We start from the raw sequence: 56,950 nt of genomic DNA, 5'->3' as shown, positions 1-56,950 counted from the left end.
AGGGCCGGCAAGTGGTCTATTTCCCGAGCTGCACCACCCGGGCCATGGGACCGTCGGCCCTGGACCCGGATCAGCGCGGCCTGTTTGAGGCCACCATGTCCGTTCTGGCCAAGGCCGGCTATGACGTGATTTTCCCCGAAGCCATGAAGAATCTGTGCTGCGGCCTGACACTGGAATCCAAGGGCCTGCACGACGATGCGGCCCGCAAATCTCAGGAGCTTGAGGCTGTGCTTCGGGCCGTTAGCAACAACGGGGCCATCCCCATCTTGTGCGACGCCAGCCCATGCCTGTATACCATGCGCTGCAAGATGGAGCCGGGCCTTAAATTGCATGAGCCGGTGGAGTTTATTTACGACTATTGCTTGCCGCATCTCGACATAACGCCGGCACCGGACACGGTGGCTCTCCATGTGTCGTGTTCATCGGTCAAAATGGGGCTTTCGGCCAAGTTTACGGCCCTGGCCGAGCGCTGCACCGCTCGGGTGGTCGTGCCGCGCGGCATCCATTGCTGTGGCTTTGCTGGTGATCGCGGCTTTTTCTATCCCGAACTCAATGCCTCGGCCCTGGCCGATCTGCCCGGCCAGTTGCCGGCCGCGACGACCGCCGGCTATTCCAACAGCCGCACCTGCGAAATCGGGCTGTCCTTTCACGGCGGCGTGCCGTACCAGTCCATCGTCTATCTGGTGGACCGCGCCGCCCGGCCCAAGGACTGATTGTTGGTGCATTCTCCCGGGCCGGTCGCCGAAAAGCGTCCGACCGGCCCGGGGGTACGTGCGCCTGCTCTATTATTCATCAAATGTTTAGAAAACCGGAGAAACCTGTCTCTGCGCCATTCCGTGGCCGGGGAGTCCGTGCGGCCCCCTTGACGCGCAGGCGCGCCGGATCAAGAATGCGCGCCGCCCTTACGTGGGCGAGGAGTCTGCCCATGCGCGCACGCGTGTTCATTTTGACAATTCTTGTGCTGCTGTTTGCCCTGCAGCACGCGGCGGCCGGAACACCGCCGACCGAACCGATTCTTCGCATCGAAACCGGCATGCATACAGCGCTTATCAAGCGCATCGCCGTGGATGGGCTGGGCCGGTATCTGGCCACCGCCTCCGACGACAAAACCTGCCGCGTCTGGGACATAAAGACCGGCGAAGAACTGCGCGTCCTGCGCCCGCCCATTGGCAACGACTACGAAGGGCGGCTCTACAGCGTGGCCATGAGCCCGGACGGGCGCTATGTATTTTGCGGCGGCTGGTCCGGCTACGGCTGGGACAAGGCGCACAGCATCTATGTGTTCGAGCGCGAATCCGGCCGGCTGGTGCGACGCCTGACCGGTTTGCCAAGCGTGGTCAACCACCTGACCGTCTCCCACGACGGCGACTATCTGGCCGCAGCCCTTGGCGAAGACGGCGTGCGGGTGTGGCGGCTGTCCGATCTGGCCCTTATCGGCCAGGACAAAGACTATAAGGGCGAGAGCTACGGCGCGGCCTTTGACGGCAAGAACCATCTGGCCACGGCCTGCTACGACGGCCAGATAAGGCTCTACCGCGTGGCCGACACCGGTCTGACCCTTGTGGCCAAGGCCCAGGCCCAGGGTGGTGCGCGCCCGTTTTCCCTGGCCTTTTCCCCGGATGGCAGCCAGCTTGCCGTGGGCTTTACCGACACCGCCGCTGTGGCCGTCCTGGATGGCGAGACACTGGGGCTTTTGGGCGCGCCCAATCTGGCCGGCGTGGATAACGGCAATCTGGCCAGCGTGGCTTTTGCCGCCGATGGGTCGCTTTTGGCCGGCGGGCGCTGGGTCACGGACCGGGGCTGCCCCATCCGCAGCTTCAAGCCGTCTGATTTCGTGCAATACCGCGATCTCGACACCGGCAAATCGGCTGTCGTCACCCTGTGCCCGCTGCCCGACGGCGGCCTGGCCTATGGCACGGTGGCACCACGCTGGGGCGTGCTGCGCCCGGACGGCAGCTTCGGCATGACGCGCTCGCCAGCCATCCAGGATTTCCGTTCCTCGGTGCGCACGTTTTATCTCGACCGCACCGGCGAAACCGTGGCCTATGCCGTGGGCGGGCGCAAGGGCGTGTCCCGCTTTGCCCTGCCAGGGCGCGATCTGCGCCATCTCAATGCCCCGACGCCGGATCTGGCCGCCCCGCGCACCCAGGCCCAGGGCGTGGCCGTCACCGGCTGGGAGGGCGGGCGCACACCCTTGCTCAACGGCCAGCCGCTCAAGCTCAAAGATTTTGAGACATCGTATTCCCTGGCCCTGTCCCCGGATAACCGCCGGCTGGCCCTGGGTACCTCCTGGAACGTGCGGGCGTATGGTATCGACGGTGCCCCCTTGTGGCAGACACCGGCCCCGGACGCGGTCTGGGCCGTCAATGTGAGTGGGGATGGCCGGGTGGTTGCGGCCGCCATCGGCGATGGCTCCATCCGCTGGTACCGCATGGAGGATGGCCGCGAAATTCTGTCATTTTTTCCCCATGCCGATGGCAAACGCTGGGTGTTGTGGACCCAGACCGGCTACTACGACGCCTCGTCCGGCGGCGAGGACATGATCGGCTGGAACGTCAATAACGGCCCGGATCATGCCGCTGACTTCTTTCCGGCTTCGCGCTTTCGCGAGGCCTTCCACCGCCCGGACGTCCTGGATCTGGCCTTGCGGACGCTGGATGAAACCAAGGCACTGGGGGCGGCCAACGTGGCCCGGGGCGGCGATGTGCGGGCGCCCTCGGTGCTGACCGCCCGCCCGCCGGTGGTGGAAATCCTGACGCCCGCCGCCGGGGCCGGGTTTGCCGCTGCGGATATGACCGTCAAATACGCCGTGCGCAGCCCGGGCGGCGAGGACATTACCGCCGTGCGCGTCCTTGTCGACGGCGCGCGCGTGGGTGAGGAGCGCCCCAATCTGGCCGGCAAGGGCCTTGAGCCCAGCGTCCTTTCGGCCAAGGTCGTCCTGCCCGAGCACGACGTGGTGCTGTCGGTGGTGGCGGAGAATAAAAACGGCCCCTCGGCCCCGGCCACGGTGCGGCTCAAATGGAGCGGCAAGGCGGCGGTGGCACCTGTGGCCGCGCCGGCCGCCAAGCTTTACGTGCTGGCCGTGGGAGCCGGGGCCTATGCCGACAAATCCCTGGCCCTGACCTATCCGGCCAAGGACGCCAAGGATTTCGCCGCTGCCATGGAACTGCAAAAAGGCCGGCTCTACGGTGATGTTGTCACCCGGGTGCTGACCGACGAGGCCGCCACCAAAGAGGCAGTCCTCAATGGCCTGGACTGGATCGAACGCCAGACCACCCAGCATGATGTGGCCATGATCTTTTTGGCCGGACATGGGGTCAACGATAAAAACGGCGACTATTACTTTTTGCCGACGTCGGTTGATCTGGAAAAGCTGCGGGCTTCCGGGCTGCCGTTTATGGAAGTGCAAAAGACCATCCGCAACATCGCGGGCAAGACGCTCTTTTTCGTCGATACCTGCCATTCCGGCTCCATCATGGGGGCCGGACGCCGCGGCATGACCGACGTCAACGGCGTGATCAACGAACTCTCCAGCGCCGGCAACGGAGCCATTGTCTTTGCCGCCTCCACCGGCCGGCAGTATTCGTTGGAAAAACCGGACTGGCAAAACGGGGCCTTTACCAAGGCCCTGGTGGAAGGGGTGCTCGGCAAGGCAGACAACCGCCGCACCGGCCGGGTGACGTTTAAGATGCTCGACCTCTACATCTCCGAGCGGGTCAAGGAGCTGACCGGCGGCGAGCAGACCCCGACCACGGGTGTGCCGGGCACGGTGGAGGATTTCCCCATCGCCGCCTATTAGCGGCGCGCTGCCGGTAGGCTGCAAACGCCCCGTCGTCGCCAAGGTCTGGCGGCGGCGGGGCGTTTTGGCATGCAGCGCGGTTTCTCGGATCGGGCGCACTGGCTGCTCCGGCAGCAGTCGGGCACTCCATGTCGTACCCGTTTCTCACCCTGCCTGCGCCATGCGCCAAGCGCATAAAAAAAGGCCCTCGGACGAACCAGGGCCTTTTGACTGCGTGGCAGCGTGGCAGGGGTCAGCGAAGCACTTTTTTGACCACGGCCAGGAGCTGATCCGGGGTAAACGGCTTGACGATCCAACCCGTGGCTCCGGCAGACTTGCCTTCGGCCTTTTTGCCGGCCTGGGATTCGGTGGTCAGCATGACCACCGGAATGAACTTGTAGGCGGCCTGGGCCCGGATGCCCTTGATCAGTCCGATGCCGTCCAGGTTTGGCATGTTGAGGTCAGTGATGACCATATCAATGGTGCCCGTCAGCTTGGACAGCGCATCCTTGCCGTCTGAAGCTTCAATGACCTCGTAGCCTTCCTTTTTCAGCGTAAAGGCCACCATCTGTCTGACGCTGGCCGAATCGTCCACGGTCATGATGCGTTTAGCCATCTCGTCCCTCATCGGAAAAAAAAGTTGTGAGTTGGGGCGTTTGGGTAAACCCTGAAACCCGGGCCGCAGAAATGGCTGCTTGGGATACAGGGCCGTGTCGGGTCAGGGTGCCGCCGCTGCGCGCAACGGTGTGCGCTGTGGACAGGACAAGCTGCAAAAACGTGATGTCGGCTTCCTCGACCCCGGAAATGTCAAGCACCAGCCGGGGATCGGTAGCGACAGCCGCAAGCAGGCCTTCGCGAAGGGCGGCGGCATGCTCCACGGTGCATTTTCCGGCAATGGCGAGAACGAGTTTCCCGGCGTCCTCGAATCGGGTCAGTTCCATAGCATCTCCCGGTGAGCCGCATTACTGGACAAGTGTACGAGAGGGATCGGTTGCTTGCAAGCGGGTCTCTTCACGGCTGCGGACAAACCGCACCAGTTGGGGCACGTCGAGGATTAAGGAAATGCTGCCATCCCCGTTGATGGTTGTGCCGGAAATCCATTTCAGGTGGCGGTAGCAATCGTCAAGGCTCTTGATGACGGCCTGCTGCCGGCCGATGACCCGGTCCACGCAAAAGCCCACGGTCTCTCCTTCGGTTTCCGTAATCACCACCCGCTCATAGACGGGCTGCTGGCCGGGCACGGCGAACAGGCGGCGCAGGCTCACCACCGGCACCAATTCCCCCATGCGTTCCAGGGTTTCCACCGTGCGCACCACCTCGTTGACAAAGCGCTCCTGGAATCCCCGCAGATTGGCCAGGGGCACGATGTAGGAATCGCCGCCGACCATGACGTTAAAGCCGTCGATGATGGCGAGTGTCAGCGGCAGCCGGATGGTCACCCGGGCACCCTGGCCCAGCACACTCTCCAGTTCCACCGTGCCGCGCAGGGCTTCGATGTTGCGTTTGACCACGTCCATGCCCACGCCCCGGCCGGAGACGTCGGAAACCGTGGCGGCGGTGGAAAAGCCGGGCTTGAAGATGCAGTCGAAAAGTTCTTTTTCCGTGGGTTCGGCGTCAGGGGCGATAAGGCCCCGCTCCATGGCCTTGCGGCGCACGACGGACAGATCAATGCCGCGTCCGTCGTCAGCGATGACAATGACGACGTTGCCGGCCGAGTGCATGGCCGACAAGGTGATGCGTCCGCAGGCCGGTTTGCCGTTGGCCAGGCGCTCCTGCGGTGGCTCCAGGCCGTGGTCGAGGCTGTTGCGCAGCAGATGGACGAGGGGGTCTTTCATGCGGTCGATGACGGTCTTGTCGAGTTCGGTCTCGCCGCCCACGGCCACAAATTCCACTTCTTTGCCAAGGCTGGCCGACAAGTCGCGGGTCAGGCGGGTGAACTGGCTGAACACCGAGCCGATGGGCAGCATGCGCAGCCCCAGGGCCACGTCGCGCAGGGTGTCGGTGAGCCTTTCCAGGTCTTCGTCCACCTCGGCCACGGCGTCGATGTCTTTGGCCTTGGCGGCCTGGCGCAGGCGCGATTGCAGAATGACCAACTCGCCGACCATGCTCACCAGACTGTCCAGACGCCCGGCGTCCACGCGCAGGGTGGCGGCAGCGGTGGGTTGCGGTCGGGCGGCGGGTTCTCCTTCGGTGGGACCGGTCCTGGCCTGGACCTTTTTCTTGGCGACGTCGATGGCAGCAACCTTGGCGGCCACATGCGCTTCCAGGCGTTGCTGCGCGGCATCAATTGTCGCCTCGTCCTGTCCGACCAGGGTAGCCAACAGTTCGTCCAGGTCGCTGCCGCGAAGCAAGCCGGTATGGATGCGCGTGAGGCTGACTTCGGAGTCGCCTTCAACGAAAATGAAGACATCGCGCAGGCTTTCGGCGGAGCAAGGGGTGCACACGAGCAGATCAAACACGCCGTAGACGGCCTCGGGGTCATAGTCCGAATCATCCAGCGCGGGCAGCGGGCCATGGCGCAGGACGCGCACCATGCCCAGGGTATCCAATTCGGCCAGTAGCCGGACGGGGTCGTTGCCGGTGTGGAGCATGGTCGCCGATGGGCGCAGCCGCACCCAGTAGATGCCGGGCGGGCCGGACTGGGCCGGGCAGGCATAGGGATTGTCGTCTGTCGCGGCCCCGGCCGCCGGCTGGTCCAGGGCGGGCTGGGCGTGCCCGGCCGTGCCATTGGGCAGATAGGCGGCGAATGCGGCGAGCAGGACGTCGGAGGCCTGGCGCAGTTCGTCCACAGCCGTGTCCCGGGGGGCTTCCAACAGGACAAGGATATGGTCCTTGGCTGCCAGTGTCAGGGAGAGCAGTTCCCGGGTGATAGGCAATTCGCCTGAGCGTACCCGGTCAAGGACGGTTTCCACGTCATGGGTGAAACGGGAAATCTCGTCGAAGCCGAACATGGCTCCGCCGCCTTTGATGGTGTGCATGGCCCGGAAACAGGCATCCACGCGTTCCGTGTCGCCTGGATTGCTTTCCAGTTCGAGCAGGCCGCGTTCCAGTTCGCCGAGCAACTCCCGGGTTTCCTCGACGTAGAGCCCGATGGAGGGGTCAATATCTGACATGGCCCAGCCCCCATGCGCTGGCAGCGCACACGCTTTCGGCCTTGCGGACCGGGTTAGAATCGCTCGAACTGCTCATCGTCGCTTTCCATTGCAATGGCCACGGCTTTGGGTTTGGCCGGGGCGGCCTTGCCCTTGGTTCGGGGCAAGGCCTTAGCCGGGGCGCGCGGGGCGGTTTTGCCCGGGGCGCGCGTCAAGGCCGGGCGCAGGCTGGCGTCGAGGCGGAAGTAGGCGATGCCGGCCTGGAGCTGTTCGGCCTGGGCTGAGAGTTCTTCGGAGGTGGAGGCCAGCTCTTCGGAAGCCGAGGCGTTTTGCTGGATGACCTGATCGAGCTGTTGCAGGGCCTTGTTGACCTGGGAAGATCCGGTGGACTGTTCCTGGCTGGCGGCGTTGATCTCCTGCACCAGATCGGCCGTGCGCTGGATATCGGGCACCAGCCGGCCGAGCAGTTCACCGGCCCGTTCGGCCACGGCGGTGGAGGAGCGCGACAGTTGGGTGATCTCCGAGGCCGCAGCCTGGCTGCGCTCGGCCAGCTTTCTGACCTCGGATGCCACCACCGCGAATCCCCGGCCGTGTTCCCCGGCCCGGGCCGCTTCGACTGCGGCGTTTAAGGCCAGCAGATCGGTCTGCCGGGCGATCTCTTCGATAATGGATATCTTGGCGGCGATGTCTTTCATGGCGGTCACGGCCTGGGCCACTGCCTGGCCGGATTCCCGGGCATCCCCGGCGGCTTTGACGGCAATGGATTCGGTCTGCCTGGCGTTGTCGGCGTTTTGGCTGATGCTGGAGCTCATCTCTTCCATGGCCGAGGAGGATTCCTCGACGGCAGCAGCCTGTTCCGTGGCTCCCTGGGACAGCGATTCCGCCGAGGCGCTCATTTCTTCGCTGCCGGACGCAACGTTTTCCGCGCCCGACTGCACCTCGCCGACAACGTCGCGCAACCGTTCGATCATTTCGGCCATGCTGAGCAACAACACGTCCTTGTCCGAGCGGGGGGTGACCGAGACGCTCAGATCGCCCTCGGCCAGACTGCCGGCCACGGCGGCGACCATGCGTTCCGCCGTAATCATGCGTTCCATGGCCCCGAGCAGCGCACCGATTTCGTCGCGGCTGTCGATGACGATGGCCACTTCGAGATCGCCGTGGGCCATGGCGTCGGCCACGCCGATGGCCCCCCGGATGCCGCGCAGGATGGCTTTGGTGATAAGGACGGCAAAGAGCAGGCCAAGGAGCACCGCAGCAGCTGAAACGCCAAGGCTTAACTGGTTGGCCAGCAGGGCGTCGGCAGCCATGCTGGTCCTTTGGGCCTCCACGGCGTCGTTGGCGACCTGGCCGGCCCGGTCAGCGGCGGCGGCCATGTCCTTGACCACCACGGCCTGGGCGTCGGCCGCCTGGACAAAGCCGTCAATCCGGTTCTTGTAGGTCTCGGCCTTGGAAATGATTTCAGCCGCCAGGTTCCGGTCTTCCGCAGTGGCGAACTGGGGAACGGCTTCACGGGTGGCGGCGACGAGCTTGTCAATGATGGCGCGGGCACTGTCCATGCGGGTCTTGTCACCCCGCCACAGGTAATAAAGAACTTCGATGCGGGCGCGCAGAAACTGCTGCACGACACTTTCGATCGTCAGGCGCAGTGCCATGCTGCGACTGACGGCCTCGCCGCCGGCCTCGGCACCTTTTTTTTGCAACTCTTGCAGGCGGCCGGTCAGTTCCTCAGTCGCTTTTTGCAAGGCGTTGGCAGCGTCAACGACAGTCTTGAAAGTGTCTTCCCGGGTTTTTTCGCTTTCCAGATAATGCGTCAACCCGGCTTCGTAGGCATTGGCTGCGGACACGAAGGCGTCCATGCGTTCGAGGTTGCGCGGATCGACCAGGGTGTGCTTGAGCGCCTGGGCTTTGTCCTTGGCCACACCAAGATGCTTGCGAAAAGCGTCGAGTTTCCCCGCGTCCTTGGTGTTGATAAAATAAAGCATGTCCATGCGGGCAATTTGCACGCCGTCGCTGATGGCGGTGACGGTTTCCATCTTGTCAGACCGGGAAATCAATTTCGCAAGACTTGAATAGCCAATCCCGGCTACAGCGATACTAAAGAGAATCAGCAGGCCAAAGCCTGTGCCCAGTTTGAAGGCGAGACCGCGATTATGAAACATGACGCACTCCCGAAGTCGAGTTGTGGTCCCAAGATGCCCCCGTACGAGCGAGCAGGCTCAAGGGAAACCTGGCGGTTGCCGCACTGCGGTAGCTGCGGCTAATTCTTGCAAAGAAAGGCTGATGTTAGCGAAAGAACTCTTCGTCGGATACCGTCTCGGCCGGCTGGGGCACCGGTTTCGCCTCTGCGTCGGTATCAGCAAGACGGGACAGGTCCTGGATTTCATCGCTGGAAAAGACTTTGTCCACATCAAGAACGAGCAGAAAGCGGTCGCCGTGCTTGCCGATGCCCCGGATGAAGTCGGCGCGCACGGCAGCGCCCATACGCGGCGGGGGATCGATGCGGTCGGTTTCCAGTTCCAGGACTTCCTTGACCGAGTCGGCCAGGGCACCCATGACCGAGAGGGTGTCATCTTTTTTTATTTCAACGATGACGATACGGGTGTTCAGCGTGCGCTCCACCCGACCCAGGCCGAATTTCATCCGCAAATCGACGACAGGAACGGCGTTCCCGCGCACATTGACCACGCCCCGCATGTATTCCGGGGTCTGCGGAATGCGCGTGATATCGGTGTAATCGAGTATTTCCCGAACCGAAAAGATGTCGATGGCGAAGAGTTCTTCTCCAAGGGTCAACGTCAGAAAGCGCTGGCTGCCGAATTGGGCGTCCTGGGCCATGTGGTGCTCCCTTTCTGTCATGCCCCGTTGGCGGGGTTCTTTACGAACTGTATGCATTACGAAGACTACGCGTAATGCCTGGGAATGACAACGTCTTTATTCTAAATTTTACGGCACTCGGCCCAGACGGGCAGATGCCGCGGACGTGCTGCGCCTTGGTCTGGTGCGTTTCTTTGTACTCCACTTTCAAACTTTTTCCCGCTAAGGTGCGCCAAACGAGTGAGAACCGAGCGAGGAATCCATGCCCCCCAAAAACGCCACTGCGGCCGCTGTCGGCAAAACCCTGGAAGACCGGCGTGAGCAGGCCCGCGATGCAGCGCTCAAAGAGCTTAAGGCACTGCGCAATGATTTAAACACCCTGGAAGCCGTCTTGTCCGGGCGGCGCAAAAAAGCTGATTTTTCCCCTTTTGATGTGGTCCATGGCGCTTTCGAGATCTTTCGCCATGCAGCGTCGGTCTTTGAGGCCGAGGATCTGCTTGCCGCCTGCGCCCGGGAGCTCGAAGCGGCCAAGGCGTTGGAATATCTGCAGCGCCATGGGGCCAACGAGTTGGTCAAACCGGCCGGCTGGCACTGGATCTCACCACGCGGGGAGATGCATTGCCTCGGCAAGGCCGACGAGACTGAAAAGGCCGCTGAAAAACTCGCGCTCCTGCTCCAATCCGGCAGACGCCCCAAGCGTCGGGACAAAACGGCCGAGGCAAACAGTGACGGCGGCGACGTTGGGGACGCCCCGGTCGGGCCGGCCGTATCCCCCCAGGCATGATGAACGCTCCTGGTTGTACGCTGTCAAGCCTTATCCGGCCCGTGGCGCTGGTGGCGGCCCTGGTCGTCGCCCTGGGGCTGGGGCCGGCCGGCTGTTCCGACGAACCGGCCGGTGATGACGCTGGTGGCGTGGCCGGCAAGACGCCGGTGGTGCGCCCGGAAGATGTCCACGGCCAGGGCAATGGCCGGGCGGCGGTGTTGTCCCCGGACTACCGGCAGGCGCTGACAGCCGGCCTGGAGCGCGATGGGGCCGGAGGGACTGCCGGTCCGGCTGCGGCCAAACCAGCGCTCCCGACGGTGGGCGACCCGGACGCCGGAAGGCTTTTTGCCGCCAAGCCCGGCCCGGCCGTGCCGCCTGCCGGCGCAACACCGGTGGTTGTGCCCGGCGCAGGCGGATCACCCCTGTCTGCAAAACCGCCGCTGGCCCCTGGCCCGGCATCCGGGCCGCCGCCTGACGCTCAGCCGGGGCCAACATCGGTGCCGCCGGCCGCGGCGGTGGCCGAAGGACCGGCCAAGACAGCGTCCGGGCCGATGGCTTCCGGGCCGGGAGCCGCCGGTTCGGCAAATTTTCCCGAGGCCCAGTGCCGGCAATTGGTTGTGGTTACAGCGGCCGACGTCCGGGCGACCCGGGGAACGCTGCGGCGTTTGGCCCGCACCGCGCCTGATGCGCCCTGGGCCGAGGTCGGGCAACCGGTGCCGTGCCAGCTTGGCCGCAACGGCCTGGGCGCGGGACGGGGGCTGGGGCAAGGCGTGGCCGGGCCGGCCAAACGCCAAGGCGACGGCCGCACCCCGGCGGGCCTTTTTACCCTGCCGGCGGCCTTTGGCTACGCCACTGCCGAATCGGCGGGGGCGGCCGGGGTGCGGCTGCCCTATACCGCCGTCACCGACCGCGTCTCCTGCGTCACCGACCCGGCCTCGCCGCTTTTCGGTCGCGTGGCGGGACCAGGCGAGCGCCCGGAAGGGGGGCTGCGCCAGGACCGCATGGTGCGCGACGACGGGGCCAATGTCTGGGGTGTGGTCATCGGGCACAACAGCGGGGCGGCCGATCCCGAGGCCGGCACCTGCCTGTTTGTCAACGTGCGCCCGGTGGCTGGCCCGCCCACCGGCGGCAGCATCGGCATCCCGACCGAATCGGCTGCCGCCCTGGCCGCCTGGCTTGATCCGACGGCCAAACCGCTGCTGGCGGTCTTGCCCGAGGGCGACTACCGCAGTCTGGCCCCTGTCTGGGGTCTGCCCTGAGGCCGTAATCCCGCGTCCGGCACTGTCTCCGGCCTGGGCTTTGGCACGTCTGCCGGCCGCCCGCGGCAGCAAGCGGCCGCGGGCGGCCTCAGGTCCGGGAGGGCGAAGGCAGGCTGTCCGGGAGGCTGCCGGAGGCAATGGGGATAAGGGGGAACGGGAGTCGCACAAGGGTGACCTGGTGATAGCCGAGTTGCGGCCCCATGAGTCCGTCAGAGACCGGCATCCGGGCCTGGACCGTTTCGGTGGGCTGGGGGGGGAACCCCTTGGCCTCGGCGATTCGGGTGTAGTTGGCCAGGGTCTTGGCCAATTCGGCCTCGGTTTCCCCGACGATGGGCAGGCCGTCCTCACTCGTGCCGATGACCGGGTGGCTGAAGAAATCCTCCCAGGCGGCGCTCCGGTTGCCGGCTGCGGCGGCCGGAGCCGGAGCCGCGCCTGTGGAGGCGGCCGCCGGGGCCAGGGCGGATTCAAACTGCGACCGGAAGTCGGCCGGCTTATCCCCGGTTTTCCCAGACTGGTTCGGGCCGGCGGCGCTGGAGCGCCCCAGGCGGCTGCCCGCGTTGCGATAGGCAGCGAGGCTGGCGGCGAAGGCATCGGCCGAGGTGTGCATGGCGGCTGCTCCTTGGATAAAGTCGTGCGGCAAAAAAATCCACCGCGTGTAACTTTGCAAGAAATATTCCGTCATGACGCACCGCCTTGGGGCGGCGGCCGGCTCAGGCCGGGGAATTGAGGACCAGGATGCGTTCGATGACGGCCGTGGTGGACAGCCCCGGCACCAGCGGCAGACTGACCACCCGCCCGCCCCGGGCCGTGACCACGTCGCCGCCGACAATGGCCGCCACCGGCCAATCGCCGCCCTTGGCCAGCACGTCGGGCAAAACGGCCGTAATCAGCGCAAGGGGCGTGTCCTCGGCAAAAGGACAGACGAAGTCCACGCAGGCAAGCCCGGCCAGCACATAGGCGCGCTGGGCCAGCGGCGTCACCGGCCGGCTCGGCCCTTTGAGCCGGGCCACCGACGCGTCGTCGTTTAAACCCAGCACCAGCAGATCGCCCAGCGCCCTGGCCCGGGTCAAGACGTCCACATGGCCGGCATGGAGCAGATCAAAGCAGCCGTTGGTAAAAACCACCGTGCGTCCCGGCCGCAACCGGGCGATGGTTGCGGCCAGGGCCGGGCGGGAGAGGATTTTGGCGTGTTCAAACGGCATGGCGTTTGCGGCGAAGGTGTTCCTCGCGGCCGAAAAAGACCAGCTCCAGCCAGTCGAGGCCGAAGAGCAGCGTCTCCTCCTCGTCGGCCATGATGCGCTCCTGGCGCGCGGCATCAAGCTCCACGAGATTGAAAATACCCATTTTGCCGATCAGTTCCCGGAATTCGTCGGGCAGGTACTGGGCCAGCCAGACCATCTGGATCTGCTTGGGGGAAAGTCCCACGCCTTTGTTGCGGGTCAGGGCCATGAGAAACATATACCGGTCGTTAAAGCGGTTATAGACGGCCAGATCCTGGTCGGTGAGCCAGCCGGCGGCGCTCCAGTCGGTTGCCTCCTCAAAGCCCCGGCAGTGGGGTTCCTGCACGATGAAAAACTGTTCGATGACGCCGCCGTCGTCGTCAAGCTTGGTGGCCCGGCCCAGGGGATAGGTGCGGCAGGCTCCGGGGCGGTTACCATAGACTTTGCAGCCTTGGGGCGACACAAAGGGACAGCGCTTTTGCCGTTCCTCGCGCATTTTCAGATGCAGCATGGGAAAGCCGGTGTCCGGGGCGACAAAGCGACTGGCGAAGTGGTTTATAAAATCGCTGGGCGAAACACCCAAGGCCCGGCGCAGGCGCAGGGCGTCATAGGGCGTGAGCATGAGCGTTAAATCCGAGCAGCAGGCGTTAAAGCACGGCACCTCGGGATGGCAGGCGAAGCGGAAGGTGTCGCCGGATTTGAGTTCCGGCAGGGACTTGAGAAACGCTTCGGTGGCGTCGGCCTGATTTTCGTTCAGTGCGTCATTTAAATCTTTCATGGCGGCAATGCTCCTTGCCAGGAGCCTTTACCGCCCGTCGCCGCCCCTTGCAACCGTGCAAACGACCGGCGCGCCTTGACATGGGCAGTAAAAACAGGAACCCTGCCGTATCGGTCAGGCTGCCCCGGGGCGGCATGGCCGGTCGTTTGATGAACCGTCGGCGCAGCCGTCGCATGACCCGCGCCCACGCCTAACATGCGCGCACCGCCACAGGTCCGGCAAAGACTGCGCGCCGGGGACAGGATGGAGCCGGTTTTTTCCTTGCGCATAGCAAACCGCCTGTTGGAACTCGACCGTGTGGCCGATGCGGTGGAGGCCTTTGGCGAGGCCCATGGTCTGGCCGCCAAACTGCGCTATCAACTCCGCCTCGTCTTGGACGAACTGCTCACCAATACCATCAGTTACGGGTATCCGGAAGATGGGGAGCATGTGATCACTGTTTCCATGTCCCAGGACGGAAGCCGCCTGCGTTTTTTGCTTGTGGACGATGCGTTGCCCTTCGATCCGCTGACGGCCAAGACTCCCGACCTCGGGGCCGAGGCAGACGCCCGGCCCATCGGCGGCCTTGGTATCCATCTGGTGCGCGCTATTATGGACCGTGTGGCCTACGAACGCGTGGGCGGGACCAACCGCCTGCTGCTGGAAAAAGACATCTGACACTGACAAAGGGGGCGATATGCAACTCGTGGAGAAGGAGAGCGGCGAGGTCACTGTGCTTGAGCTGGGTGGAAGGCTCGACAGCAATACCTCCAAAGTACTGGAAGACAAGGTGATGGAGATTTTGGGCCAGGGCAAGAAAAAGGTGCTCATGGATTTTAAGGACGTGGATTACATCAATTCCACGGGCCTTCGCGTGTTGTTGCTGGCCTTGCAGCAGCTTAAAAAAATCCAGGGTCGGCTGGTGCTGTCCTCCATCAAGGATTACATGAAAGAGGTTTTTGAAATATCCGGCTATACGGAAATTTTCCCGATTTTCACCACCCAGGAAGAGGCACTGGCCAATTTCTCCTGACGACCCGGCCTTATGAAGCGGTGGAGGATCTCGTTATGCGCTTAGAGTCCGTTGGAGCGGGCCGGCTGGTCGTGGCTGTCGTTTTGGGCCTTTCGTTGCTGGCCATGGCCCGAGCAGCCCAGGCGGCGCAAGGACCGGATTCCCTGGCCGGGATCCGGCTCGGCCAGACCGTGGAGTCCCAGGCCGGCAAGCTTGTGCCGACCGATGCTGATCGGGCTTATCACCGCCCGTATCTCGGCGTCATGCCCGTGGCAGCATTCAAGGGCTTTCGCAGCGGCTATGTGGACTATGGCCTGTGCGCCGCCCAGGGCCGGGTGGTGCGCATCAAAATGAACTACGCCGACGATTCGTTGGCGTTTTTCAACCGCATTCTGGAGGCCCTTAAAAAGCGGTATGGCGAACCCAAGGAATGGCGCGGCAATGCCTTTGGCACCCTGCGTACCTGGAAGTGGAGCCTCAAATCCAAGGACGGCCTGTCGGTGAGCCTGATCCTTATGCATTACGCCGGGGAAGACGGGGCCTTTACCGATGGCAATTCCATTCGCATCGCCGCAACCGACCTCGTGCGCGAGGAGGAGGCCTGCCATGCCGCCAAAGGTGACGGAAAAAAGAGCGCTGCCACGTCCGAGAATGGCGCGGATATCGATGCACTGGGATTTGACTGGTTCTTGCCTCAGTAATTTCGGCCGTACGGGAGCCTTGTGACCACCACATTGCTGGAAACGCGCTATCTGGCCCTGCGGGCCGAGTTGTCGGGACACCTGGGCCGCTTGTGCGAATTGCTGGCCGGCTGCGGCCGGCCGGAGGCGGCGGCCACGGCCCAAACCCTGCTGGCCCATGTGGCCGAACCTTTTTTGTTTGTGGTGGTGGGGGAGGTCAAGGCCGGCAAGAGCAGCCTCATCAATGCCCTGCTGGGCGAGCGCGTCACCGAGGTGGCCCCGGACCCCTGCACCGACCGCATCCGCATCATTGGCCGGGAACCGGTCCCGGACGATACCGAAGGCACTTCACTGGTCACCCGGGTCAGCATCGCCAACCCGCTGCTGGACGGGCTGGCCATTGTTGATACCCCGGGCGTGGACAGCATCATCGACCGCCATCAGGAAATCACCGAGGACTTCATTCCCCGGGCCGATCTGGTGCTTTTCACTTTTTCCGCACTCAATCCCTATTCCCGCTCGGCCTGGGAGTTTTTTGATCTGGTGGCCGAGGCCTGGGGCCGCAATGTGGCCTTTGCCCTGACCATGGCCGATCTGGCCAGCCCCGAGCAGATTACGGTCAACACGACCCGGTTGCGGGAGTTGGCCCGGGCGCGCGGCCTGGATGATCCCACCATCTTTTTGGTCTCTGCCGTGACCGCCCGGGACGATGCCGCAGCCGGCGGCATCGAGGCCCTGCGTGGCCACATCCGGGCCATGACGGCCGAAGGCGGGCACTATGCCGGCAAGCTCGAGGCCACCCGGCGTTCGGCCCTGCATCTTGTGGTCGAGCTTGGGGCCTCTTTGGCCACCAAGCAGAGCGAGCTGGCGGCCGATGACGCCGAGGCCGGTCGCATCCGTAACCGTTTGCAGGCGGCCCGGCAGGCGGCCGGACGCGAAGCCGAGGTGCTGCGGACCCGGGTGGAGGCGGCCTATGCCCGCCTTTCCAGTGAATTCGAGGCGGCCTTTGCCGCCGAACTGACCCTGGGCGGCATGCTGGGGCGTTCGCTGACCGGCTTGTGGCGTCGCGGCAAGGGCAAAGGCGGCCCCACGGCGCGTCTGGCCGAACTGGGCGAGGCCTTTGCGCGCGATCTGGAGCGCGAGGTGGAATCCATTGCCGCCCAGGGCGCGGCCCATATTTTCGAGAGCGTGTCCGGCTACGCCCGCATGCTGCTGGATGAACTCAAGCTGCGGCGATTGAGCACGGCCTCGGCTGCGGGGGACGCTTTGTCCGGCCAGCGCCAGCGGGTCCTGGACGAGGTGGCCAAGCGTGTGGAATCGCTGCTGGCCGAAGGCGGCCCCCTGGCCGGTATCGACCACAAGACCGTGTCTGCCATGGACCCCCGGGCGGCCATGGGCGGCGCGCTGGTGGTACTCGGGACAATCTTTGCCGTGTCGGTGAAAAGTGCGGTCATCGACGTCACCGGCGGCATCATCGCAGCGCTCGGTGCCGTGCTGGCCGGCAGCGCCCTGTACTGGCAGCGTCCCCGGGTGCTGGGGGAGATGCGCCGGCGCCTGGCCGGCGGCGGCGAAACCCTGCGCCTGGAACTCGACGAGCGCTTATCGGCCCGGCTGGATCGGATTTTTCGGGAGCTGGCCGAGCGGTTTGAGCCTTTTTTTGCCGATATCGAGGCGCGCAGCCAGACCTTGGCCGCGTGCCGCGCCCGCCAGGGCGAACTGGAAGCGACCCTGCGCGACTTTTCCCCACACTGATTTGGCCGTCTTCACGGTCCAGGGGCCAGCCCCAGGGCTGCGGCCGCGTCGCGGCCGTCCACGCTGACGGCTGCGTCCAGGCGGAAATACTTGTCGCGCCGGATGCGGGTCAGGGTCACCGCCGTGCCCGGAGGAAGGAGGGCGGCCATGGCCCGATGGGCTGCCTGGGCCGCCTGGCGGAGAAGCGGGTCGGGATCGCGCAGCTCCGGCGCATCCACGCCGAGCAGACGCACTCGAATCGATTTGCCTATAATGTCCGGATATTCCGGAATATCCACCACCAGCGTATCCCCGTCGCACACCCGCACCACCACGCCCTGGGCCTGCCCATACTCCGAGCCGGCGGCAACAGCCGGCCCGAACCAAAGCCAGACCAGCAACACGAGGGCGGGAGGGGCAGATGCGGTGCGCATGGCCCAGTCTAAACGAAGAAGCTATAAAATAGAATAGCTAATTTAGACTTGTCGATAATAATGGGGTGAAAAGGAACGCGCAACAGAGCTGCTGCGGCACTTGGACCCTGTCGGCCGACAAAGTTGTTTGGGGCGCGGGGCCGGGCTCAGAGCAGGCCGAGCAGGGCGAGCTTGTTGAGGAGTTCCGACCGGCTGGCCGGCTTGATCAGATAGGCGGCCACCTGACCGTCGAACAGGGCGTTTAGGGTATTGGTTTCGTCGTCCATGGATGTGACCATGACCGCTCTGGCCCGGGACTGGGGCGGCAGGCAGGCGGTTTCCTCGGTCTCGCGGATCTGGGCCAGGGTTTCGTGCCCGTCCATGTGGGGCATGATGATGTCTAAAAAGACCACGTCAAACGGCGCGCCTTCAACAATGGCCTGGGCCACGGCCGCCAGGGCCTCGGTCCCGCTGCCGCACAACGTGCATTCGGCCAGCCCGCTGAGATGGGCCGCCAGGACGTGGCGGCTGGCCGGATCGTCATCCACTACCAAAACCCGCATGAAGCCCCCACATTTTTCGTTTACCCATCCTAGCCCAAGGCGGCCCGATGCTCAAGAAAAACCCGGCCGTCCGGTTCCCTGGCAGTGCCTGTGGCACTTGTCCGTGCCTGCTTGCAAAACGGCCAGGGCGGCGTAGCGTCGGCCCAGCCGATCGTGGCTCAACGGACGGCCCGCCCGGCGGGCGAGGTTGTGTTTGCATGGGTAAAGAGCGTTGGACAACAAGCAGCAGCCTGCAACAGGCCACGAGCGCAACACGCGCAATACTGGAGGTCTTTTATGGATTTTATCGAAGTTGACGCCACACGGTGCAAAGGCGACGGCCTGTGCGTGCTTGTGTGCCCCAGCGGCTGTCTGGAAGCGGACGACCGGGGCGGTCCGGTTGCGGTCGATCCGGCCGTGTGCAATGCCTGCGGCCACTGCGTGGCCGTGTGCCCCCATGACGCCCTGACCCACAGCCGCGTTGCGGCCGCCGAGGTGCGCGAAAACCTGCCCACCTGGCCGGATGCGGCGGTGGTGGACGCCATGTTGCGCGGCCGCCGTTCCATCCGGGCCTACAAGGACAAGCCGGTTGCCCGGGCGGTGCTGGCCGAACTGATCGATGTGGCCCGGTATGCGCCCACAGCCTCCAATGTCCAGGAAGTGGGCTGGATCGTCACCGATGACCCGGCCAAGGTCCGGGAGCTGGCGGCGTTGACTGCCGCCTTTTTCGCGGCCAACGGTGCCCGGCCCAAATATACGGCCATGTGGGACCGGGGGCTGGATTATTTTCTGCGCGGCGCGCCGGCCCTGGCCGTGTCCTACGTTCCGGCCGACGCCCCGTTTGGAGCGGCCGATTGCGGCATTGCCCTGACCTTTATGGAATTGGCTGCCGTGGCCCGGGGCCTTGGCACCTGCTGGGCCGGGCTGCTCACCCACGCGGCCAAGCACTCGGCCCCGCTGCGCGAGGCGCTTGGCCTGCCCCAGGGAATGGTCGTCGAGGGCGGGCTGATGCTGGGCTATCCCAAGGTGCGCTACCCCGGCGTGCCGCCGCGCAATCCGGCCCGGTTGGCTTGGTTGTAAAACTGCCGCGTGGTGCGCCTGGCAAACCCGCTTCTGGCTTTGCCGGCGCAGCACAAGGTCTTTTCAGCCTCTGGGTGCATCATCAAAGAGCGACAGTGCCCACGCGGCCTAGACCGGCAGGGCCTTGAGCACCACCAGGGTGATGTCGTCGTCTCGGGGGGAATTCGCCTGGAAAGCGGCCACGTCGGCATGGACAGCGGCCACAATGGCCTCGGCCGGCAAGGTGGCATGCGCGCGCACCACCTCCCGGAAACGATCCTTGCCATACATTTCATCGGCAGGGTTGCGGGCTTCCCAGATGCCGTCAGTGCCAAGGAGCAGCACCTGACCCGGCGTTAGGCCCGGGCAGGACTGTTCTTCATAGACGTAGTCCGGCAGCACACCCAGGGGCAGGCCCGGACCGAGCAATTCCTCGAAGCGGTCGGTGGCCGGATCGTAAATCATGGCCGGGTCGTGACCGGCCCGGGACCAGAGGAGACGGCCGTTATCCGCCAATCCGCCGCGTTCCAGGCGCAAGAAGTACAGGGTGATGAAACGCCCGGAATCGGCCGTGTCCTGCCACAGCAAGGCATTGGCCAGAGTGAGCAGGGCGGCCGGACCGCAGCCCACGCCCTGGCCGCCACGCAACAGCGCCCGGCCCGTGGCCATGAAAAGGGCGGCGGCAATGCCGTGCCCTGTGGCGTCGCCGACGATAATGTCGCAGCCGTCGTCCGGGGCCGGGGCAAAGGACAGGTAGTCAAAATAGTCGCCGCCGGTTTCGTCGCAAAAAATCGTGGCTCCGGCCAGATCGATGCCGGGCAGATGGGGTGGGGCCTTGGGCAGGAGGTTTTGCTGCACCTCCTTGGCGAGCAGCATGTCTTGCTTGAGCCGCAGCCGCTCGGCCAGTTTGGGGGCCATGGCGTTAAACGTCTCGCCCAGCCTGCCCAGTTCGTCGCGACTGGTGACCGGGGCCCGGGCGTCGAGATCGCCCTCGGCCAGCCGGGCGGCGGCCAGGGACAGCCCGGTCAGCGGCCGGGTCACGGCCCGGGAACCGAAATAGGCCAGGATGGCCGAGGCGGCCACCGCCAGCAAGGCAAAGGACACCACCACCGCCATCATGCTGCGCGTGCGCGCCAGGATGGCCGATTCGGCGGAATCGGCCTGATGCAGCACCGCCTGCCGGGGGACCAGCACGAGCAAGCCGGCCGGGACTTCGGAAAACGGACGCAGCACGGCGAAATAGTCCTCACCGCCCAAGGTCAGGGCCACCTGGACATTGTGGCGGGCCTCAACGGCCGCCGTCAGTCTGGCCAGGCCGGCCGGGTCGTCGGCCGGCAGCGGCACAGGGGCGAGCGGCGTTTTCCAGCCAAGGTCGGGATCTAAAAAGTCGCGACTGCCGATCACTTCCAGCCGGTCGTTCGCAAGCCGGACAAAGGAGGCCCGCACCCCGTCGCCCCAGCGCCGCGACAGGTCGCTCTCCGGCAGCAGGGCTTCCAGGGGGGCGTCGATGGCGGCAACGCCCAGCAGCGCCCCGTCGTGGCCAAGGATGGGAGCCGAAACCGTGGCCGTCAGCCGGCCCGAGGTGGCGTCGATGAGGATGCTCCAGACGGTGCTGCCTTTGGCGACGGCAGCCTGATACCAGGGCCGTTCCCGGGCGTCGTAGCCGGCCGGCATGGGGCCGTGGGGCGGGATCGTGGCGATGATGCCGTTTGACAGGGCCAGATAGGCCCACAGCATCGTGTCGCCCAGTTTGTGTTGCAGGGTGCCCAGGGTCGGTGCCAGCCGGGTGAACCTCGCCCCGGCCAGGGCGACAGCCTCACGGGACATCCCCGGCGGGCCGTCCAGGGACGGCAGGTCAAAATCCGCTGGCACAGCGGCGGCCGGATCGGTTGGTTCATGCTCCAGGACGTTGCTGGCTTCCCGGCAAAAAAAGGCCAGAGCCAGATCGAGCATCTTGCGGTTATCGGCCACATCCTCACCAATGAGATCCACCATAAGGGCCAGTTCGGATTCTGCGGCATGCTTGAAGGATTCAGCGGCTTTGGTTGCGAGTTCGTCGCCAAGGAGCCGGGCTTCGCGCAGGGCGTAGAAGCTGACAGCCACCAGCGGCGGCAGGACCAGGGCGAGCAGGATGATGAGCAGCTTGGTTCGGATGCGCATAGATTCCTCGGCCGCAGCCGGCAAGGGTGGATAAGGCCGGGACGAGGCCGATTGCAAAATGTTGTAGTCGGACCGGCCGGAGTTGGCAAGGATCAGCCTTTTGCCTTGACAGACCTGCCCGGCGCGAGTAACGACTCCCCTTCGCCTTGCTCTTCCCGGAGGACACACGTCCCGGACGGAAGGGCCATGGACCAAAAGGAGGAACCATGCGGAAGTACGAAGCCTTGCTGTTGCTCTCTCCGGAGCTGGCAACCGACAATCGCCAGGAGATCCTCGAGAACCTCAAAGGGGTGCTCGAGCGCCAGGACGCCTTGATGCTGGCCGTCGACGAATGGGGTATGAAGGAACTGGCCTATCCGGTGCAGAAAAAGACCCGGGGCCATTACACCCGTTTCGAATTTGCCGCTCCGGCCACGGCCATCGCGGAATTTGAACGTATCGTGCGGATCACCGACGGCATCATGAAGTTTATCACCGTCAAAATCGCCGACAAATACGTGCCTGTTGTTGAGGGGGCCTAAGCCATGGCATTTAAGAAAAAGTTCACCCCGAAGAAAAAGTTCTGCCGCTTCTGCGCCAACAAGAACCTTCCCGTTGATTACAAGCGTCCGGATATCCTGAAGGATTTCATCACGGACCGCGGCAAGATCATTGCCCGCCGCATCACCGGCACCTGTGCCAAGTGCCAGCGCCGCTTGACCCTTGAGATCAAGCGCGCCCGCCAGATGGCGATGTTGTACTATACGGCCACGCACAGCGCCGAGCATCTGAAGAAAATGTAAGGTAGGGAAGACATGGAACTCATTTTGCGCGCGGACGTGGAAAACCTCGGCCGCCTCGGCGACAAGGTCTCCGTCAAACCCGGGTACGGCCGCAATTATCTGATTCCCCAGGGGCTGGCCATGCTGGCCTGTGAGTCCAACCTGCGCCGTTTTGAAAACGAACGCAAAAAACTGCAAGCCAAACGCGATGCCCAGGTGTCCGACGCCCAGTCCGTGGCCGACAAGCTGGCCGCCACGTCCGTCGTCATCGAAGTGCGCGTGGGCGAAGGCGACAAGCTCTACGGCTCCGTCACCACCGCCATCATCGCCGACAAGTTGGCGGAACAGGGCTTCGACATTGATCGCAAGAAAATCGTTTTGGCCGACCCCATCCGGTCCCTTGGCCACTACGACCTTGAAGTGAAGCTGCTGCCTGAACTGCGTGGCACGGTCCGGGTGTCGGTCGTGCGTCAGGGTGGCGCTGAAGATGACGTGGTGGCGACCGCTGCCGGTGCCGCCCCTACAACACAGGTCGAAGAAAATGGACAGTCCGAGGAAGAAACCGCGTAACTCCAAGTCTTCCGGCCTCTCCGGAAGCGGTGAACCGCTGACCGGGCAGGCCCTGGAGCGGGTCTCCTCCGACGTCCTTCGTAAAGTTCCCCCCCAGAATCTTGAAGCCGAGCAATCGGTTCTGGGGGGGATTTTACTCAAAAATTCCATCCTGTTCAATCTCATCGACTTGGTCGATGAAGACGATTTTTATTCTCCGGCCCACCGCTTTATCTTTCAGGCCATCCTGGATCTTTCGCGCAAAAATGCCCCCATCGACTTGGTCTCCCTGGCCGAAGCCCTGCGCGCCTCCGGGCGTCTCGACGAAGTCGGCGGCCCGGCCTATCTGGGCGATCTGGCCGCGTCGACGGTGTCCTCGGCCAACGCCTTGCATCATGCCGAAATTGTTCGTGAAAAATCCGTCCAGCGCAAGCTCATCAGCACAGCCGTCGATATCATCACCCGCTGCTACGACGGCGGCCAGGATACCGAGCAATTATTGGACGAGTCCGAACAAGCCATTTTTGCCATCGCCGACTCCCGCTCGACCAAGGGGTTCAAATCTTCCAAGGATCTGATTACCAAGGTCTTTGAGCAGATCGAACAGCGCATGGAGAACCAGGAGCTGGTTACCGGCGTGCCCTCGGGCTACTACCAGTTCGACGAATACACCGCCGGCCTGCAACCTTCCGATCTTATTATCATGGCCGGGCGGCCCTCCATGGGCAAGACCGCTTTTGCCATGAACGTGGCCATGCGCGCGGCGGCCATGAGTGCCATACCCACGGCGATTTTCTCCCTGGAAATGTCCATGGAGCAGATCATGCAGCGTATGCTGTGCTGCTGGGGCAAGGTCGATCTGGCCAAGCTGCGCCGGGGGCGGCTCGATGACGAGGACTGGTCGCGCCTCTATGACGCGGCCAACCATTTGTCCGCCTCGCCCATTTTTATTGACGATACGCCGGCCATCACCACCATGGATCTGCGCGCCCGCTGCCGGCGCCTCAAAGCGGAGCATGGCCTGGGGCTTATCGTGGTGGACTATTTGCAGCTCATGCGGGCCTCGCGGCGCATCGATTCGCGCGAACAGGAAATATCGGAAATTTCGCGCAGCTTAAAATCCCTGGCCAAGGAACTGCATGTGCCGGTGGTGGCCTTGTCGCAGCTCAACCGCAAGGTCGAAGAGCGTGCCGACAAACGGCCCATGATGTCCGATCTTCGCGAATCCGGGGCCATCGAGCAGGACGCCGACGTCATCATCTTCCTCTATCGCGGCGCTGCCTATAAGAAAAAAGAGGAACTCACCCCCGAAGACAACGTGGCCGAGATCATTATCGGCAAGCAGCGTAACGGTCCGACAGGGATGGTCAAGCTCCTTTTCCTGAAAGAATCGACGGCCTTTGAGAATCTTTCCGACATTCCGGCCCCGTCCGAATTCGGCATGGGCTAGGCGGCCCCTCCCAGACTGCCAGGCGGGGGCGGAGCAGGGCATCGGCCCGTCCGAATTTGGCCTGGCCTGGTTGGTCGCGCCAGCCGTTTGAGGCGAACAGCCGTGCGCTCCCGGGAAATCCCAGGGCGGCGGCATTTTGAGTTTCCTCGTAGGCAACCCTTGAAGCCAAGGGCTTGCAGGGGTATAGCCTGCCACGGGCTTTTTTGTGCCGGAGTGTTGCCCGGGGAAAGAACGCAGGGGCGCTGCCCCGCCTGGGCATGCTGCCCACACGCTTCGTCTCATCCCCGCCAAGGAGTAATCGTGTACTACGATGCAGCGGAAACGCTTTCGCGAGTGGAAATAGAACGACTGCAACTGGAGCGGCTGCGCGCTTCCCTGAAGCAGGCTGCCAAATCGCCGTTTTACGCCAAACATTTTGCCGCTTGTGATTTTGATCCCGCTTCGGTGGCAACACTGGCCGACGTGCGCCGCATTCCTTTTACCACCAAGCAGCATCTGCGCGACAGCTATCCCGATGCCATGCTGGCCATGCCGCTTTCTGAAATGGTGCGCATGCATGCCTCGTCCGGCACCACCGGTACGCCCACGGTCATCTATCATACCCAAAACGACCTGGACTGGTGGGCCTCGCTCATGGCCCGCTGCATGTACATGGCCGGCCTGCGCCGCACCGACGTGTTCCAGAACATGTCCGGCTACGGCCTTTTTACCGGGGGCCTGGGCATCCACTACGGCGCAGAACGGCTGGGCTGCCTGACCATCCCGGCCGGGGCCGGCAACAGCCATCGCCAGATCAAGCTGCTCACCGATTTCAAGGTCACCGGCATCCACATCATCCCGTCCTATGCGCTCTATCTGTCTGCCGTATTTGCCGAACTGGGCATTGACCCCAAGTCGCTGTCCCTGCGCATCGCTTTGGTTGGGGCCGAACCCTACACCGAGGAGACGCGCCGGCGGCTTGAGGAAATTTACGGCATAAAAGCCTATAATTCCTATGGCCTGTCCGAGATGAACGGTCCGGGCGTGGCCTTTGAGTGCCAGGAGCAGCATGGCATGCACGTCTGGGAGGACGCCTATCTGGCCGAGATCGTCGATCCGGCCACCGGCGAACCCGTGCCCGACGGCGAACTGGGCGAACTGGTCATGACCACGCTTGGCCGCGAGGGCATGCCGGTTGTGCGCTACCGCACCCGGGACATGACCCGCTTTCTGACCGAACCGTGCCCGTGCGGCCGCGTCCATCGCCGTATCGACCGGCTGCATGGCCGCTGCGATGACATGCTCATTGTCAAGGGCGTCAACATTTTTCCCATGCAGATTGAGCGCGTGCTCATGGCCATGCCGGAAGTGGGGCAGGACTATCTGATAGTCCTTGAGCGCGACGGCTATATCGATAACATCCGGGTCAAGGTGGAGATTCGCGACGAATATTTCGTTGAGGACATGCGCCAGCTCGGGGCCTTGCAAAAGCGCATCGCCGCGCGACTTCGCGACGAATTGTTGGTAACGCCCAAGGTGGAACTGGTCGAGCGCAACAGCCTGCCCAAGACCGAAGGCAAAGCGACGCGCGTGCTGGATATGCGGGGGAACGGAGCGTGAGTCTGGTTCTGCTGACGTTTTTTCTGCTGCTCCTGCTCGCCTGCCTCACTTTGCACGTGTTTAGCTTGCCGGGCAACTGGCTGCTGCTGGGCTTGGTCGTCCTGTGGGATGTGCTTCATCCGTCGCTGCATCTGGACTTTGGTTTTTATGCGTTGCTCGTGTGCGTGGCCCTGGCTGGCGAGGCGGTGGAGCTTTTCGCCCAACTGTTTGGGGCCAAGCGCTACGGGGCGACGGGGAAGGGCAATCTGGGCGGATTTCTCGGGGCGTTTGGCGGGGCGCTGTGTGGCGCGCCGTTTTTTCTCGGCCTGGGAGCGCTTTTCGGGGCCGTTGCCGGGGCGTTTTTCGGCTGTTATATGTTTGAACGGCTCCACGGCCGCGATGATGCCGCAGCCCGGCACGCCGCCTGGGGAGCCATGTATGGCAAGGTGTTCGGGCTGACGGCCAAGGTGGCCTGCGGCGTCGTCATGTGGACGGCCAGCGCCCGGGAACTGTGGCCTGCCTAAAAAAGGAAGCGGCATGATTACGGTCAGCGATTTTCCCAAGTATCGAGGCACGATGGAATATGTCTGCCTGGGCTGTCAGGCCCGGTTCGACATCCGCGAACTCTACTACACCTGTCCCCACTGCGGCGGGGTGTTCATCCTCGAAGACACCTCCTTTGACAGCCTGCTCGAATTTCCGCCCAGCTACTGGCAGGGCCTTTTTGACAAGCGCGCCGCCACGCGGGTGACGGCCCTTCGCGGCGTTTTGCGCTTTTACGAGCTTATGGCCCCGGTCATGGACGAGGAAGACATCGTCTACCTCGGCGAAGGCCACACGCCCATGGTCGCGGCCAACGACGCTTTGACCGAGCTGGTCGGTGTGCCTTTTTATTATAAAAACGACGGCCAAAACCCCAGCGCCTCTTTCAAAGACCGGGGCATGGCCTGTGCGTTTAGCTATTTAAAGCATCTCGTGCGGGTCAATGACTGGGATTCGGTGCTGACGGTGTGCGCCTCCACCGGCGACACCTCGGCGGCGGCGGCGCTCTATGCCGCCTATGTCGGCGGTCCCATCAAATCCGTGGTCATTTTGCCCAAGGGCAAGGTCACACCCCAGCAGTTGGCCCAGCCGCTGGGCAGCGGGGCCACGGTTATCGAAGTGCCCGGGGTTTTTGACGACTGCATGAAGGTGGTGGAGCATCTGGCCGATAACTACCGGGTGGCGCTGCTCAATTCCAAAAACGCCTGGCGCATTCTCGGCCAGGAGTCCTACGCTTTTGAGGTGGCCCAGTGGTTTGGCTGGGACACCTACCGCAAATGCGTGTTTGTGCCCATCGGCAACGCCGGCAACGTGACAGCCATCATGGGCGGGTTTTTAAAGCTGAAAAAGCTTGGCATTATCCGCTCCCTGCCGCGCATTTTCGGCGTCCAGTCGCAGCACGCCGATCCGGTTTTCCAGTATTATAACGAGGCTGACCCGGCCAAACGGGAATTTCGGCCCGTGTCCGTGACCCCCAGCGCCGCCCAGGCCGCCATGATCGGCAATCCTGTGTCCTTTCCCCGGGTGGCCCATTTTGCCAAGGAATACGAAAAGATCGGCGGTCCCGGCAGCTTCCAGGTGTTGCAGGTGACCGAGCAGGCCATTGTCGAGGGCATGCTTGTGGCCAACCGACACGGCCATATCAGTTGCACCCAAGGCGGCGAATGTCTGGCCGGTCTGCTCAAAGCAAAGGAACTGGGACTGATCGAACCGTCGGAAGTGGCCGTTCTCGACGCCACGGCCCATCATCTCAAATTCATCGGCTTCCAGGAAATGTACTTTGAAGACAGCTTCCCGGCTGCTTACGGTGTTAAAAGCGATCCGAAGTACGTCAATCGCCCGCGCTCCATCATGACCGAGGCTGAGAAGGCGCAACTTTCGCCCGAAGCCTATACGGCCAAGGCGGCCGAGGCCATTGTGGAAAGCCTGGGGCTGGCTCGCAAATAAGCCTGCCGCTCCACGGCGGCCCACTGGCCGCACACGCAGACACCGGCCTGGAGAGGGATTCTCCAGGCCGGTGTCTGTTTTGGGGGCTGGCCAGTGCTGCTGCCGGACGGGGCAGGCTGGTGGCATGGAAAGGAATCGGGCTGTCCGGGGGAGGGGGACGTATCTCCCCCGGACGAAAAAAGCGTTGCGTCGCCTTAGGCGGCCTGGCGCACGACGGCGGTCAACTGGGCGCGCACCGCGTCGGCCTGCACCACTTGCGGCTCCCGGAAGGTAAAACCCTGGCTCTGGCCCCAGGCGGCGGCATCAGCCGGGCGGCCGTCGTAACACACGTCGTCGATGACCAGATAATCGGCAACACCCAGGATGGCGTCCCAACGCTGCACGAAAAGGGCGAACCGGTTCGGATCATAGTCGGTCACATTGTGCCAGGTCCAGGAGCGCGAGCAGGCCTCGTCGTCGTAGCCGAGCAGGCAAAGCTCCTTTTCCGGCGTCTCCAAAACGGCACGCTGGGTGAGTACAGCGGCGCATGTGGCAATGGATGTAGTATCAAAGGCCACGGGAGAGCCGTCCAGACTGGCCTCTATGCGTGCATCGGCGGTCAGGCGCATGCCGCAGGTGTTGTTACTGTTGGCCCGCCACCATTCGATGGAGTTGGTCTTGTAGAGGTCTTCACCGAGCATGCAGACGCGGTCGGCGGCTTCAGCGTTGACCGGATGGAGTGCCAGATCGCAGCAAAAGCCGGTGATGGTCAGGGTCAGGTTCATATACTGTCTCCTTGGGCGAAGATTGGGGCGGTTGTAGGGCATGGCCGTTTGCTTGAGAAAAAAAGCACTTTTCGTGCCGAATATTTTAATGTGATATTTCAGTATAATAAAGTATCTTCGTGCTGCTTTTGGCTCTTGTCGGACGATTTTTGCGTCCAATACGGTTGACCCGGCCGGGGCATCCGACGCACACTCCGGCAGCGCCTCCCCCGGGCGCGGAGCGCCAGCCCATGAAACGACCCCATGACCCCTTTCCCGGCGATGACGCCAGCGCCTTTGCCCTGGAAAACGTGGCCGATGCCGTGTTTGCCGTGGATAGCGATTTTATCGTGCGCTACTGCAATCTGGCTGCCGCTGAAATCGCCCGCTGCGCCCCGGCCGAAGCCCTGGGCCGCACCTGTCGCGAGGTGTTTGGCGTCAAAAATTGCCGCAATGTCTGTGTGTTGCGTCAAAGCATGGACGAGGCCAGACCTATTGCCAACCGCATCGTGACGCTTAAGCGCACCGGCTGTCCCGACGTGCCGGTGAGTATCAGCGCCGCACCGATCTGGGCCATGGGCGGCACGGTCGTTGGCGGGGTGCAGGTCTTTCGCGACCTGTCCGGCAGCGGTTTTGTCAGCCGGCTGACCGGCCTGCAGCCCCAGGACGATTTCGGCACGTGCGACGCGCAACTGTCTGAAATCGTGCGCATGCTGCCGCAAATCGCCCAGAGCGACTCCACCGTGCTGCTTTTGGGCGAATCCGGCACGGGCAAGGAAATTTTTTCGCGCGCCATCCACAAGCTCTCCCAGCGCCACGCCGGGCCGTTTGTGGCCGTCAACTGCGGGGCGCTGCCGGAACAGCTCATGGAATCCGAGCTTTTCGGCTACAAATCCGGGGCCTTTACCGACGCCCGCAAGGACAAGCCCGGCCGCTTCGCCCTGGCCGAGACCGGCACGCTTTTTCTGGATGAAATCGGCGATCTGCCCTACGCCATGCAGGCCAAGATTCTGCGCGCCCTCCAGGAACGGGCTTTTGAGCCTCTGGGTGGTGTGGAAACCATTCCGGCCGATGTGCGCGTGGTTGCCGCCACCAACCGCGATCTTGGGCGCATGGTGGCCGAGGGGGCCTTTCGCCAGGATCTGTATTACCGCTTAAGCGTGGTGGTCCTGCGCATTCCGCCCTTGCGCGAACGCCTGGGCGACGTGCCGCTTTTGACCGAACGCCTGCTTGGTCGCTGCCGCATGGCTGTGAGTAAAAACATTGGGACGGTCAGCCCCGAAGCCATGGCCCGGCTTATGGCCCACGACTATCCCGGCAATATCCGCGAGCTGGAAAATATCATTGAATACGCCTCGATTCTCTGTCAGGGCACGACCATCGAACTGTGCCATCTGCCTGAGCAGTTGCGCGGCGAGGTGAGCGACTGTCCGGCCCGTGGGGCGCGGACCATGGCTCAAATCCGTGAGCAGGCCGCCCGGGAGGCGGTTTCACGCCACGGCGGCAACCGCAACGCCGCCTGTCGCGAACTGGGAATTTCCAAAGATACCCTGCGCCGCATCCTTGGCCGGCGTGACGAGGACGACTGATGCGTCTTTTTGCCTATTTGACGGACGCAAAATGCGTCTTGTCCCTTGCCGCCAATCCGGGAGGCGCGTCATGGCCAAGTTGAAGGGGCGGGCGGATCAGCTCGTGTGCGCCCAGGGGCTGGCAGACAGCCCGGAACTGGCCACGCGGCTGATTATGGCCGGGCGTGTGCGCATGGTTGGCGCGAACGGCCGGGACTTGCCCGTGGACAAACCGGGGCGCATAGTGCCTGCCGAAACCGTTTTCAGCCTGGACCCGGGCGAGCGGTATGTCAGCCGGGGCGGGGGCAAGCTGGAAACGGCCCTGGAAACATTTGGCATCGATGTTGTCGGGATGACGGCCCTGGACGGCGGGGCCTCCACGGGCGGCTTTACCGATTGCCTGCTCCAGCATGGCGCGGTGCGGGTCTATGCCGTGGATGTGGGCACAGCCCAGTTGCATGAAAAGCTGCGGGCCGATACGCGGGTGGTGTCCCTGGAAAACGTCAATCTGCGCCATGCCCCGGCTGATCTGCTTCCCGAACCGGTGGACATCGTTGTTGCCGACGTGTCCTTTATTTCGCTGACCAAGGTGTTGCCGGCCTGCCTGGCCTTTTTGCGGCCGGGCGGGCTGGTGGTGGGGCTGATCAAACCGCAGTTTGAGGTAAGCCCGGACAAGATTTGCAAGGGCGGCGTGGTGCGCGACCCGGCCCACCGGCAGGCGGCCGTGGACATGGTGACGGCCTTTGCCCGGGACGCGCTGGGGCTGTCGTTGCGCGGCGTGGTCCCATCCAAGGTCAAAGGACCGAAGGGCAACCAGGAATATCTGGCAGTGTTTGATCTGCTTGGAGAGGGAACAGAGCACCCATCTCCTGAAGCGGCTCAGGGGATTGACGTATGAACTCTAAGATATTAACTTTCAGTTTATGATTGTCGATTTCGCCTGCCGGGATACGCAAGCGCTTGCCCAGCAAGGAAAAACGATATGGTGGTTGCCGCCAAATTTGCAGCGCTCTGCGCAGCGCAAGCTCAGGCAGCTCAATGCGGTCGAGCGGTTACAGGATATGGGAATTCCGCCTGGAAATCGCTTAGAAAAACTCTCCGGCGACAGGAAAGGAACGTATAGCATCCGAATTAACGATCAGTACCGTATTTGCTTTGAATGGAAGGCAGGCAACGCCTACCAAGTTGCAATACTCGATTATCACCGCTAGCAAACCTCCTTACTCCGTGCCGTTGTGCGCCGTATGAAGGAAAGTCATATGATTGTCATTGAAAAGCTTCCCCCCATTCATCCTGGCGAAATACTGCTGGAAGACTTCATGAAGCCGCTTGGCCTTTCGCAAAATGCCTTGGCCAGGGGGCTTGGGGTGCCGCCTGTAACCATCAACAAGATCGTGCACGGCAAACGTGCCGTCACTACAGAAACCGCTTTCCGCTTGGCGCGTTTTTTCGGCAATACGCCGGGTTTCTGGCTCAATCTGCAAAAAGACTACGAAATTGAAAAGGCCGATCTCGAAGCGCTCCCCCAACGCATTGCCGAGGAAGTACGGCCCTTTGTGCCCACACCGGTAGACCGTCCGGCTTTGGTCTAGAAGGCGCAGATGTTGCGGATTGCGTGGCTGCGTATTCTGCGCAATTGCGAGGAATGCTGCGATTGTGCGTTGTCATGGCTTAGGCAGTTGATCCGAGTCTGAGCGCGTAACCCAAAGGAGTCGCTTGTATGTCCATGAACGTCAAAGACGCCATTGCCGCGCGCCACAGCGTGCGCGCCTTTGTCCAGGAACCGCTGGCCGAAGCGGAAATCAGCGAACTGCTGGAAGCCGGGCGCAACGCCCCCTCCAGCCTCAATTCCCAGCCCTGGCGCTTTGTGGTCGTGACCAAGCCGGCCGATCTGGCCTGGTTCGGCACATCCGAAGCCACCCGCAAGCAGGGCTGGCTGGCCGCCGCCCCGGCGATTATCGTCTGCTGCGCCGATCTGGCGCATTACGTCAAGGATTCCCAGTCAGCCGCTTTTTTCTATCGCGACAACAAAATCATCGACGGCGAGCCCATGGACGGTATCGACGCCTATGTGGCCCGGCAGGCCGCCGCGGACGAGGCGTCCAAGTTTGGTGCCTGCGCCATGAATGTGGGGCTGGCCGTGTCTTTTATGATGCTGCGGGCCGTGGAGATGGGCCTTGGCACGTGCTGGATCGGCATGTTTGACGAGGCCAACATCAAGGCGCGCCTTGGCCTCCCGGCCGGCTGGCGCATCGTCAACCTGCTGGCCGTGGGCCGACCCGATGAGCCGGAGGTCTATCCCAGAAAGCGCAAGAGCCTGGAAGATATCGTCCTTAAATAGCCAAACAGGAGGACCACGATCTTGCGGCACCGCCTGGTTGTCGCCCGTTTTTTCACAAATTGACGCTTTTCAGCCCACTTTATCGTCACCGCGATAGTGCGCTTTAGCCTCCCGGGCTACCTACCTGCCATCCAAGCCGCACTGCGGCGACTTCAGGAGGTGGAAGTATGGCCAATGGGGCTGCTGAGACCGTCAACGAATGCCGGGGAGGGTTTGGAACCTACGTCTCCGAAAACCTGACCCTGTGCGGGCAAAATCCACGGATCGCCTGGGCCGGGTATGTGGCTGCCTGGGCGCTGTTTTTCATCATCAACTTTGCGCTCCCCCTGCCGGAAGGTCTTAAGAGCGAAGGCCTGTCCGTGCTGGCCATCCTGGCCTGGGCCTGCGTCATGTGGGTCACCGAGGCCATGCCGGTCGGCATCACCGGCATCTCCATCCCAACCCTGCTCATCCTCACCCGCGCCCTGCCGTGGAACAACGGCAACCCGCCCATGGGGCAGGTGTTTTCAGGCTTTACCACCCACGAAGTCTGGCTGTGCCTGTTCGCCTTTTTTGCCGGCGCGCTCATTCAGCTCCTTGGCATGGACAAGCGCATTGCCCTGGCCATCCTTGATAAGATCAAGGCGTCCAGTGTGGGGCGCATCATCTGGGGCATGTTCTGGGTCAACGTCGTGCTGGCCTTTCTCATCCCGGCGGCCAACGCCCGGGCGGCCACGGTCATGCCGGTGGTGCAGGGCATCACCAAGCTTTTGGGCGACACCCCCCGGGAGCGCGAGGCCAAAAAGGCCATCGTCATTCAGTCCATGGTCTATGCCAGCATGATCTCGGGCATTTTCATCCTCACCGGACACATGCCCAACCTCATCATGACCGGCCTTTTCGAGAAGAGCGGCTTTAAAAACCTCGGCTATTTCAGCTGGATGATCCTGCACGTCCCCTACGTCCTCATGTTTGCCCTGACCCAGTGGTGGGTGCGCTTCCACTTTAAGACCGACGGCGTGGTCATTGCCGGCGGCCATGAGCAGATTCACAAGCAGCATGCCGCCCTTGGCCCCATGACCCGGCCGGAAAAGGCCATGTTGGCGGTCTTTGGCCTCGTCGGCATCCTTTTTATGACCGGCAAGGGCAGCCCCCTGGCCCTGCACCACTACCAGTTGGGCGTGGTCGGGCTGGTCGGCATCATGATTCTGTTTATCCCGGGCCTTTTCCCCTTCAAATGGAAGGCTGTGCAGGATCGCACCATCTGGGGCACGTTCCTGCTCCTGGGCGGGGCTATCACCATGACCGACGCCATGGCCAAGTCCGGTCTGGCCGGCTGGATGGCGGAACACATCCACGTGCTGGTGCAGGGCATGGGCTGGTGGCAGACGCTGCTGGTCATGATGCTCGGCACGCAGGTGCTGCGGGTGGGGATGCTGTCCAACGTGGCGGCCGTGGCCATGCTGGCCCCCATTGTCTTTGCCATGGGACCGAAGCTTGGCCTGCATCCCGTGGCCTTTACGCTGCTGATCTGCAACGTGGACACCTTTGCCTATCTGCTGCCCACCCAGATTACCGCCGCCGTCATCGCCTACGGCACCGGCACCTTCAGCACGGCCGACTACGCCCGTTCCGGCTGGGTGTGCATCCTGCTGGCCATTGCCTTTGGCATCTGCGTCATGGCCCCGTGGTACGCCCTGATGGGGCTGCCGGTCTGGAATCCTGCCGCGCCCTGGCCTTATTAATAACGACCTGCAACCAACCCTTGCGACCAACAGCGAAGGAGAAAACCCCATGCCGCATATGGCAGACAATCCCCTGACCCTGGACGCCGTCGAAACCGTCCATGTGACCTGCGACGTCCTCATTATCGGCGGTGGCAACGCCGGCTGCTTCTCGGCTGTGGAAGCGGCCAAGCTCGACCCGACCCGTAAAATTGTCATCATGGAAAAGGCGCAGATTCTGCGGTCTGGAGCCTGCTCGGCCGGCATGGACGCCATCAACACCTACATCCCGGAAGGCAAGACCCCCGAGGATCTGGTGCGCTGGTGCCGTTCCCAAGTCGGCGGCGGTCCCATCCGCGAGGATCTGGCCCTGTCCAACGCCCGGGAACTCAACGAGTCCGTGGATGATCTGGAGCGCTGGGGCCTGCCCATCCTGCGCGATGCCGAAGGCAAAATCCGCTACCGGGGCGCCTGGGACATTTCCATCCACGGCGAGCAGTTAAAGCCCATCATGGCGGAAAAGGCCATCGAATCCGGGGCAGTCATCTATAACCGGGTGGCCTGCACCCAACTGCTTATGGAAGGCGAACGCTGCGTCGGGGCACTGGGTTTTGGCGTGCGCGACGGCAAATTCTACGTGTTTCACGCCAAGGCCACCATCAATGCCACCGGCGGCGCGGCAGGCCTGTACAAAAGCTACACCGCCGACGCCACCGACAGCCACCACCAGATCTGGATGTGTCCTTACTGTGTGGGCACCGGCTACGCCGTGGGCATCCGCCAGGGCGCGGAAATGACCTCCATGGAACAGCGCTGGGTCGCCACCCGGACCAAGGACTTCTGCGGTCCGGTGGACACTATTTCCGTGGGGTATAAGGCCCCGATCATAAACGCCAAGGGCGAGCGCATCATGCAGACCCGCTACGCCCACCTCGGCGGCGACAAGGCCCCGCGCTACATCCGGGCCAACGCGCCCATGGAGGAATGGCTGGCCGGACGCGGCCCCACCTACTGCGACACGCGCGGCATGGAACCGGAACTGGCCAAGCAGATGATGACGGATTACTTGAACGAACGGCCGAGCTTTGTGTTGTTTCTGGCCAGCCGGGGCCAGGACCCGGTCAAGGAGCCCATCGAGATTTACGGTTCCGATCCCTATATCGTCGGCGGCCACACCCAGTCCGGCTTTTGGGTCGGGCTTGACCGCATGACTACCGTGCCGGGTCTGTTTGCCGCTGGCGAGACGGCCGGGGGCAATCCCAACAAGTTTGTGGGCGGCTGCGCGGCCGAGGGCAAACTGGCCCTGCGCGGCGCGTTTGCCTACATGCAGGGCCTGACCCTGGCCGAACCCGACGAGGCCCAGATCGAGGCGGAAAAGGCGCGCATCTACGGGCCGCTTTTGCGCGGCGCGGACTTTGATGGCCTGACGGCGGTGGAAATGGAAGAGCGCCTGCAACGGCTCATGGACGAATACGCCGGCGGCACCAGCCAGTTTTACCGCACCAACGAAGAGCGCCTGGATTATGCACTCAAGCACATTGCCATGCTGCGCAGCCAGACCGTCTATTTAAAGGCCGCCAATCTGCACGATCTCATGAGTGTGCATGAGGTGGTTGATCGCATCGATGTGGCCGAAGTGCTGTGCCATCATCTCAAATTCCGCAAAGAGACCCGCTGGCAGGGCTGGCAGACCCGGTCGGATTATCCCGAAATCGACCCGGCCTATGACTGCCATGTGGAAAGCCGCCGGGACATGGCCACCGGGGCCATCGAAACCTTCACCCGGCCCTACGAGCAGATCGTATCGGGCGACCGCTACAAGCCGTAAAGGAGGACGACATGCCGCCGATTATCGACCACAAGAAATGCAACGGCTGCCAGGGACGCGAGGAATCGTTTTGCGAGGAAGCCTGCCCGGGCGATCTTCTCTACGTTGGCAGCGACGGGAAAGCCCATTGCCATGCCCAGCGCGACTGCTGGGACTGCATGTCCTGCGTCAAGATGTGTCCGCGAAACGCCATCGAGACGCGTATTCCCTATCAGCTGGGGTACCACAAGGCCCGGCTGATGCCGATTATGGGCAAAAACAGCATCACCTGGAAATGTACGGATATCAACGGCGAGACGGTTACTTACAAGTATCGCAATCGTTTGGAGATTGCCGACGAGCAGGGCGGCTCTTCATAAAGACGTTCGCAAGTGTTTAGGAAGGCCTGTTGTTCGTATGACATTGTCCACCGTAATCGCCTGGGCGGATTGCGGGGACGCGACACAGTCCTGCCCGGTTGATCCGGTCGCGCGGCCGCTTTCTGCCCGCGCGACCGGCCTTGACCCGGCCGGCGAAGCGACTATCTCTGTCCGATGGCACAACAAGCAGGCCAGACAGACTGGCATCTTCTCAAGGGCGGCTTTTTCGACGGACTGGAGCGGGAGTTTGCGGCCTTTCGCCAACTCACCGTGCAGCGACGGGTCAAAAAAAACGAGATCATTTTTTTTGAAAATGATCGGTGCGACCGTTCCTTTTACCTCGACAGCGGCTCGGTTAAAATTTTTCGGGTCTCCCTGCACGGCAAGGAGCCCACCTTTTTCATTCGCTCGCCCGGGGAGATGTTCGGGCTGGCCGAGGTGGTCGGGGGCGAGCGGCGCAAGTGCTCGGCCCAGGCCCTGGCCAACAGTGTCTTGCTGGAGATCGGGCGCGACCCCTTTCTCGATCTTATGCTGGAGCACCCCTTGCTCGCCCGCCGGGTCATCGGGGTTCTTGGCAGCCGCATCCGCTATTTGAGCGAACAGCTCGAAAATCTCATGACCTGCGGCGTGCCCACTAGGTTGCTCAAGCTCCTGCTCTGCCTGTCCCATGACGAAATCGCCCAGGCCAAAGGCGGGCCGGTGGATGTGCCCGTGCTCCTGACCCAGGGGCAGATCGCGGCCATGACCGGCTCCTGCCAGCAGACCGTCAGCGAAACCCTGGCCGTCTTTGAACAGCGGGGGCTTATTGCCGTGGCCCGTCGGCGCATCCGCCTGCTCGACCCCGGGGCCATTCTCGACGCCCTGTCCGAATCGTCCTGCTGACTCCTTCCGTTTTCAGACGTCAGGCCGAAAGGCTGGTGCGTGGCGCAGGTGCGGCGGGTTTTTTACGGGCCAACCAGATCGTATGGCCGCCGCAGGCAGGATCGTTTACCACATGCCGCAGCACGGCAAAGCCGTGGCGCAGCAGCAGGCTGCGGTATTCGGCGGCCGCCAGGCTGTAGTGGGCAAAGGGGACGCCGTCCATGACGCCGTTCGCTTCCCCGTGGTCGGGGCCGCTGGTAAAAAGGAGCAGGCCGCCCGCAGCGGTATGGGCGGCGAAAACGGCAAACATGGCCCGCTGGTCGTCGTAGGTGAGGTGAAAGAAACTGTCCCAGGCCAGGACCGCCCCGAACGTCCGCCCCAGCGCCAGCCGACGCATGTCGCCGACAATCCAGGTCATGTCCGGGAAACGCTCCCGGCATTTGGCGATCATGGCCGGGGAGCCATCAATGCCGACGACCGGGTGTCCGGCCCGGATAAAAAAGCCGGCCAGCGGTTCCCCGGTGCCGCAGCCCAGATCGAGAACCGCCGCCCCGGGCGGCAATTCCGCCCGCACTGCGGTCAGATAGGCCTGCTCCATGGGCGGATCGCCGGCAAAGCGTGTGGCCACAAACCAGTCGGCAATGCCTTCGTAGCGGCGGCAGACGTCGTCCTGGGGCTGTGCGGCCATGGCCCGGCTCCTTACGAAGTTCCTGTTTTTTTGGCTTGGCGCAGTGTCTCGATATCCTTGCGGATACGGGCAATGCGTTTTTCATCGGTGGGGTGGGTGGACAGAAAATTGAACAGCGGTTTGGCGTTGCCGCTTTGGCGCATCATATCCCAGAAATCCACGGCTGCATCGAGGTTGTAGCCGGCCTTGTCCATGAGGGCCAAACCGATGGCGTCGGCCTCGTATTCGTGCTTGCGGCTGTAGGGCAGCATGATGCCGAGGCTGGAGCCGTAGCCCCAGACGCGGCTGGCGATGTCGGCCAGCCGCGGGTCTTCGTCGTTTAAGGCCAATTGCAGGATGGCACCGCCCAGGCGGGCCGCTATTTCCAGGCTGGCCCGTTCGGCCCCGTGGCGGGCCAGGGCATGGGCCGCTTCGTGGGCCATGACCGTGGCCAGTTCGTCCTCACTGCCCACCCGGCGCAACAGGCCGCTGTAGACGAAAATCTTGCCCCCGGGCAGGCAGAAGGCGTTGACCACCCGGTCATCGTCAAGGACATGGAATTCCCAGTCCAGATCGGTGCGCCCCGACGCGTCGGCGATGCGCCGGCCCACCCGGGCCACGAGCGCCTGGGCGGCCGGGTCGTTTAAGAGCCGTTCCGTGCGCCGGATCTGCTGGGCGGCCTGGTTGCCCATGGCCAGCTCCTTGGACTCGGAGATGACGATGAGCTGTTTGCGTTCAGTGTAGGGCGCGCTGTCGCAGGCCGCAACGGCCAGGAGCAGGGCTGTCAGCAGTCCAAGGAGGGGAAGGCGGGCGGGCATGGCGTCGTTCCTTTCAGGTTGCATACAGCAGCAGCACGAGGAGCTGGCCGGTGACAATGCGCAGGATCATGGCCAGCGGGTACACCGTGGCATAGACCGAGGCCGGGGCGTCGCCGCCAAGCATCTGGGAGGCAAAGGCCAGGGCCGGCGGATCGGTCATGGACCCGGCCAACAGACCGCATGTGGAGGCGTAGTTGCAGCCCAGAAAAATTCTGCCGATAAGGCCGGCAGCCAGCAGCGGCAGGAAGGTGATGGCCGCACCGGCCGCGAACCAGACCAGCCCCTGCCCCGAGGTCAGCGTGGACACAAACCGGCTGCCGGCGGCCAGTCCCACGCAGGCGAGAAACAGGCAGATGCCGATTTCGCGCAGCAGCAGATTGGCGCTTGGGGGCAGATACCACACCAGCCCGCCGAAATGATGCAGCCGTGAGAGCAGGATCGAGACCAAAAGCGGCCCTCCTGCCACCCCCAGGCGTACCCCGGTCGGCAGTCCCGGCACGGGCAGGGGAATGCTCCCCAGCACCGTGCCCAGCAGGATACCGATGAAGATAGGCAGGATATGCGGTTTGGCCAGATCCCGGGTACTGTTGCCGACCAGTCCCTCGATGCCGGCCAGGGCTTGGGCCGTGCCGACGCAGCGCACCCGGTCGCCCCAGTGCAGCGGCACGTCCGGTCCCGGGGAAAATTCCGTGCCCGCCCGGATAATGCGGGTGACAGCCACCTCGTGGCCCGGGCCAAAGCCGAGCTGGGCCACGGTGCGGCCAACGGCCACCGGGCGGGTGACGATGAGCCGGCGCACCTCCAACGGGCCGGGCAGGGCCGGCAGATGGGCCTCGCTGGTGCGGCCCAGGCGCTGGGTCAGGGCAGCCAAGGCCTCGGCCCGGCCGACCCCATGCAGCAGCATGCCCGGGGCGAGCCGGGTGTCGCTGCCGGCGACCCGCACGCCACCCTGGTCCATGACCCGGGAAACAACCACGCCGCCATCGGCCATTTCCGCCACCTCGGACAAGCGCTGCCCGAAAGCTCCGGGAACGGTCACCTCGATGGTGGCGGCGGCCAGGGGCGGGGTGTGGCTTTGGAGCAACGCTTCGAGCTGGCGCGTTTCCTCGGCGGGATTGATGCCGAAAATGCGGCGCAGGGTGAGCATGGTGAGGATGATGCCGAAGATGCCGAAGGGATAGGCCACGGCATAGCCAAGGCCGGCCTGGCCGATAGCGGCCTCGGCCACAGCCGGTGCCACTTCGCGAAAGGCCTGGGAGGCGGCGGCCAGGGACGGGGTGTTGGTGACGGCGCCGCTGTAAAGGCCCACGGCCGCCGGCAGGGGAAGCAGGCCGGTCAGATGAAAGACCGCAGCCAGTCCCGCCCCCAGAAGGACGATCAGCGCCGCCATGGCATTAAGCCGCAACCCCCGGCGGCGCAGGGAATCCACAAACCCCGGTCCGACCTGCATGCCGATGGCGTAGACAAACAGGATCAGCCCGAATTCCCGCACGAATTCCAGGACATGATGGTCGAGCGACAAGCCGAAATGGCCGGCGGCCAGACCGCTGAATAAAACCCCGCCCACGCCCAGGCGTACGCCGGCAACCGGAATGCGGCCCAGGGCCAGGCCAACCGTGGCCACAAGCCCCAAAATAACCACGGCCGAGACCGGCGAGGGCGAGAAAAGAAGCTGGGTCAAAAAAGACATGGTGCGCTCCAAACCCGTTGCAATCGTGGCGAAGGCGGGAAACCCAGCCCGTATCGCCGGCCAAGCCCTTGACAGTTGCAGCCGGGCCGGGCATCCGGCCGTACCGGCGCAACCCCGGGCAAGGAGCAAGAGTGCGGAGCATTGCACCGGCCGTCAAGCCCGACGGGACAACCGTTCCCCTTGCCATTCCCGCTTCGCGTCACCATAATGCCACAAGGCTTCGGCGCAACCGTGCGCCGGAGAGATCCTTTAAGGAGACACCATGCCCTTTGATGCCGCCTGTGCCGCCAAGCAATTGGAGAAAAAACTCGACGTCCTGTCGCAAAAAACCGTTTTGCCGGCTTCCATGCTGGCCTTGGTGGCTGCTACGGCCAGAGCCCAGCTTGTGGCCCGGGCAGCGGAAAAAGTGGAAATCCAACCCGGGATGCTCGAAGAAGTCGAACGCACACTGCGCGGCGCGCCCATGCTGGCCCGCGACGCCTTTCCGGTGGAGATGACCCGCCTGACAGCGCTTTTCGATGAAATTTCCGGCTTTGTCCGGGCCAACGAAGCCCATTTGGTCGAGGCCATGGACGTCATTGCTGCGGCCCGCCTTGACGGCAGCCTCGATCTGAACAAGGCCGTGCGGCAGTATCTGGCTGGCGACGACGCTTTTTTCGCGACCTTTGGCGAGCGTACGCCGAGTGCGCCGCGATTGCTCAATTTTCTCGTCCAGGCCGCCCTGGCCCCGCATCTGGCCGCCGTGGGCGAGGCCGTCTACGCCCATTTCCCGGCAGATCGCAGCTGGGTGTTTGGCCAGTGTCCGGTGTGCGCCAGCCCGCCGCTCATGGCCCGGCTGGTCGGCAAGGAAGGGGCCAGACACCTGACCTGCTCATTTTGCCAGTTGGAATACCGGGCCAAGCGGCTCATGTGTCCGTATTGCGGCGAGGAAGACGTTAAAAAGCTCGAAGTGTTTTCCGCTGCCGAGGAGCCGGGCTATTTCGTGCACGTTTGCCTCACATGCAAGTGCTACATCAAGACCACCGATTTCCGGGAGTTTGACCGGGTGAGCGTTCCCGTCCTGGACGATCTGGAATCGCTGACCCTGGACATGGCCGCCCGGGGCCAGGGGTTTAACCGCCCGGTGCTGTCTGCCTGGGGGTTCTGATGGAACTCGCGCCCCTGACCCGGTCCGTCGCCTGCCGCCGCTACCGCGACGGCCGTATGGCCGACATCACCGACGATGTGGCCACGGAAATCCGGGTGACCCTTGAGGTTGCCGGCCATGGCCGCCGCACGCTCTATGCCGCGCCCATCGACCCGGAGGTGTTGGCCCTGGGCCATGCCGCCCTGGACCTGCTGGCCCCGGGGACGATCCCGGTCGTGACCGCGGCCGAGGGGCTGGCTTTTGTCCTGGAAGCCCGGCCGGACCCGCGTCCTGGCCCCCGGCCGGCCTTGCCGGGCAGCCTGCCGGCGGCGGCACTGCTCGGGCTGGTGCGCCGCTTTATTGCCGAACCCGGGCTGTGGGACGGCACGGGCTGCTTTCACCGGGCGGCCCTGTACGACACCACCACCGGCGAATTTGTCGTGCGGGCCGAGGACATCGGCCGCCACAACTGTCTGGACCGGCTGGCCGGCTTTGGCGTGCGGTTGGACCTCTGCCTGCCGGAACTGGTCCTTTTCCTGTCCTGTCGGGTGACAGCCAGCATGATGCACAAGGCACTGCGGGCCGGCATCCGCATGGTGGTGAGCCGCTCGGCCGTGACCGGCGCGGCCCTGGCCGCCGCCCAGGACGCCGGGGCCACCCTGGTGGGGTTTGCCCGCGACGCCGAGGAACGCTTTACCATTTTCACCGATCCCAGCGGCAGGGTCGGCTTGTGACCCCGGCCGGGGCAACGCCCCTGGGCGTCATCCTGGCCGGCGGCAAAAGCAGTCGCATGGGCCGGGACAAGGCCTGGCTGACTTTTTTCGGCCAGCCGCTCTTTTGCCGGGTGGCCGACACCCTGGCCGCCGTCACCGGCGAGGTGCTGGTGTCCGGGCGCGATCCGTTGCCTTTTGACCTCTGCCTGCCCTGGTTGCCTGACGCAACACCCGGGAACGGACCGGCCGGCGGGGTGTTGACAGTCCTTGCCGCCACCGGCCGGCCGTGCCTGATCGTCTCGTGTGATCTGCCGTTTTTGGAAGAGGCTGTTTTGAAGCGTTTGATCACGGCCTGGCAGACGCGCCCGCCAGAGGCCTTGATGACCACCTACCGCATTATCGAGTCGGGTTACGTCGAATCCCTGGTGGCCATCTATGACCCCGAAGGAATCCCTGTGCTCCAGCGCAATCTGGCCCAGGGGCAGCGCCGGCTCTCGGCCATTTTCCCCGAGGAAATGCGCTGCCATGTGGACTACAGCCGGGCGGACCCGGCCGTCGCGCGCGCCTTTTTTAACGTCAATTCGCCGCCGGACCTCATCCGGGCCCGAGGCATGGAGGAGGGGATATGACCGGCAATGCCGCCGTATTGCGCGACGGACGGGGTCGCGAGGTGAGCTACCTGCGCCTTTCCGTCACCGACCGCTGCAACCTCTCCTGCCTGTACTGCCGTCCCAGGGACAGCATCACGTTTATCCCCCACGAGCGCATCCTGCGCTACGAGGAACTGCTCGATCTGGTCGGTCTGGCCTGCGATATGGGCATCTCCAAGGTCCGCCTCACCGGTGGCGAGCCCTTTGCCCGGCGCGACTTTATGACGTTCGTTGCATCCATCCGCACCCGTTTTCCCCAGGTGGATCTGCGCATCACCACCAACGCCACCCTGCTGGAGGGAAAGCCGGCCGCCCTGGCCGCCCTGGGCGTCACCGCCGTCAATATTTCCTTAGACAGCCTGGACCGGGAGAAATTTACCAGCATCACCGGTCTCGACCGCCTGGACAATGTGCGCCGGGCCTTGGACGAATGTCTAAAAGCCGGGCTGCGGGTGAAGCTCAACGCCGTGGCCCTGCGCGGCATCAATTCCGAAGAGATCGGGGACTTCGTGGCCCTGGCCCAGGCAGCACCCATCGATGTCCGTTTCATCGAATTTATGCCCATGGGTGACGGCAACCTCTGGCGGCCGGAAAACTACATTTCGGCCCGCGATGTCCTCGCCCTGGCCTCGCGGTTCGCCACCCTTGTGCCCGACGACCACGACCGGGCCGCCGGCGGTCCGGCCCGCATGCATCGCATCGAGGGCGGGGCCGGCCGCTTCGGCGTCATTTCGCCTTTGAGTGAACACTTCTGCGACTCCTGCAACCGCCTGCGCATCACCGCTGACGGCAAGTTGCGCACCTGCCTTTTTTCCGACCGCGAATACCGGCTGCGCCCGATCCTGCGCAATCCCGGGCTGGGGCTGGAAAAAGTCCGCCAGATCATCACCATGGCCCTGCGCACCAAACCGCTGGGCTATGAAGTGCTCAATCCCGGGGGCACGTCCAAATCCCGGGACATGTCGGCTATTGGCGGCTAGCCGTGCCGCTCCCATGGTCCTTGATCTGACGCGCCACGTCCGCACGGAAGAGCGTGCGCGCAAGTTCCTGGAACGGCAGTGCTGGCCGAGCGGTCAGCCCGTGTGCCCCCGGTGCGGCGGGGGCAGGGCGTACGCCCTGGCCGAAGGCCGGGTGCGCTGCGCCGGCTGCCGCTACACCTTCCACGCCCTGTCCGGCCGCTTTGCCGGCCTGGCCGGCCTCACCCCGCGCCAGTGGCTGCGCCTGCTGGCCCTTTTCGCCGTCGATGCAACCGCCCATGCCATGGCCGCTGCCCTGGGCCTGGCCTATAACACCGCCTACAAGGCCGCCACCGTGGTGCGCCTGTCCATCCTGGCCGCCAGCCTCGACGGCGTGGCCATTCTCAAAAGCCCGCTCGGGGCGCAGCTCGGCTCGGCCGCCCGGGCCCTGCGTCCGAACGCTCCTGACGAACCCCTGGCCACTGTGCCCGTTTTCGGCATCCTGGAGCGCGGCGACCTGGTGTTTGTCGACTATCTGCCAAGCCTGACGCCGCAGGATCTGCTCCATTTCAACCGCAACTTCTCCCTGCCCCTGTCGCGCCTGGGGGCCATTGTCTATTCGGATCGCTATTTGCGCTACGACGCCCTGGTCGCCTGCGGCTCGGACCTGCTGACCCGGCATCTGGTTGAAATTTCCGGCCGCGCCCCGGCGGTCGATCCCCGCCAGACCGGCTTTTGGCCCTACGCCCGGGAACGGCTGGTGCGGTTCCACGGGGTCACGGCGCATAAATTTCCGCTCTATCTCAAAGAGCTGGAGTTCCGCTACAATCATCGTGACGATGATATCCTCGCAATTTTACTCGCCAATATCTCCTCGCTAGTGCCAGATCTTAACTAATACGTTTTTCTTTGACCCCGTGCCGCCCGCTTTTTAGAAGATAAGTGAGTCTTTGCACGGAACTATATGTTATTTTTAACTTATGCTAATTTTAGCATAAGTTGGTTCGGGAAAAACCCGACGCCGCAAGTCTGGCGGCGGGATTGTGATTGAACGCCTAGCGGCAAGGAGACGGATCATGGAATGGAACCGCAGAGAGTTCCTGAAAATCGCTGGCGCGACGACGGCCGTGACCGCTTTTGGCGGACTCGGTTTCGATTTGACGCCGGCCCGGGCTGAAGGTCAGGCGGCCAAGCTCAAGTTCACCAAGCAGACCACGTCGGTGTGCTGCTACTGTTCGGTGGGCTGCGGGCTGATCGCCAGCACGGACAAGGACGGCAAGGGCAAAGTGGTCAATATCGAGGGCGATCCTGACCATCCGATCAACGAGGGTGCCCTGTGCCCCAAGGGCGCGTCCCACTATCAGCTCGGCAAAAATGATCGTCGCATCTTAAAGGTGCTCTACCGCGCCCCGTACAGCGAGAACTGGGAAGAAAAATCCTGGGACTGGGCGCTCGACCGCATTGCCCGCAAGGTCAAGGAATCCCGTGACGGCAGCTTCGTGACCAAGGACGCCAAGGGCCGGGTGGTCAACCGCTGCGAGGGCATCGCCTCGGTCGGTTCCGCCGCCATGGACAACGAGGAATGCTGGATCTATCAGGCCATGCTTCGAGCCATGGGGCTAAACTACATCGAGCATCAGGCCCGTATCTGACACAGCGCAACTGTAGCGGCTCTGGCAGAGTCGTTCGGACGCGGGGCGATGACGAACCACTGGATCGACATCGTCAACTCAGATTGCATTTTCATTATCGGCAGCAACGCCGCCGAGAACCATCCCATCTCGTTTAAGTGGGTGCTTCGGGCCAAGGACAAGGGCGCGACCATGATCCACGTGGATCCGCGCTACACCCGCACTTCCCAGCATGCCGACGTGTTTGCCCGGTTGCGTTCCGGTTCGGACATCCCGTTTTTCGGGGGACTGATCCGCTACATCCTGGCCAACAACCTTATCTTTAAAGATTACGTCGTCAATTACACCAATGCCTCGTTTATCCTCAGCGACAAGTACGACTTCAAGGACGGCCTTTTTAGCGGGTTTGACGCTGAAAAGCGCGCCTACGACAAGTCTGCCTGGAGTTTTGCCAAGGATGATCAGGGCCGCATCAAGAAAGACCCGACGCTCAATAATCCCCGTTGCGTTTATCAGATCATGAAGACGCACTACGACCGCTATGACATGAAGTCGGTTTCGGCCATTACCGGCACGCCGGTGGCCGATCTGCAGCGTGTCTACCAGACCTACGCCGCCACGGGCAAACCGGAAAAGTCCGGCACCATGCTTTACGCCATGGGCCAGACCCAGCACACCGTGGGCGTGCAAAACATCCGGGCCATGACCATCATCCAGTTGCTTCTCGGCAACATGGGTGTGGCCGGCGGCGGCATCAACGCTCTGCGCGGCGAAGCCAACGTCCAGGGCTCCACCGACCAGGGCCTGCTCTACCACATCCTGCCCGGCTACATCCCGACCCCCACGGCGGCCATGCAGACGCTGGTGGAATTTAACGAGAAAAATACGCCGGTCACCAAGGAGCCGCAAAGCGCCAACTGGTGGGGCAACCGGCCGAAGTACTTGGCCAGTTTCCTGAAATCCATGTATCCCAACCAGGATCTCGAAACCGGCTATTCCTATCTGCCCAAGCTTGAGCCCGGCAAGGACTACTCCTGGCTGTCGCTGTTTGATGCCATGCTCGGCGGCGCGTTCAAGGGCTTTTTTGCCTGGGGCCAGAACCCGGCCGCCAGCACCGCCAACTCCAATAAGACCCGCGAGGCCATGACCAAGCTTGACTGGATGGTCACGGTCAACATGTTCGAGACCGAAACCGGCTCGTTCTGGAAAGGTCCGGGCATGGACCCCAAAAAGGTCAAGACCGAGGTCTTTTATCTGCCGTGCGCCGTGTCCTTTGAAAAGGAAGGCTCCATCTCCAACTCCGGCCGTTGGATGCAGTGGCGCAATGTGGCCCAGCCGCCGTCCGGCGACTCCAAGCCCGATGGCGACATCATCTATGAGTTGTTTGAAAAGATCCGCGAGCTCTACGCCAAAGAAGGCGGGGCCTATCCCGATCCCATCAAAAACCTCAATTGGGATGTAGCCACCAACCACGCCTTCGATCCCCACAAGGTCGCCAAGCGCATCAACGGCTATTTCCTCACGGAAAAGACGCTCAAGGTCGGCGATGCGGACAAGACCTTTAAACCCGGCGATCCGGTACCGGGCTTTGCCCTGCTGCAAAACGACGGCTCCACCTGCTCCGGCACCTGGGTCTATTGCGGTTCCTACACCGACAAGAACATGGCGGCCCGTCGCGACAAGTCCCAAACCGCCATGCAGGCCAAGATCGGGCTGTTCCCGGCCTGGTCCTGGGCCTGGCCGGTCAACCGCCGCATCATCTACAACCGCGCCTCGGTCGATCCCCAGGGCAAGCCCTACCAGCCGGACAAACCGGTCATTGCCTGGGTCAACGGCAAATGGGAAGGCGATGTGCCTGACGGTCCCTGGCCGCCCATGGCCGATGTCGAAAAGGGCAAGTTCCCGTTTATCATGACCACCGACGGCATGGGCCAGATCTTTGGCCCGGGCCGCAACGATGGTCCCTTGCCCGAGCACTACGAGCCGCTGGAATGTCCCATTGCCGAGAACCCGTTCTCCAAGCAATTGCACAATCCCACGGCGCTCAAGTTCACCGGCCCGGCGGATATCCATGCCTCCTGCGATCCCCGGTACCCGTTTGTCTGCTCCACCTATCGGGTGACCGAGCACTGGCAGACCGGCGTCATGACGCGCAACTCTCCCTGGCTCCTTGAAGCCGAACCGCAGATGTTTTGCGAGATGAGCCCGGAACTGGCCACCATGCGCGGCATTAAAAACGGCGAGAAGGTCATCCTCGAAAGCACCCGTGGTTCGCTGTGGGCCAAGGCCATTGTCACCGAGCGCATCCAGCCCTTTACCGTGCTGGGCCAGACCATCCACCAGGTGGGCATCCCCTGGCACTTTGGCTGGACCTGGCCGGTCAATGGCGGCGATTCGGCCAATATCCTGTGTCCTTCGGTGGGCGACCCCAATACGGGCATCCCCGAGACCAAGGCCTTTATGGTCAACGTGCGCAAGGCCTAGGGAGGACCGCTGTCATGACTGGAAAAACCTTCTTTGTTGACCTGTCGCGCTGCACCGGCTGTCGGGGTTGCCAGATCGCCTGCAAGCAGTGGAAGAACAAACCCGTGGAACCCACGGAAAATACCGGTTCGCACCAGAATCCGCCGGACCTGTCCTGGCAGACGCTGAAAGTGGTGCGTTTTTCCGAGAAAACCATCGATGGCAAGTTCCATTGGCTGTTTCTCCCGGATCAGTGCCGGCACTGCTTAGACGCGCCGTGCAAGATGGTCGGCGACGCCGAAGTCCCGGACGCCATCATGCAGGACCCGCAAACCGGGGCAGTGGTATTTACCGAAAAATGCAAGGGCTTAAACGCCCAGGGCATTCGCGAGGCCTGTCCCTACGACATCCCCCGCGTCGATAAAGCCACCAAGCTCATGTACAAATGCGATCTGTGCAACGACCGCATCCATGCCGGCATGGTGCCCTCGTGCGTGCAGACCTGTCCCACCGGAACCATGAACTTTGGCGACCGCGACGAGATGCTGGCCCTGGCCCGCGACCGTCTGGCCAAGCTCAAAGTCAAGTTCCCCAAGGCGGAACTGGTGGATGCCGACTCGGTGCGGGTTATCTTCCTGTGCACCCAACCGCCGAGCGCCTACTACAAGCATCTCCAGTTCGGCGATGCCGGCCCGCGCCCCTTAAGCCGCAAGGCCTTTTTGGCCAAGGTCATGCGACCGCTTCGGGCCTTTAGTTAGGTTCCCGCTTCCGTCCGCTTCGGGAGGCCGCTGCCACGGCCTCCCGCAGGCGGCGGTTTGCCCCGACGGCAAGAAAGGCCCGCGTCGCTGGCGGTTTTCACTGGTTGACCAACCCCAGGGCACATCTGCTATCTCTGCGTTATGGGCACATCCACCGCTTTTTCCCCCTTGTTTCGCGCCCTGGCACCTTGGGTTGCCAGCGTTGTCCTGTTCCTGGCCGCCTGTTCCAATGGGAGCGCACCTGAGTCCGGCACCGCCGACACCCCGGGTGTCACCCAGGACGCCGTGGTTATCGGCTGCTCCCTGCCGCTGACCGGGCATGCCAGCTATCTCGGCAAACAGACCCTCTACGGTGCCCAGGCCTATTTAAACGCCGTCAACGAAGCCGGCGGCGTGGCCGGACGCACCTTAAAGCTCATCACCCTCGACGACGGCTACGATCCGCCGCGCTGCGTGGCCAACACCCAGCAACTCATTGTCGAGGACCGGGTTTTCTGTCTGTTCAGCTACGTCGGCACTCCGACCACGGCCAAGATCATCCCGCTGTTGGAAGAGGCCCGCGTGCCGCTGGTCGGCAGCTTCACCGGAGCTGATGTCCTGCGGTTTCCGTTTCGACGCTATATCGTCAACATCCGGGCCTCCTACTATCAGGAGACCGCCGCCGCCGTGGACCATATGGTGGGCGACTTGCACTTTGACCGGATTGCCGTGCTCTATCAGTACGACGCCTACGGCTTCGACGGGCTCAAGGGCACGGAGATGGCGCTAAAATCCCTGGGCCTGGCACCCGTGGCGCGCGGTTCCTACATCCGGGGCACCATGGACGTGGAGGAGGGGTTGGGGCGGCTTATGGAAGCCAATCCCCAGGCTATCGTTATGATCGGCACCTACGGGCCGTGCGCCAAGGCCATTAAACTGGCCCGGGCGCGGGGGTATAAAGGCCTTTTTTACGCCGTTTCCTTTGTCGGAGCCGACGAAATCGCCCGTATCCTCGGCCCTGGCGACGACACGCCGCTTATCATGTCCCAGGTGGTCCCGTCGCCGGATCTGCCCGAATCGGCCGCCCTTTTAACTGGTGTTCAGGACTATGCCCGGTTGCTGGCCCGCTCGTTCCCCCAGGAGCGGCCCAACGTGGTCGGTCTGGAGGGGTTTTTAAACGCCCGGGTGCTGGTGGAGGGGCTGCGCCGGGCCGGACGCGACCTGACCCGGGAACGTTTTCTCGATGCCATCGAATCCATCGACACCTTTTCGGTCGGCATCGCCAGCCCGGTCACCTACGGCCCGGACCGCCATCAGGGTCTGGAGCGCGTCTATTTCACCCGGTTCGACCACGGCCGGTTTCAGATGGTCACGGACTGGGGCCGCATCAAGGACGTCTTGGACGCTGCGGCGAAAGCAGTGCCGCCACCGACGGAGCTTGACGGTGCCAGTGACGCTGTGACCCCGCAAGCTGGCCGGTGATCCCATGCCGTTCCCCCAACGCTTCAGTTTAAAACTCAAAATGTTTGGCGGCACCATGGCGGTGGTGCTGCTGGTCAGCGCGGTCATTGCCATTTTGGCCCGCTGGATTCTGGTAACCAGCCTCAATCGCGAACTCGAACAGCGGGGTGTGGCCATCGGCCAGAGCATTGCCGAACGGGCCAGCGGCTATATTCTCGACAAGGACCGGGCCAATCTGGTCAGCCTCATTTTCGACGCCGCCCAGTTGGGCGAACGCAAGGTGCTCGTGTCCTACATCTTTATTCAGGACAACGAGGGCCGCACCCTGGCCAACACCTTTATCCGGCCGTTTCCCGAAGATCTGCGCACGATCAACCCGTTGCGCGAAAACGCCGAGTACAGCATCGATTTAGTCGATTTCGAGAGCACCCAAGCCATCGACATCGCCGTGCCCGTGCGCGAAGGTATCTATACCCTGGGGGCGGTGCACGTCGGGTTGTCCAAAAGCCACATCGACTCCCTGGTCGGCAAGCTGCGCACTACCTTTCTGGGCTTTATAACGGCCGTCACCGTGGTCATGTTTCTGATCGTGCTGCGTCTGTCCAATGCCGTGGCCCGGCCGCTGTCGCGCTTAACGCAAGCTGCCGACGCAATCAGCCGGGGCAGCATGGATGCGCCCGAAGCCATGCTCGGCCTGTCTGACGACGCCATCAAACATTGCCAGGCCTATGCCGACACCGATCTGCCCTGCTGGCATTTCGACCAGAACCGCTCGGACGCCGACACCGTCAGTCCGGTCAATTCCCGGACCTGCCGGGAGTGCCGGTTTTACCGCAAAGACGGCGGCGGCGACGAAGTGGCCCAACTCGCCGAATCCTTTAGCAACATGGTCTGGAGTATTCGGCTCTACCGTCGCCGGTTGCGGGAGTCCGAGGAAAAATACCGGTCGCTGTTTGACAGCAACCCTGATCCGGTCTTTGTGGTGGACGCGGTGAGCGGCCGCATCCTCGACGCCAACTCCCAGGCTGAGGCCGTTTACGGCTACAGGCGCAAGGAGCTGTCCGGGCGGCAGGTGGGCGATCTGGAACCGGAAGCCGATGGCGGCGGGGTGGCCGACTATTTACACGACCGCGACGCCCCGGGCCGGGTGCTGTTTCCCAAGCTGCGCCACGTGCGCAAAGACGGCAGTCCGCTCTATGTCAACGTCCACGCCTGCCGCATCGCCTACCGGGGCCGCGACGCCGTCATTGTTTCGGCCACCGACATCACCGAACTGGTGGAAAAAGACGCCCAGCTCATCCAGGCCAGCAAGATGAAGACCCTGGGCGAAATGTCCGCCGGCATCGCCCACGAACTCAACCAGCCGCTCAATGCCATAAAGATCGGCAGCGACTATTTAAAGATGGTGGCCGAAACCGGCAAGACGCCCACGCCCGAAGCCCTGGCCACGGTCACCGGACAGGTCAGCCAGCAAGTGGACCGGGCTGCGGCCATCATCGGCCATCTGCGCGATTTTGGCCGCAAATCAGAGCCCCGTCTGGAAAGCGTGGACATCAACAAGCCCATCCGGGGCGTGTTCACCATTATCGGCCACGAATTAGCCTTGCAAGGCATCGAAATATCGCTCGATCTGACCGCTGATGCGCTCATTAAGGCCCATGCCAACCGCCTGGAACAGGTCTTTTTCAACCTCGTGGTCAATGCCCGCGACGCCATGATCGACAAAGCCGGCCCGGCCGGCCGGGAACGGCCGCGACGTCTGGCCATCACCTCGCGAAGCGCCGACGGGCGGGTGACTGTCGCCGTCTCCGACACCGGCTGCGGCATCCCGGAAAGCGAGCGGCGAAAAATTTTCGAACCCTTTTTCACCACCAAGGAAACCGGCCAGGGCATGGGCCTTGGGTTGGCCATAACCTACGGCATCGTCAGGGATTACGGGGGAGTGATTGAGGTCGACAGCGCCCCGGAGCAGGGAAGTGTGTTTCGACTGACTTTTCCGGCCGCCAGGACCATACCGGGTGCAGGGCTTGACGCCGCCGTTCCAAGCCAGCAAACAACCTGATTCAAGAGTGTTCTGGAGAACGTATGCGCACGATTCTGGTCATCGACGACGAGCGACCCACCTTGCAAATGTTTGAGCTTTATCTCGGGGCCTACGGCTATCGGGTGCTGATTGCGGCCAGCGGCGAGGAGGGCTTGGCTATCTTTGACGCCGAGGCCCCGCCCATAGTGCTCACCGACATCAAGATGCCCGGCATGGACGGCCTGCAAGTACTCGGGGCCATCAAAAAACGCTGTCCGGAAACTGAAGTCATCGTCATCACCGGCCACGGCGACACCGATCTGGCCCTGGCCGCTTTGGAGCTTCGGGCCACGGATTTTATCGACAAGCCCATTTGCCGCGAAACCCTGGAAGCCGCCCTTGGCCGGGCCAACGGTCGCCTGGATATGGTCGCCTCGGCCGGCAGCTTCGGCGATGTGGCTGCTGCCCGGGAAGGGGCTATCGGCGTCGTCCACATCCGGGGGAGCCTAACCGGCGAAACCGAGCCATATCTGACCCGGGCCCTGCGTGAGATGGACGGGGCGACTGCGATTCTGTTTGCCTTTACCCCCAACGCTTCCATCAACGGCGCGGGCCTGGACGTCCTGCTGTCTGCCGCCGACGCCTGCCTGGCTTCGGGCCAACGGGCCGCTGTATGTGGTCTGGCTGATAATTTCGTGCGCGTCCTGGATCGGCTGGGCGTCACCGACAAGGCCCCCCGGTTTGCCGACCGGGACGAGGCCTTGGCCTATCTGCGCGGCGGCGAGGCTCTGGGGTAGGGCAGCTCTGCCGATTTTGCCAAAGATGGTCCCGCACCGCGCAGGGCCGGCAGCGACCACCAGCCGGTAAGCGCCAGCGACATTTGCCACGGCTGGTCCCCCCGCACCCGTTTACAGGCGGGCGCGCAGTCCGTAGAGTGCGGCCACGCGGAAATGGCACACAAGGCGGGACGGCATGAAGATCCCTGGCGACGTGTTTGGCCGGGGCTGCCTGTGGGTAAGCCTGGCGGCCCTCTACGGCCTGCTGGCCATGCGGCTGTTTGTCGTGTGGCGAGAGGGGCTGTGGCTTGCCTGGCCGCTGGGCAATTTTGTCCCCGATGCCCTGGTGCGCCGGATCTTTGCCCTCAACGACGCCGGACCGCGTCGGTGCATTGTCTGGTTCCTGGAGCAGGACATCCTGTACTATGTTGCCGCCATCTGTCTGGCGATCTGGTGGCTTATTCCCGCCGGCACGGCCGCGCCTGCCGACAAGCAAGACGAGCGTTCCCGATGACTGGCTGTTGCCGGCGTCGCGTCATGGAGGTTTTATTGATGCGTGCGTTTCTGTTGACTCTCACTTTGATTCTTGCCGCCGCCACCGGCCTGGCCGCCGAAGCCGTGACCCTGACCGGCCGGGTGACGGGTATTCAACAATATCCCCAGAAAGAGACCATTTGCCTGGCGTTTGAAAGCAAGGATAAAAAAAGCTTCCTCATCTGTGACGACGTCACGGCCAAGGACGTTATCGAGAAGCTTTTTGCCCTGGGCAAAAAGGACGCCGACTGCCGCATCGACGGTACGGTGGTCAAAAAAAGCGGCGATGAGGTCTATTTAAACATCACTACCGTGGGGCAGGGCAGCTAGCCCTGTTTCCAGCCTGTCGGCCGGACCGGGGAGTCAGCCCCGGTAGCCGGCCCGGCACAACAACGCCCAACCCAAATTCCCCATGCGAAAAACGCCGCCTCTTTCCCCACGACGACCGACCCGCACGGTCACCCTCGGCTCCATCGGCATCGGTGGCGACAATCCCGTGCGCGTCCAGAGCATGACCAACACCGACACCCGGGATGTGGACGCCACCTTGGCCCAAATCGCGGCGCTCACCGACGCCGGCTGCGAGATCGTGCGTCTGGCCGTCCTGGACGAGGCCGCAGCCACGGCCCTGGCCGCCATCCGGGCCGGCACCAAAGTGCCGCTGGTGGCCGATATCCATTTTGACCACCGCCTCGCCGTGGCCGCCCTGGAGGCCGGGGTCGATGCCTTGCGCATCAATCCCGGCAACATCGGCTCCGAGGCCGCTGTGGATGTGGTGGTGGACGCTGCCAAGGCCCACCACGCCCCCATCCGCATTGGTGTCAATTCCGGGTCCGTGGATAAGGCGTTGCTTAAAAAATACGGCGGCCCCACCCCCGAGGCCATGGTCGAAAGCGCGCTCACGCACATTGCTTTCCTCGAAGCCCGGGGCTTTTACGACATCAAAGTCTCGCTCAAATCCTCTTCCGTGCTGCGCACCATCGCCGCCTACCGCCTGCTTGGCGCGGCCGTTGATTATCCCTTGCACATAGGCGTCACCGAGGCCGGAACCCCCATGCGCGGGGCGGTCAAATCCGCTGTGGGCCTGGGCATCCTCCTGGCCGAGGGCCTTGGCGACACCCTGCGCGTCTCATTAACCGGTGATCCGGTCACCGAAATCGGCGTGGCCTACGAGATCCTGCGTTCGCTCGAACTGCGTGCGCGCGGCCCGGAAATCATCTCCTGCCCCACCTGCGGGCGCACGGAAATCGATCTGGTCGGGCTGGCCGAGGCCGTGGAAGAACGCCTGCGCGGCGTGCCCGAAATTTTCACCGTGGCTGTCATGGGCTGCGTGGTCAACGGCCCGGGCGAGGCTCGGGAAGCCGACATCGGCATTGCCGGCGGCCGCGACTGCGGCATCATTTTCCGCAAGGGCGAGGTGCTCGGCAAGGTGCGCGGGAGCGCCAACCTCATCCCGGCCTTTATGGACGAACTGGAACGCTTTATCACCGAAAAAAAGGAATCCGCATGCGACTGAGCCGCTACTACGCCCCCACCCTTAAGGAAACCCCGGCCGAGGCCGAGGTCATCAGCCACCAGCTCCTGCTGCGCGCCGGCATGATCCGCAAACTCACCGCCGGCATCTACACCTATCTGCCCCTGGGGCTTCGGGCGCTCAATAACGTTGCCAATATCGTTCGCGAAGAGATGGACCGGGCCGGAGCACTCGAAATCCTCATGCCGGCCGTGCAGCCCGCCGATCTGTGGAAGGAATCCGGCCGCTGGGATTTCTACGGCCGCGAACTGCTGCGCTTCGTGGACCGCCACGACCGCGAATCCTGCCTCGGACCCACCCACGAGGAAGTGGTTACCGATCTGGTACGCCACGAAATCCGCTCCTACCGCCAGTTGCCGGTCAATCTCTACCAGATTCAGACCAAGTTCCGCGACGAAATCCGTCCCCGCTTCGGCCTTATGCGCGGCCGGGAATTCGTCATGAAGGACGCCTATTCCTTCGATAAGGACGACGCCGGGGCCGATGCCAGCTACTGGGCCATGTACGAGGCCTACGCCCGCATCTTCACCCGCCTGGGCCTTAAATTCCGGGCCGTCTCCGCCGACTCCGGGGCCATTGGCGGCTCGTTCTCCCACGAATTCATGGTCCTGGCCGATACCGGCGAAGACACCATAGTGGCCTGCCCGGACTGCGACTACGGGGCCAACCTCGAAAAGGCCGAGGCCGTCTGTCCTTCTGCCGGCGCTATCCCGGCCTGCCCGCCGGCCGAGCAAATCGCCACCCCGGGCAGCCACACCGTCGAGGAAGTGGCCGCCTTCCTCAAGGTCGCGCCCGCTGCCGTGGTCAAAACGCTCCTCTACATCGCCGACGGCAAGCCTGTGGCCGCTTTGGTGCGTGGCGATCGCGAACTCAATGAAATAAAGCTGAAAAATCTGCTTGCCGCCAAGGAAGATCTCCGGCTGGCCACGCCCGAAGAAGTCGTGGCCGCAACCGGCGCGCCCGTCGGCTTCGCCGGGCCGGTGGGCTTGACCCTCCCCATCTACGCCGACCGCGAACTGGCCCTGGCCTCGGACTGGATCGTCGGTGCCAACGCCGCCGACGCCCACATGCTGCACGTGGACCTCGGCCGTGATGCCACCATCGTCTCGTTCACCGATCTGCGCGAAGTCGCTCCGGGCGATCCCTGCCCCAAATGCGGCGCGACGCTCACGTTCACCAAGGGCATCGAAGTCGGCCACGTCTTTAAGCTGGGGCTTAAGTACTCCGAAGCCCTCAATGCCACGTTCCTGGACGAAGCCGGCAAGGAACAGTTCATGATCATGGGCTGCTACGGCATCGGCGTGTCGCGCATCGTGGCTTCCTGCATCGAACAGAATAACGACGCCTCAGGCATCGTCTTCCCGCCGCCCATCGCCCCCTTCGAAGTGGCGCTCATTAATCTCAGCCCCAAGGACGAAATCGCCACCGCCAAGGCCGACGAAATCTACGCCGCCCTGACCAAGGCCGGCATCCAGGTGCTCCTCGACGACCGCGACGAACGGCCCGGCGTCAAATTCAAGGACGCCGACCTGATCGGCTTCCCCATCCAACTGACGCTTGGCGGCAAAGGCCTGGCGCGCGGCATCGTCGAAACCAAAGACCGCCGCATCAGCCTCAAAGGCGAACTGCCGCTGGACGGCTTTTTCGAGGCGTTTATGACTTGGCGTGACACCGTCCGCCAGGGCTGGGGCCTGGAGTAAACTGGGGCGCTGCCCCAGACCCTGGCAGGGCGCTGCCCTGCACCCGCTGGGACTCTGTCCCAGACCCTGCCGGGACGCTGTCCCGGACCCTGCCAGGACGCTGTCCTGGACCTGCCGGGGGGATGATCCCCCGGACCCCCCGCACGGGGGCGGGAGTGGGGGAAGTGGGTGGGGAGAAGGGGCGGTGGCAGGCTGACGACGATGGGGTGGGGCATTGCGGCCGATGCAACCGCCGCTGGCGCGCCGGTCGCATCGGCCGCAATGCCCCACTCCAAGGTGCCCTCGGCCCCGAAGCGGGGCCGACAGGTTCGCGAAAGAGCGACCAGACTGGAGGCTTCTCCTGGTATTTCAGTGCATTTTAATAATTAATCGAAATTTATTAAAGTAACGCTTTCAGTCAGAAAGCCGGCTATTCCCTTGCAACCCCTTTAAAAGTTTTTGGGGAGGGTGGGGGTCTG

54 protein-coding genes (1 of these 54 cut by a window edge) are annotated in these 56,950 nt (G+C 63.4%); 39 read left to right on the top strand and 15 right to left on the bottom strand.

Going from position 1 to position 56,950, the window contains the following annotated elements; genetic code table 11:
• Both GTA51_RS12910 and GTA51_RS12905 read left to right on the top strand, forming a co-directional pair.
• Positions 1-713: the 3' portion of an FAD-binding and (Fe-S)-binding domain-containing protein gene (locus GTA51_RS12910; protein WP_160961683.1), read on the top strand. The gene continues 2,137 nt to the left of window position 1, outside the view; the window shows 713 of its 2,850 coding nt (coding positions 2,138-2,850); the start codon falls outside the window, past its left edge; its stop codon occupies positions 711-713.
• A 212-nt stretch (positions 714-925) separates the two neighbouring features.
• Positions 926-3,799, top strand: a complete 2,874-nt coding sequence (locus GTA51_RS12905) for a caspase family protein (RefSeq protein ID WP_160961681.1) — start codon at positions 926-928, stop codon at positions 3,797-3,799.
• A gap of 232 nt (positions 3,800-4,031) precedes the next feature.
• Here GTA51_RS12905 and GTA51_RS12900 read toward each other — a convergent pair whose 3' ends face one another.
• From GTA51_RS12900 to GTA51_RS12880, 5 genes are all read right to left on the bottom strand, one after another.
• Positions 4,032-4,394 carry a response regulator gene (locus GTA51_RS12900; RefSeq protein WP_160961680.1) on the bottom strand — a complete coding sequence of 121 codons (363 nt, stop codon included), beginning with the start codon at positions 4,392-4,394 and terminating at the stop codon, positions 4,032-4,034.
• The gene (locus GTA51_RS12895) at positions 4,387-4,719 is read right to left on the bottom strand and encodes an STAS domain-containing protein (protein ID WP_160961678.1); all 333 of its coding nucleotides are present in this window, start codon (positions 4,717-4,719) and stop codon (positions 4,387-4,389) included. The genes GTA51_RS12900 and GTA51_RS12895 overlap by 8 nt, the downstream gene beginning before the upstream one ends.
• A gap of 21 nt (positions 4,720-4,740) precedes the next feature.
• Positions 4,741-6,891: a chemotaxis protein CheA gene (locus GTA51_RS12890; protein ID WP_160961676.1), complete on the bottom strand. Its 2,151-nt coding sequence runs from the start codon at positions 6,889-6,891 to the stop codon at positions 4,741-4,743.
• Positions 6,892-6,944: 53 nt separating this feature from the next.
• Positions 6,945-9,032, bottom strand: coding sequence for a HAMP domain-containing methyl-accepting chemotaxis protein (locus GTA51_RS12885; protein WP_160961675.1), 2,088 nt, complete (start codon positions 9,030-9,032; stop codon positions 6,945-6,947).
• A 124-nt stretch (positions 9,033-9,156) separates the two neighbouring features.
• Complete coding sequence (locus tag GTA51_RS12880) at positions 9,157-9,708, bottom strand: chemotaxis protein CheW (RefSeq protein WP_160961673.1); 552 nt, start codon at positions 9,706-9,708, stop codon at positions 9,157-9,159.
• 241 nt (positions 9,709-9,949) lie between these two features.
• Between GTA51_RS12880 and GTA51_RS12875 the strand changes: the two genes are divergently transcribed.
• Positions 9,950-10,471 (top strand): hypothetical protein, encoded by a 522-nt coding sequence (locus GTA51_RS12875; protein ID WP_160961672.1) that lies wholly within the window; start codon positions 9,950-9,952, stop codon positions 10,469-10,471.
• Complete coding sequence (locus GTA51_RS12870) at positions 10,471-11,709, top strand: hypothetical protein (protein ID WP_246198125.1); 1,239 nt, start codon at positions 10,471-10,473, stop codon at positions 11,707-11,709. Before GTA51_RS12875 ends, GTA51_RS12870 begins: the two co-directional genes overlap by 1 nt.
• A gap of 88 nt (positions 11,710-11,797) precedes the next feature.
• Here GTA51_RS12870 and GTA51_RS12865 read toward each other — a convergent pair whose 3' ends face one another.
• From GTA51_RS12865 to GTA51_RS12855, 3 genes are read right to left on the bottom strand one after another with little or no spacing between them, the layout of a single operon-like run.
• Complete coding sequence (locus tag GTA51_RS12865) at positions 11,798-12,391, bottom strand: hypothetical protein (RefSeq protein WP_160961669.1); 594 nt, start codon at positions 12,389-12,391, stop codon at positions 11,798-11,800.
• Positions 12,392-12,419: 28 nt separating this feature from the next.
• Positions 12,420-12,911 carry a D-glycero-beta-D-manno-heptose 1-phosphate adenylyltransferase gene (gene rfaE2, locus GTA51_RS12860; RefSeq protein WP_160961667.1) on the bottom strand — a complete coding sequence of 164 codons (492 nt, stop codon included), beginning with the start codon at positions 12,909-12,911 and terminating at the stop codon, positions 12,420-12,422.
• Positions 12,901-13,707: a YkgJ family cysteine cluster protein gene (locus GTA51_RS12855; RefSeq protein WP_160961665.1), complete on the bottom strand. Its 807-nt coding sequence runs from the start codon at positions 13,705-13,707 to the stop codon at positions 12,901-12,903. Before GTA51_RS12855 ends, rfaE2 begins: the two co-directional genes overlap by 11 nt.
• Before the next feature lie 261 nt (positions 13,708-13,968).
• Between GTA51_RS12855 and GTA51_RS12850 the strand changes: the two genes are divergently transcribed.
• Genes GTA51_RS12850 through GTA51_RS12835 form a run of 4 tightly spaced genes read left to right on the top strand, consistent with a single transcriptional unit; the run spans position 13,969 to position 17,130 of the window.
• Entirely contained in the window at positions 13,969-14,364 is a 396-nt protein-coding gene (locus tag GTA51_RS12850; protein ID WP_246198124.1) for an ATP-binding protein, read from the top strand.
• 19 nt (positions 14,365-14,383) lie between these two features.
• Positions 14,384-14,719, top strand: coding sequence for an STAS domain-containing protein (locus tag GTA51_RS12845; protein WP_043634190.1), 336 nt, complete (start codon positions 14,384-14,386; stop codon positions 14,717-14,719).
• 35 nt (positions 14,720-14,754) lie between these two features.
• On the top strand, positions 14,755-15,399 hold the full coding sequence (locus GTA51_RS12840) for a hypothetical protein (protein WP_160961662.1): 645 nt from the start codon (positions 14,755-14,757) through the stop codon (positions 15,397-15,399).
• 21 nt (positions 15,400-15,420) lie between these two features.
• Positions 15,421-17,130, top strand: coding sequence for a dynamin family protein (locus tag GTA51_RS12835; RefSeq protein WP_160961660.1), 1,710 nt, complete (start codon positions 15,421-15,423; stop codon positions 17,128-17,130).
• A gap of 11 nt (positions 17,131-17,141) precedes the next feature.
• On the opposite strand, the gene GTA51_RS12830 is transcribed toward GTA51_RS12835, so the two are convergent.
• Positions 17,142-17,543: a thermonuclease family protein gene (locus tag GTA51_RS12830; RefSeq protein WP_160961659.1), complete on the bottom strand. Its 402-nt coding sequence runs from the start codon at positions 17,541-17,543 to the stop codon at positions 17,142-17,144.
• Between the two features lie 146 nt (positions 17,544-17,689).
• Entirely contained in the window at positions 17,690-18,085 is a 396-nt protein-coding gene (locus GTA51_RS12825; RefSeq protein ID WP_160961657.1) for a response regulator, read from the bottom strand.
• A 276-nt stretch (positions 18,086-18,361) separates the two neighbouring features.
• Here GTA51_RS12825 and GTA51_RS12820 point away from each other — a divergent pair, with 276 nt between their 5' ends.
• Positions 18,362-19,144, top strand: a complete 783-nt coding sequence (locus GTA51_RS12820) for a nitroreductase family protein (protein ID WP_160961656.1) — start codon at positions 18,362-18,364, stop codon at positions 19,142-19,144.
• Positions 19,145-19,252: 108 nt separating this feature from the next.
• Here GTA51_RS12820 and GTA51_RS12815 read toward each other — a convergent pair whose 3' ends face one another.
• Positions 19,253-21,283 carry a SpoIIE family protein phosphatase gene (locus GTA51_RS12815; protein ID WP_160961654.1) on the bottom strand — a complete coding sequence of 677 codons (2,031 nt, stop codon included), beginning with the start codon at positions 21,281-21,283 and terminating at the stop codon, positions 19,253-19,255.
• 206 nt (positions 21,284-21,489) lie between these two features.
• Here GTA51_RS12815 and rpsF point away from each other — a divergent pair, with 206 nt between their 5' ends.
• The 7 genes from rpsF to thrC all read left to right on the top strand — a co-directional run bounded on the left by rpsF (position 21,490) and on the right by thrC (position 27,610).
• A complete protein-coding gene (gene rpsF, locus GTA51_RS12810) occupies positions 21,490-21,804 on the top strand; it encodes a 30S ribosomal protein S6 (protein WP_160961652.1) in 315 nt (104 codons plus the stop codon).
• Positions 21,805-21,807: 3 nt separating this feature from the next.
• Positions 21,808-22,065: a 30S ribosomal protein S18 gene (rpsR, locus tag GTA51_RS12805; RefSeq protein ID WP_024826324.1), complete on the top strand. Its 258-nt coding sequence runs from the start codon at positions 21,808-21,810 to the stop codon at positions 22,063-22,065.
• A 12-nt stretch (positions 22,066-22,077) separates the two neighbouring features.
• A complete protein-coding gene (rplI, locus tag GTA51_RS12800; protein ID WP_160961651.1) occupies positions 22,078-22,614 on the top strand; it encodes a 50S ribosomal protein L9 in 537 nt (178 codons plus the stop codon).
• Positions 22,586-24,043, top strand: a complete 1,458-nt coding sequence (dnaB, locus tag GTA51_RS12795; RefSeq protein WP_160961649.1) for a replicative DNA helicase — start codon at positions 22,586-22,588, stop codon at positions 24,041-24,043. The genes rplI and dnaB overlap by 29 nt, the downstream gene beginning before the upstream one ends.
• Positions 24,044-24,343: 300 nt before the next feature.
• Positions 24,344-25,642 carry a phenylacetate--CoA ligase family protein gene (locus GTA51_RS12790; RefSeq protein WP_439333327.1) on the top strand — a complete coding sequence of 433 codons (1,299 nt, stop codon included), beginning with the start codon at positions 24,344-24,346 and terminating at the stop codon, positions 25,640-25,642.
• Positions 25,639-26,145 carry a DUF456 family protein gene (locus GTA51_RS12785; RefSeq protein WP_160961648.1) on the top strand — a complete coding sequence of 169 codons (507 nt, stop codon included), beginning with the start codon at positions 25,639-25,641 and terminating at the stop codon, positions 26,143-26,145. The genes GTA51_RS12790 and GTA51_RS12785 overlap by 4 nt, the downstream gene beginning before the upstream one ends.
• 13 nt (positions 26,146-26,158) lie before the next feature.
• Positions 26,159-27,610 carry a threonine synthase gene (gene thrC / locus GTA51_RS12780; RefSeq protein ID WP_160961646.1) on the top strand — a complete coding sequence of 484 codons (1,452 nt, stop codon included), beginning with the start codon at positions 26,159-26,161 and terminating at the stop codon, positions 27,608-27,610.
• Between the two features lie 194 nt (positions 27,611-27,804).
• Here the strand turns inward: thrC and GTA51_RS12775 are convergent, their stop codons facing one another.
• Positions 27,805-28,374, bottom strand: a complete 570-nt coding sequence (locus GTA51_RS12775) for a hypothetical protein (protein WP_160961644.1) — start codon at positions 28,372-28,374, stop codon at positions 27,805-27,807.
• A 230-nt stretch (positions 28,375-28,604) separates the two neighbouring features.
• Here GTA51_RS12775 and GTA51_RS12770 point away from each other — a divergent pair, with 230 nt between their 5' ends.
• From GTA51_RS12770 to GTA51_RS12730, 9 genes are all read left to right on the top strand, one after another.
• Positions 28,605-29,942: a sigma-54 interaction domain-containing protein gene (locus GTA51_RS12770; protein WP_160961643.1), complete on the top strand. Its 1,338-nt coding sequence runs from the start codon at positions 28,605-28,607 to the stop codon at positions 29,940-29,942.
• 70 nt (positions 29,943-30,012) lie between these two features.
• A complete protein-coding gene (locus GTA51_RS12765) occupies positions 30,013-30,819 on the top strand; it encodes a TlyA family RNA methyltransferase (RefSeq protein WP_160961641.1) in 807 nt (268 codons plus the stop codon).
• 25 nt (positions 30,820-30,844) lie between these two features.
• Positions 30,845-31,132 carry a type II toxin-antitoxin system RelE/ParE family toxin gene (locus GTA51_RS12760; protein ID WP_160961639.1) on the top strand — a complete coding sequence of 96 codons (288 nt, stop codon included), beginning with the start codon at positions 30,845-30,847 and terminating at the stop codon, positions 31,130-31,132.
• Between the two features lie 48 nt (positions 31,133-31,180).
• The gene (locus tag GTA51_RS12755; protein ID WP_160961638.1) at positions 31,181-31,513 is read left to right on the top strand and encodes a HigA family addiction module antitoxin; all 333 of its coding nucleotides are present in this window, start codon (positions 31,181-31,183) and stop codon (positions 31,511-31,513) included.
• 128 nt (positions 31,514-31,641) lie between these two features.
• Positions 31,642-32,262, top strand: coding sequence for a nitroreductase family protein (locus tag GTA51_RS12750; protein WP_160961636.1), 621 nt, complete (start codon positions 31,642-31,644; stop codon positions 32,260-32,262).
• 167 nt (positions 32,263-32,429) lie between these two features.
• Positions 32,430-33,986 carry an SLC13 family permease gene (locus GTA51_RS12745; RefSeq protein ID WP_160961634.1) on the top strand — a complete coding sequence of 519 codons (1,557 nt, stop codon included), beginning with the start codon at positions 32,430-32,432 and terminating at the stop codon, positions 33,984-33,986.
• Positions 33,987-34,035: 49 nt separating this feature from the next.
• Positions 34,036-35,793 (top strand): adenylyl-sulfate reductase subunit alpha, encoded by a 1,758-nt coding sequence (locus tag GTA51_RS12740; protein ID WP_160961633.1) that lies wholly within the window; start codon positions 34,036-34,038, stop codon positions 35,791-35,793.
• A gap of 11 nt (positions 35,794-35,804) precedes the next feature.
• On the top strand, positions 35,805-36,152 hold the full coding sequence (locus tag GTA51_RS12735) for a 4Fe-4S binding protein (RefSeq protein WP_160961631.1): 348 nt from the start codon (positions 35,805-35,807) through the stop codon (positions 36,150-36,152).
• Between the two features lie 174 nt (positions 36,153-36,326).
• Positions 36,327-37,034 (top strand): Crp/Fnr family transcriptional regulator, encoded by a 708-nt coding sequence (locus tag GTA51_RS12730; protein ID WP_160961629.1) that lies wholly within the window; start codon positions 36,327-36,329, stop codon positions 37,032-37,034.
• 19 nt (positions 37,035-37,053) lie between these two features.
• On the opposite strand, the gene GTA51_RS12725 is transcribed toward GTA51_RS12730, so the two are convergent.
• The 3 genes from GTA51_RS12725 to GTA51_RS12715 are packed head-to-tail and all read right to left on the bottom strand — an operon-like array spanning position 37,054 to position 40,188.
• Positions 37,054-37,701, bottom strand: a complete 648-nt coding sequence (locus GTA51_RS12725; protein ID WP_160961628.1) for a class I SAM-dependent DNA methyltransferase — start codon at positions 37,699-37,701, stop codon at positions 37,054-37,056.
• 11 nt (positions 37,702-37,712) lie between these two features.
• Complete coding sequence (locus tag GTA51_RS12720; protein WP_160961626.1) at positions 37,713-38,498, bottom strand: M48 family metallopeptidase; 786 nt, start codon at positions 38,496-38,498, stop codon at positions 37,713-37,715.
• Between the two features lie 13 nt (positions 38,499-38,511).
• The gene (locus tag GTA51_RS12715; protein WP_160961624.1) at positions 38,512-40,188 is read right to left on the bottom strand and encodes a putative transporter; all 1,677 of its coding nucleotides are present in this window, start codon (positions 40,186-40,188) and stop codon (positions 38,512-38,514) included.
• 262 nt (positions 40,189-40,450) lie between these two features.
• On the opposite strand from GTA51_RS12715, the gene GTA51_RS12710 reads away from it, so the two are divergent.
• From GTA51_RS12710 to GTA51_RS12645, 14 genes are all read left to right on the top strand, one after another.
• Positions 40,451-41,335: a formate dehydrogenase accessory protein FdhE gene (locus tag GTA51_RS12710; RefSeq protein ID WP_160961623.1), complete on the top strand. Its 885-nt coding sequence runs from the start codon at positions 40,451-40,453 to the stop codon at positions 41,333-41,335.
• Positions 41,335-42,048: a formate dehydrogenase accessory sulfurtransferase FdhD gene (locus tag GTA51_RS12705; protein WP_160961621.1), complete on the top strand. Its 714-nt coding sequence runs from the start codon at positions 41,335-41,337 to the stop codon at positions 42,046-42,048. The genes GTA51_RS12710 and GTA51_RS12705 overlap by 1 nt, the downstream gene beginning before the upstream one ends.
• The gene (mobA, locus tag GTA51_RS12700; protein WP_160961620.1) at positions 42,045-42,656 is read left to right on the top strand and encodes an NTP transferase domain-containing protein; all 612 of its coding nucleotides are present in this window, start codon (positions 42,045-42,047) and stop codon (positions 42,654-42,656) included. The genes GTA51_RS12705 and mobA overlap by 4 nt, the downstream gene beginning before the upstream one ends.
• Positions 42,653-43,657: a GTP 3',8-cyclase MoaA gene (gene moaA, locus GTA51_RS12695; protein ID WP_160961618.1), complete on the top strand. Its 1,005-nt coding sequence runs from the start codon at positions 42,653-42,655 to the stop codon at positions 43,655-43,657. The genes mobA and moaA overlap by 4 nt, the downstream gene beginning before the upstream one ends.
• 13 nt (positions 43,658-43,670) lie before the next feature.
• Complete coding sequence (locus GTA51_RS12690) at positions 43,671-44,531, top strand: transposase (RefSeq protein WP_160961701.1); 861 nt, start codon at positions 43,671-43,673, stop codon at positions 44,529-44,531.
• A gap of 178 nt (positions 44,532-44,709) precedes the next feature.
• Positions 44,710-47,748 (top strand): formate dehydrogenase-N subunit alpha, encoded by a 3,039-nt coding sequence (gene fdnG / locus GTA51_RS12685; protein ID WP_160961616.1) that lies wholly within the window; start codon positions 44,710-44,712, stop codon positions 47,746-47,748.
• A 14-nt stretch (positions 47,749-47,762) separates the two neighbouring features.
• A complete protein-coding gene (locus tag GTA51_RS12680) occupies positions 47,763-48,485 on the top strand; it encodes a 4Fe-4S dicluster domain-containing protein (protein ID WP_160961615.1) in 723 nt (240 codons plus the stop codon).
• A gap of 141 nt (positions 48,486-48,626) precedes the next feature.
• Complete coding sequence (locus tag GTA51_RS12675) at positions 48,627-49,946, top strand: ABC transporter substrate-binding protein (RefSeq protein WP_160961613.1); 1,320 nt, start codon at positions 48,627-48,629, stop codon at positions 49,944-49,946.
• A gap of 4 nt (positions 49,947-49,950) precedes the next feature.
• Entirely contained in the window at positions 49,951-51,987 is a 2,037-nt protein-coding gene (locus GTA51_RS12670) for an ATP-binding protein (RefSeq protein WP_160961611.1), read from the top strand.
• Positions 51,988-52,010: 23 nt separating this feature from the next.
• Positions 52,011-52,745 (top strand): response regulator, encoded by a 735-nt coding sequence (locus GTA51_RS12665; protein WP_160961610.1) that lies wholly within the window; start codon positions 52,011-52,013, stop codon positions 52,743-52,745.
• A gap of 175 nt (positions 52,746-52,920) precedes the next feature.
• On the top strand, positions 52,921-53,238 hold the full coding sequence (locus GTA51_RS12660; RefSeq protein ID WP_160961608.1) for a hypothetical protein: 318 nt from the start codon (positions 52,921-52,923) through the stop codon (positions 53,236-53,238).
• Between the two features lie 38 nt (positions 53,239-53,276).
• On the top strand, positions 53,277-53,588 hold the full coding sequence (locus GTA51_RS12655) for a hypothetical protein (RefSeq protein WP_160961606.1): 312 nt from the start codon (positions 53,277-53,279) through the stop codon (positions 53,586-53,588).
• 82 nt (positions 53,589-53,670) lie between these two features.
• A complete protein-coding gene (gene ispG / locus GTA51_RS12650; RefSeq protein WP_160961605.1) occupies positions 53,671-54,774 on the top strand; it encodes a flavodoxin-dependent (E)-4-hydroxy-3-methylbut-2-enyl-diphosphate synthase in 1,104 nt (367 codons plus the stop codon).
• Positions 54,765-56,492: a proline--tRNA ligase gene (locus GTA51_RS12645; protein WP_160961603.1), complete on the top strand. Its 1,728-nt coding sequence runs from the start codon at positions 54,765-54,767 to the stop codon at positions 56,490-56,492. Before ispG ends, GTA51_RS12645 begins: the two co-directional genes overlap by 10 nt.
• Positions 56,493-56,950: the final 458 nt, after the last annotated feature.

Source organism: Solidesulfovibrio aerotolerans (assembly GCF_009856865.1).
Taxonomy (GTDB): Bacteria; Desulfobacterota; Desulfovibrionia; order Desulfovibrionales; family Desulfovibrionaceae; genus Solidesulfovibrio; species Solidesulfovibrio aerotolerans.
This window is presented reverse-complemented; position numbering and strand designations above follow the sequence as displayed.

Coding starts and splice junctions, on each gene's coding strand:
- GTA51_RS12905 (WP_160961681.1), top strand. CDS start 926: ATGCGCGCACGCGTGTTCATTTTGACAATTCTTGTGCTGCTGTTTGCC.
- GTA51_RS12900 (WP_160961680.1), bottom strand. CDS start 4,394: ATGGCTAAACGCATCATGACCGTGGACGATTCGGCCAGCGTCAGACAG.
- GTA51_RS12895 (WP_160961678.1), bottom strand. CDS start 4,719: ATGGAACTGACCCGATTCGAGGACGCCGGGAAACTCGTTCTCGCCATT.
- GTA51_RS12890 (WP_160961676.1), bottom strand. CDS start 6,891: ATGTCAGATATTGACCCCTCCATCGGGCTCTACGTCGAGGAAACCCGG.
- GTA51_RS12885 (WP_160961675.1), bottom strand. CDS start 9,032: ATGTTTCATAATCGCGGTCTCGCCTTCAAACTGGGCACAGGCTTTGGC.
- GTA51_RS12880 (WP_160961673.1), bottom strand. CDS start 9,708: ATGGCCCAGGACGCCCAATTCGGCAGCCAGCGCTTTCTGACGTTGACC.
- GTA51_RS12875 (WP_160961672.1), top strand. CDS start 9,950: ATGCCCCCCAAAAACGCCACTGCGGCCGCTGTCGGCAAAACCCTGGAA.
- GTA51_RS12870 (WP_246198125.1), top strand. CDS start 10,471: ATGAACGCTCCTGGTTGTACGCTGTCAAGCCTTATCCGGCCCGTGGCG.
- GTA51_RS12865 (WP_160961669.1), bottom strand. CDS start 12,391: ATGACGGAATATTTCTTGCAAAGTTACACGCGGTGGATTTTTTTGCCG.
- rfaE2 (WP_160961667.1), bottom strand. CDS start 12,911: ATGCCGTTTGAACACGCCAAAATCCTCTCCCGCCCGGCCCTGGCCGCA.
- GTA51_RS12855 (WP_160961665.1), bottom strand. CDS start 13,707: ATGAAAGATTTAAATGACGCACTGAACGAAAATCAGGCCGACGCCACC.
- GTA51_RS12845 (WP_043634190.1), top strand. CDS start 14,384: ATGCAACTCGTGGAGAAGGAGAGCGGCGAGGTCACTGTGCTTGAGCTG.
- GTA51_RS12840 (WP_160961662.1), top strand. CDS start 14,755: ATGCGCTTAGAGTCCGTTGGAGCGGGCCGGCTGGTCGTGGCTGTCGTT.
- GTA51_RS12830 (WP_160961659.1), bottom strand. CDS start 17,543: ATGCGCACCGCATCTGCCCCTCCCGCCCTCGTGTTGCTGGTCTGGCTT.
- GTA51_RS12825 (WP_160961657.1), bottom strand. CDS start 18,085: ATGCGGGTTTTGGTAGTGGATGACGATCCGGCCAGCCGCCACGTCCTG.
- GTA51_RS12820 (WP_160961656.1), top strand. CDS start 18,362: ATGGATTTTATCGAAGTTGACGCCACACGGTGCAAAGGCGACGGCCTG.
- GTA51_RS12815 (WP_160961654.1), bottom strand. CDS start 21,283: ATGCGCATCCGAACCAAGCTGCTCATCATCCTGCTCGCCCTGGTCCTG.
- rpsF (WP_160961652.1), top strand. CDS start 21,490: ATGCGGAAGTACGAAGCCTTGCTGTTGCTCTCTCCGGAGCTGGCAACC.
- rpsR (WP_024826324.1), top strand. CDS start 21,808: ATGGCATTTAAGAAAAAGTTCACCCCGAAGAAAAAGTTCTGCCGCTTC.
- rplI (WP_160961651.1), top strand. CDS start 22,078: ATGGAACTCATTTTGCGCGCGGACGTGGAAAACCTCGGCCGCCTCGGC.
- dnaB (WP_160961649.1), top strand. CDS start 22,586: ATGGACAGTCCGAGGAAGAAACCGCGTAACTCCAAGTCTTCCGGCCTC.
- thrC (WP_160961646.1), top strand. CDS start 26,159: ATGATTACGGTCAGCGATTTTCCCAAGTATCGAGGCACGATGGAATAT.
- GTA51_RS12775 (WP_160961644.1), bottom strand. CDS start 28,374: ATGAACCTGACCCTGACCATCACCGGCTTTTGCTGCGATCTGGCACTC.
- GTA51_RS12770 (WP_160961643.1), top strand. CDS start 28,605: ATGAAACGACCCCATGACCCCTTTCCCGGCGATGACGCCAGCGCCTTT.
- GTA51_RS12765 (WP_160961641.1), top strand. CDS start 30,013: ATGGCCAAGTTGAAGGGGCGGGCGGATCAGCTCGTGTGCGCCCAGGGG.
- GTA51_RS12760 (WP_160961639.1), top strand. CDS start 30,845: ATGATTGTCGATTTCGCCTGCCGGGATACGCAAGCGCTTGCCCAGCAA.
- GTA51_RS12755 (WP_160961638.1), top strand. CDS start 31,181: ATGATTGTCATTGAAAAGCTTCCCCCCATTCATCCTGGCGAAATACTG.
- GTA51_RS12750 (WP_160961636.1), top strand. CDS start 31,642: ATGTCCATGAACGTCAAAGACGCCATTGCCGCGCGCCACAGCGTGCGC.
- GTA51_RS12745 (WP_160961634.1), top strand. CDS start 32,430: ATGGCCAATGGGGCTGCTGAGACCGTCAACGAATGCCGGGGAGGGTTT.
- GTA51_RS12740 (WP_160961633.1), top strand. CDS start 34,036: ATGCCGCATATGGCAGACAATCCCCTGACCCTGGACGCCGTCGAAACC.
- GTA51_RS12735 (WP_160961631.1), top strand. CDS start 35,805: ATGCCGCCGATTATCGACCACAAGAAATGCAACGGCTGCCAGGGACGC.
- GTA51_RS12730 (WP_160961629.1), top strand. CDS start 36,327: ATGGCACAACAAGCAGGCCAGACAGACTGGCATCTTCTCAAGGGCGGC.
- GTA51_RS12725 (WP_160961628.1), bottom strand. CDS start 37,701: ATGGCCGCACAGCCCCAGGACGACGTCTGCCGCCGCTACGAAGGCATT.
- GTA51_RS12720 (WP_160961626.1), bottom strand. CDS start 38,498: ATGCCCGCCCGCCTTCCCCTCCTTGGACTGCTGACAGCCCTGCTCCTG.
- GTA51_RS12715 (WP_160961624.1), bottom strand. CDS start 40,188: ATGTCTTTTTTGACCCAGCTTCTTTTCTCGCCCTCGCCGGTCTCGGCC.
- GTA51_RS12710 (WP_160961623.1), top strand. CDS start 40,451: ATGCCCTTTGATGCCGCCTGTGCCGCCAAGCAATTGGAGAAAAAACTC.
- GTA51_RS12705 (WP_160961621.1), top strand. CDS start 41,335: ATGGAACTCGCGCCCCTGACCCGGTCCGTCGCCTGCCGCCGCTACCGC.
- moaA (WP_160961618.1), top strand. CDS start 42,653: ATGACCGGCAATGCCGCCGTATTGCGCGACGGACGGGGTCGCGAGGTG.
- GTA51_RS12690 (WP_160961701.1), top strand. CDS start 43,671: ATGGTCCTTGATCTGACGCGCCACGTCCGCACGGAAGAGCGTGCGCGC.
- GTA51_RS12680 (WP_160961615.1), top strand. CDS start 47,763: ATGACTGGAAAAACCTTCTTTGTTGACCTGTCGCGCTGCACCGGCTGT.
- GTA51_RS12675 (WP_160961613.1), top strand. CDS start 48,627: ATGGGCACATCCACCGCTTTTTCCCCCTTGTTTCGCGCCCTGGCACCT.
- GTA51_RS12670 (WP_160961611.1), top strand. CDS start 49,951: ATGCCGTTCCCCCAACGCTTCAGTTTAAAACTCAAAATGTTTGGCGGC.
- GTA51_RS12665 (WP_160961610.1), top strand. CDS start 52,011: ATGCGCACGATTCTGGTCATCGACGACGAGCGACCCACCTTGCAAATG.
- GTA51_RS12660 (WP_160961608.1), top strand. CDS start 52,921: ATGAAGATCCCTGGCGACGTGTTTGGCCGGGGCTGCCTGTGGGTAAGC.
- GTA51_RS12655 (WP_160961606.1), top strand. CDS start 53,277: ATGCGTGCGTTTCTGTTGACTCTCACTTTGATTCTTGCCGCCGCCACC.
- ispG (WP_160961605.1), top strand. CDS start 53,671: ATGCGAAAAACGCCGCCTCTTTCCCCACGACGACCGACCCGCACGGTC.
- GTA51_RS12645 (WP_160961603.1), top strand. CDS start 54,765: ATGCGACTGAGCCGCTACTACGCCCCCACCCTTAAGGAAACCCCGGCC.